Origin of the sequence: Pseudomonas sp. MWU13-2105 (assembly GCF_023242315.1) — a bacterium.
Classification (GTDB): Bacteria; Pseudomonadota; Gammaproteobacteria; order Pseudomonadales; family Pseudomonadaceae; genus Aquipseudomonas.
In genome coordinates this window covers 172,814-219,674 of sequence record NZ_JALLIY010000015.1, presented here as the reverse complement: position 1 = coordinate 219,674, position 46,861 = coordinate 172,814, and the positions used below count along the sequence as shown (strand labels likewise).

41 protein-coding genes (1 of these 41 only partly in view) are annotated in these 46,861 nt (G+C 62.4%); 18 read left to right on the top strand and 23 right to left on the bottom strand.

Annotated elements, in window-relative coordinates:
• Positions 1–147: 147 nt before the first annotated feature.
• Positions 148–1,968: a monovalent cation:proton antiporter-2 (CPA2) family protein gene (locus M5B96_RS22400; RefSeq protein ID WP_248799177.1), complete on the top strand. Its 1,821-nt coding sequence runs from the start codon at positions 148–150 to the stop codon at positions 1,966–1,968.
• Positions 1,969–2,268: 300 nt separating this feature from the next.
• Here the strand turns inward: M5B96_RS22400 and M5B96_RS22395 are convergent, their stop codons facing one another.
• The gene (locus tag M5B96_RS22395; protein WP_248747249.1) at positions 2,269–2,775 is read right to left on the bottom strand and encodes a helix-turn-helix domain-containing protein; all 507 of its coding nucleotides are present in this window, start codon (positions 2,773–2,775) and stop codon (positions 2,269–2,271) included.
• Positions 2,776–3,091: 316 nt separating this feature from the next.
• Here M5B96_RS22395 and M5B96_RS22390 point away from each other — a divergent pair, with 316 nt between their 5' ends.
• The gene (locus M5B96_RS22390) at positions 3,092–4,585 is read left to right on the top strand and encodes a YifB family Mg chelatase-like AAA ATPase (protein ID WP_248799176.1); all 1,494 of its coding nucleotides are present in this window, start codon (positions 3,092–3,094) and stop codon (positions 4,583–4,585) included.
• 66 nt (positions 4,586–4,651) lie between these two features.
• Here M5B96_RS22390 and M5B96_RS22385 read toward each other — a convergent pair whose 3' ends face one another.
• Positions 4,652–5,866, bottom strand: a complete 1,215-nt coding sequence (locus tag M5B96_RS22385; protein ID WP_248799175.1) for an aldose 1-epimerase family protein — start codon at positions 5,864–5,866, stop codon at positions 4,652–4,654.
• Between the two features lie 330 nt (positions 5,867–6,196).
• On the opposite strand from M5B96_RS22385, the gene M5B96_RS22380 reads away from it, so the two are divergent.
• Positions 6,197–7,744: a Fic family protein gene (locus M5B96_RS22380; RefSeq protein ID WP_248799174.1), complete on the top strand. Its 1,548-nt coding sequence runs from the start codon at positions 6,197–6,199 to the stop codon at positions 7,742–7,744.
• 12 nt (positions 7,745–7,756) lie between these two features.
• Here the strand turns inward: M5B96_RS22380 and M5B96_RS22375 are convergent, their stop codons facing one another.
• Positions 7,757–9,733 (bottom strand): methyl-accepting chemotaxis protein, encoded by a 1,977-nt coding sequence (locus M5B96_RS22375; RefSeq protein ID WP_248799173.1) that lies wholly within the window; start codon positions 9,731–9,733, stop codon positions 7,757–7,759.
• A 180-nt stretch (positions 9,734–9,913) separates the two neighbouring features.
• The gene (locus tag M5B96_RS22370; protein WP_248799172.1) at positions 9,914–10,834 is read right to left on the bottom strand and encodes a LysR substrate-binding domain-containing protein; all 921 of its coding nucleotides are present in this window, start codon (positions 10,832–10,834) and stop codon (positions 9,914–9,916) included.
• Positions 10,835–10,986: 152 nt separating this feature from the next.
• On the opposite strand from M5B96_RS22370, the gene M5B96_RS22365 reads away from it, so the two are divergent.
• On the top strand, positions 10,987–12,390 hold the full coding sequence (locus M5B96_RS22365; protein ID WP_248799171.1) for a NorM family multidrug efflux MATE transporter: 1,404 nt from the start codon (positions 10,987–10,989) through the stop codon (positions 12,388–12,390).
• Between the two features lie 24 nt (positions 12,391–12,414).
• Here the strand turns inward: M5B96_RS22365 and M5B96_RS22360 are convergent, their stop codons facing one another.
• Complete coding sequence (locus M5B96_RS22360; RefSeq protein WP_248799170.1) at positions 12,415–14,085, bottom strand: putative bifunctional diguanylate cyclase/phosphodiesterase; 1,671 nt, start codon at positions 14,083–14,085, stop codon at positions 12,415–12,417.
• Positions 14,086–14,348: 263 nt separating this feature from the next.
• On the opposite strand from M5B96_RS22360, the gene rep reads away from it, so the two are divergent.
• A complete protein-coding gene (rep, locus tag M5B96_RS22355; RefSeq protein ID WP_248799169.1) occupies positions 14,349–16,358 on the top strand; it encodes a DNA helicase Rep in 2,010 nt (669 codons plus the stop codon).
• Positions 16,359–16,413: 55 nt separating this feature from the next.
• Positions 16,414–16,986, top strand: a complete 573-nt coding sequence (locus M5B96_RS22350; RefSeq protein ID WP_191490152.1) for a xanthine phosphoribosyltransferase — start codon at positions 16,414–16,416, stop codon at positions 16,984–16,986.
• Positions 16,987–17,116: 130 nt separating this feature from the next.
• On the opposite strand, the gene M5B96_RS22345 is transcribed toward M5B96_RS22350, so the two are convergent.
• The 6 genes from M5B96_RS22345 to dadA all read right to left on the bottom strand — a co-directional run bounded on the left by M5B96_RS22345 (position 17,117) and on the right by dadA (position 23,374).
• On the bottom strand, positions 17,117–19,030 hold the full coding sequence (locus M5B96_RS22345; RefSeq protein ID WP_248799168.1) for an acetyl-CoA hydrolase/transferase C-terminal domain-containing protein: 1,914 nt from the start codon (positions 19,028–19,030) through the stop codon (positions 17,117–17,119).
• Between the two features lie 269 nt (positions 19,031–19,299).
• Positions 19,300–19,719 carry a c-type cytochrome gene (locus tag M5B96_RS22340; protein ID WP_248799167.1) on the bottom strand — a complete coding sequence of 140 codons (420 nt, stop codon included), beginning with the start codon at positions 19,717–19,719 and terminating at the stop codon, positions 19,300–19,302.
• Positions 19,720–19,904: 185 nt separating this feature from the next.
• On the bottom strand, positions 19,905–20,453 hold the full coding sequence (locus M5B96_RS22335) for a cupin domain-containing protein (RefSeq protein WP_248799166.1): 549 nt from the start codon (positions 20,451–20,453) through the stop codon (positions 19,905–19,907).
• 129 nt (positions 20,454–20,582) lie between these two features.
• Entirely contained in the window at positions 20,583–21,656 is a 1,074-nt protein-coding gene (gene alr, locus M5B96_RS22330; protein WP_248799165.1) for an alanine racemase, read from the bottom strand.
• An 88-nt stretch (positions 21,657–21,744) separates the two neighbouring features.
• Positions 21,745–22,098: a RidA family protein gene (locus M5B96_RS22325; RefSeq protein WP_248799164.1), complete on the bottom strand. Its 354-nt coding sequence runs from the start codon at positions 22,096–22,098 to the stop codon at positions 21,745–21,747.
• Positions 22,070–23,374 (bottom strand): D-amino acid dehydrogenase, encoded by a 1,305-nt coding sequence (gene dadA / locus M5B96_RS22320; protein WP_248799163.1) that lies wholly within the window; start codon positions 23,372–23,374, stop codon positions 22,070–22,072. Before dadA ends, M5B96_RS22325 begins: the two co-directional genes overlap by 29 nt.
• Positions 23,375–23,533: 159 nt before the next feature.
• Here dadA and M5B96_RS22315 point away from each other — a divergent pair, with 159 nt between their 5' ends.
• Positions 23,534–24,022, top strand: a complete 489-nt coding sequence (locus tag M5B96_RS22315; protein WP_017125528.1) for an Lrp/AsnC ligand binding domain-containing protein — start codon at positions 23,534–23,536, stop codon at positions 24,020–24,022.
• Positions 24,023–24,024: 2 nt separating this feature from the next.
• Here the strand turns inward: M5B96_RS22315 and M5B96_RS22310 are convergent, their stop codons facing one another.
• Both M5B96_RS22310 and M5B96_RS22305 read right to left on the bottom strand, forming a co-directional pair.
• Positions 24,025–24,378: a YkgJ family cysteine cluster protein gene (locus tag M5B96_RS22310; protein WP_248799162.1), complete on the bottom strand. Its 354-nt coding sequence runs from the start codon at positions 24,376–24,378 to the stop codon at positions 24,025–24,027.
• A 181-nt stretch (positions 24,379–24,559) separates the two neighbouring features.
• Positions 24,560–24,805: a DUF1127 domain-containing protein gene (locus M5B96_RS22305; protein ID WP_248799161.1), complete on the bottom strand. Its 246-nt coding sequence runs from the start codon at positions 24,803–24,805 to the stop codon at positions 24,560–24,562.
• Positions 24,806–24,987: 182 nt separating this feature from the next.
• On the opposite strand from M5B96_RS22305, the gene M5B96_RS22300 reads away from it, so the two are divergent.
• Together M5B96_RS22300 and M5B96_RS22295 are read left to right on the top strand one after the other, a co-directional pair.
• On the top strand, positions 24,988–26,421 hold the full coding sequence (locus tag M5B96_RS22300) for a PLP-dependent aminotransferase family protein (RefSeq protein WP_248799160.1): 1,434 nt from the start codon (positions 24,988–24,990) through the stop codon (positions 26,419–26,421).
• 72 nt (positions 26,422–26,493) lie between these two features.
• Positions 26,494–28,035, top strand: a complete 1,542-nt coding sequence (locus M5B96_RS22295) for a phospholipase D-like domain-containing protein (RefSeq protein ID WP_412548640.1) — start codon at positions 26,494–26,496, stop codon at positions 28,033–28,035.
• 68 nt (positions 28,036–28,103) lie between these two features.
• Here the strand turns inward: M5B96_RS22295 and M5B96_RS22290 are convergent, their stop codons facing one another.
• Together M5B96_RS22290 and M5B96_RS22285 are read right to left on the bottom strand one after the other, a co-directional pair.
• On the bottom strand, positions 28,104–29,261 hold the full coding sequence (locus tag M5B96_RS22290) for an MFS transporter (RefSeq protein ID WP_248799158.1): 1,158 nt from the start codon (positions 29,259–29,261) through the stop codon (positions 28,104–28,106).
• Between the two features lie 115 nt (positions 29,262–29,376).
• Positions 29,377–30,870, bottom strand: a complete 1,494-nt coding sequence (locus M5B96_RS22285; RefSeq protein ID WP_248799157.1) for an aldehyde dehydrogenase — start codon at positions 30,868–30,870, stop codon at positions 29,377–29,379.
• 237 nt (positions 30,871–31,107) lie between these two features.
• Between M5B96_RS22285 and M5B96_RS22280 the strand changes: the two genes are divergently transcribed.
• Positions 31,108–31,470 (top strand): cupin domain-containing protein, encoded by a 363-nt coding sequence (locus tag M5B96_RS22280; RefSeq protein WP_248799156.1) that lies wholly within the window; start codon positions 31,108–31,110, stop codon positions 31,468–31,470.
• On the opposite strand, the gene M5B96_RS22275 is transcribed toward M5B96_RS22280, so the two are convergent.
• The 3 genes from M5B96_RS22275 to rpmB form a co-directional block, all read right to left on the bottom strand.
• Positions 31,471–32,841: a hypothetical protein gene (locus M5B96_RS22275; RefSeq protein ID WP_248799155.1), complete on the bottom strand. Its 1,371-nt coding sequence runs from the start codon at positions 32,839–32,841 to the stop codon at positions 31,471–31,473.
• Between the two features lie 161 nt (positions 32,842–33,002).
• Positions 33,003–33,158, bottom strand: coding sequence for a 50S ribosomal protein L33 (rpmG, locus tag M5B96_RS22270; protein WP_003177274.1), 156 nt, complete (start codon positions 33,156–33,158; stop codon positions 33,003–33,005).
• A gap of 12 nt (positions 33,159–33,170) precedes the next feature.
• The gene (gene rpmB, locus M5B96_RS22265; protein ID WP_007921114.1) at positions 33,171–33,404 is read right to left on the bottom strand and encodes a 50S ribosomal protein L28; all 234 of its coding nucleotides are present in this window, start codon (positions 33,402–33,404) and stop codon (positions 33,171–33,173) included.
• Between the two features lie 449 nt (positions 33,405–33,853).
• On the opposite strand from rpmB, the gene M5B96_RS22260 reads away from it, so the two are divergent.
• Positions 33,854–35,443 carry an ABC transporter substrate-binding protein gene (locus tag M5B96_RS22260; protein ID WP_248799154.1) on the top strand — a complete coding sequence of 530 codons (1,590 nt, stop codon included), beginning with the start codon at positions 33,854–33,856 and terminating at the stop codon, positions 35,441–35,443.
• Between the two features lie 87 nt (positions 35,444–35,530).
• Here M5B96_RS22260 and radC read toward each other — a convergent pair whose 3' ends face one another.
• The gene (radC, locus tag M5B96_RS22255) at positions 35,531–36,205 is read right to left on the bottom strand and encodes a RadC family protein (protein ID WP_248799153.1); all 675 of its coding nucleotides are present in this window, start codon (positions 36,203–36,205) and stop codon (positions 35,531–35,533) included.
• A gap of 133 nt (positions 36,206–36,338) precedes the next feature.
• Between radC and coaBC the strand changes: the two genes are divergently transcribed.
• The 4 genes from coaBC (at position 36,339) to argB (ending at position 41,643) form a co-directional block, all read left to right on the top strand.
• Positions 36,339–37,547, top strand: coding sequence for a bifunctional phosphopantothenoylcysteine decarboxylase/phosphopantothenate--cysteine ligase CoaBC (coaBC, locus tag M5B96_RS22250; protein WP_100942177.1), 1,209 nt, complete (start codon positions 36,339–36,341; stop codon positions 37,545–37,547).
• A 5-nt stretch (positions 37,548–37,552) separates the two neighbouring features.
• Positions 37,553–38,008 carry a dUTP diphosphatase gene (gene dut, locus M5B96_RS22245; RefSeq protein WP_100942178.1) on the top strand — a complete coding sequence of 152 codons (456 nt, stop codon included), beginning with the start codon at positions 37,553–37,555 and terminating at the stop codon, positions 38,006–38,008.
• A gap of 1,267 nt (positions 38,009–39,275) precedes the next feature.
• Entirely contained in the window at positions 39,276–40,673 is a 1,398-nt protein-coding gene (locus M5B96_RS22240; protein WP_248799188.1) for a phosphomannomutase/phosphoglucomutase, read from the top strand.
• Between the two features lie 64 nt (positions 40,674–40,737).
• A complete protein-coding gene (argB, locus tag M5B96_RS22235; RefSeq protein WP_177094030.1) occupies positions 40,738–41,643 on the top strand; it encodes an acetylglutamate kinase in 906 nt (301 codons plus the stop codon).
• Positions 41,644–41,780: 137 nt separating this feature from the next.
• Here argB and M5B96_RS22230 read toward each other — a convergent pair whose 3' ends face one another.
• Complete coding sequence (locus M5B96_RS22230; protein ID WP_248799152.1) at positions 41,781–42,338, bottom strand: DUF4124 domain-containing protein; 558 nt, start codon at positions 42,336–42,338, stop codon at positions 41,781–41,783.
• Positions 42,339–42,374: 36 nt separating this feature from the next.
• The gene (gene pyrE, locus M5B96_RS22225; protein ID WP_248799151.1) at positions 42,375–43,016 is read right to left on the bottom strand and encodes an orotate phosphoribosyltransferase; all 642 of its coding nucleotides are present in this window, start codon (positions 43,014–43,016) and stop codon (positions 42,375–42,377) included.
• 83 nt (positions 43,017–43,099) lie between these two features.
• Between pyrE and M5B96_RS22220 the strand changes: the two genes are divergently transcribed.
• Positions 43,100–43,879 carry an exodeoxyribonuclease III gene (locus M5B96_RS22220; RefSeq protein WP_003176915.1) on the top strand — a complete coding sequence of 260 codons (780 nt, stop codon included), beginning with the start codon at positions 43,100–43,102 and terminating at the stop codon, positions 43,877–43,879.
• An 80-nt stretch (positions 43,880–43,959) separates the two neighbouring features.
• On the opposite strand, the gene M5B96_RS22215 is transcribed toward M5B96_RS22220, so the two are convergent.
• Together M5B96_RS22215 and rph are read right to left on the bottom strand one after the other, a co-directional pair.
• Positions 43,960–44,328: a DUF4870 domain-containing protein gene (locus tag M5B96_RS22215; protein ID WP_248799150.1), complete on the bottom strand. Its 369-nt coding sequence runs from the start codon at positions 44,326–44,328 to the stop codon at positions 43,960–43,962.
• A 34-nt stretch (positions 44,329–44,362) separates the two neighbouring features.
• The gene (gene rph / locus M5B96_RS22210) at positions 44,363–45,085 is read right to left on the bottom strand and encodes a ribonuclease PH (protein WP_248799149.1); all 723 of its coding nucleotides are present in this window, start codon (positions 45,083–45,085) and stop codon (positions 44,363–44,365) included.
• A gap of 336 nt (positions 45,086–45,421) precedes the next feature.
• On the opposite strand from rph, the gene M5B96_RS22205 reads away from it, so the two are divergent.
• Together M5B96_RS22205 and gmk are read left to right on the top strand one after the other, a co-directional pair.
• Positions 45,422–46,285, top strand: coding sequence for a YicC/YloC family endoribonuclease (locus M5B96_RS22205; protein ID WP_248799148.1), 864 nt, complete (start codon positions 45,422–45,424; stop codon positions 46,283–46,285).
• A gap of 12 nt (positions 46,286–46,297) precedes the next feature.
• Positions 46,298–46,861: the 5' portion of a guanylate kinase gene (gmk, locus tag M5B96_RS22200; protein WP_248799147.1), read on the top strand. Its footprint extends 57 nt past the window's final position; 564 of the gene's 621 nt are visible here — the first part of the coding sequence; the start codon lies at positions 46,298–46,300; its stop codon lies beyond the right edge, outside the window.

Sequence of the window (46,861 nt, the reverse complement as noted above, 5' to 3'; positions counted from 1 at the left end):
CGCCTACGGTATGGGCGTGGATTACGCCTACACCATGGTGCACAACGCACCGCAGCGCACCCTGAGCTGATTCTCCCGACAATTTGCCCGCCAGGCTGCATGCTGGCGGGCTTGCATTGTATCTTCCAGAAGCAAGGGCGTTCTCCCATGTCACATGAAGGCAGCCTGCTGCAGGCCTCGGTCATTCTCCTGATGGCCGCCGTCATCATCGTTCCCTTGGCCAAGCGCCTTCAGCTCGGTGCCGTCCTCGGGTACTTGCTGGCTGGCGTACTCATCGGCCCACAGGCGCTGAAATTGCTGGGCAACGCGGAAAACGTCGCGAACTTCTCCGAGATGGGGGTGGTATTCCTGCTGTTCATCATTGGCCTGGAGCTATCGCCCAAGCGCCTCTGGCTGATGCGCAAGGCGGTATTCGGCGTCGGGCTGGCCCAGGTGCTGCTCACCGGGTTGGTGATCGGCATGCTGGCCATCGTCGCCTTCGGCCAGACCCTCCAGGCGGCAGTCATACTTGGCTTGGGCCTGGCCCTGTCATCGACGGCACTGGGATTGCAGAGCCTCGCCGAGAGCCGCCAATTGAACAGCCCCCACGGCCGGCTCGCCTTCGCCATCCTACTGTTCCAGGACATCGCCGCCATCCCCCTCATCGCCCTGGTACCACTGCTGGCGGTCACCGGCGCGCAGGCCACCGACGAGAGCGGCCTGGCCCACGGACTGAAGGTGCTCGGCAGCATCGCCGTAGTGGTGGTGGGGGGTCGCTACCTGCTGCGCCCGTTGTTCCGCGCCGTGGCTCGCACCGGCCTGCCGGAAGTCGCCACCGCCACCGCACTGCTGGTGGTGCTCGGTACTGCCTGGCTGATGGAACTGGCGGGAGTGTCGATGGCGCTGGGGGCATTCCTTGCGGGCCTGCTGCTGGCCGACTCGGAATATCGCCATGAGCTGGAGTCACAGATCGAGCCATTCAAGGGTCTGCTGCTGGGCTTGTTCTTCATGAGCGTGGGCATGGGCGCCAACCTGGCGCTGCTGTTCGAGAATCCCAGCCTGATCGTCGGCCTGACTCTCCTGCTGATCGCCCTCAAGCTACCCTTGTTGATGTTCGTCGCACGCATGGCCGGTGGTCTGTCGCGCATCGCGGCACTGCGCCTGGGCCTGGTACTGGCCGCCGGCGGGGAGTTCGCCTTTGTGGTATTCAAGCTTGGCCAGAACTTGGGGCTGTTCGATGCCCACACCTACGATACCCTGATCATGACCATCACCCTGTCGATGGCCGTCACTCCGCTGCTGCTGGCCTGCGCGCGCGGCCTGAAGACTCGTCCACTGCCGACCAGGGAGGTGCCGGAAAATCTCAAGGCGATCCAGAGCGAAGGGCCACGAGTGGTCATCGCCGGCATGGGTCGCGTCGGCCAGATCATTGCGCGAATCCTGCATGCGCAGGACATTCCCTTCGTCGCGCTGGACACCTCGATCGATACCATCGAGATGACCCGCAGCTTCGAGCATGCGCCGGTGTTCTATGGTGACCCCCTGCGCCCGGAAATCCTGAGTGCCGCCAAGGTCGGCGAGGCCGAATATTTCATCGTCGCCCTGGACGACCCGGAGAAAGCCGTGAAGACCGCGCAAACGGTGCAGCGCCTGTATCCACGGGTCAAAGTCCTGGCCCGGGCCCGCAATCGACAGCACGTGCACCTACTGCTCGATGCCGGTGCCGAGCCCGTGCGAGAGACCTTTTATTCGAGTCTGGAGATGACCCGCCGCACCCTGGAAGGGCTCGGTATTTCCCCAACCCAGGCCGAGCACCGGATCCAGCAGTTCATGGCACATGATGAACAGGTGCTGGCAGCCCAACGGCTGGTACGCGACGACACCTCGAAGATCAGGCAGACCGCGCAGGAAGCCCGCCTGGAGCTGGCCCGGCTGTTCGAAAGTGATACAGGGGAGCCGGAACAGGCGGTGCCACTCGATGCCCGGTAGATCGGCGCAAATAAATCAGCCGTGGACCAGACGGCAAGATGTTCCCCCTAGGTCCATCGCTAAAATCGTTAGCCTACAGGCGTACAAAAAGTAGATTTTTGTATGCCTATAGGCTAACAAATCGAGCTATGGGGAATGACGAGCTAGCCTTGCGCTCTAGCGAAGGCAGGGGCCATGTAGTCTTGCTCACGCTGCGAAAGGCCCAGGGCTATTGACGAGTTTTTCGGGCATGCAACCAGCCGAGACGCTGCGGCCCATCCAGCCCGTCCCAGTCGGCGTAAACCCCAATCATGATGCTCATTACTTGTCAGTCCTCCGACGAGGCGGGATCAAGGCCGCCAGTGAGTCGCTACTGATTGCTCCACTGTCGCTTCGGATTACAACCTGGGAGGCCGCCGGTTTCTCGGAGGCACGCACTTTGTGAGCCGCGACTTTCCCCAACGGATCCTGCGGCGTGCTCCTTTGAGGCGTTGGCGCTTCGCCTGGGGCTCGTACAGCGGTAAGTGTTTTCTTCTTGCCCGGAAGAAGACTCACATCCTGAAGATGGCGGCCAAGCTCATCCTCGCCAGCGAGCTTGGCCAGGTCCTTCTCAAGTCCCAGCACCTGCATTATTGCCAAGTAGGCACCGATGGTGCTGCCGGACGAGCCGTGCTCCAGGGCGCGAAGGGTCATCTGGGACATACCGGCGCGCTCGGCGGCCTGTTTGGCCGTGATTTTGCGTCGCAACCGGGCAAGCTTAAGCCGCTCGCCGAGGTCAGCAAGCAGGCGTTCGGTTGCCGGCAGAAGCGGTGCAGTTTTCTTGGCCATGCTGTTATTCCTTCACTTAAGCGAAGTAAGTGCAAGAATAATAGCACTTCACCGGCGCCACTAAAGTGCAATTATTCTTGCTATATTGACGCCTAGATACCAATTTAATTGCACTTTTACTCAGCCCTCCTGGACGGACGCCTTCCCTGATCATCGTTCGCCTCAGAAATCTCCAACAGCCCTGGCATGGCGAACGCCCCTCCTATGAACCAGACAGCGAATCGTCTGGACACATAAAAGCCCCCCAAGCCCCTCCCCCACTCAACTAGTCTTCCAGAACCGCAGGAAGCGGCCCCTTCGCGCTCAAGGAAAGAACATGTCCCTGGCCATCGTCCACAGTCGCGCCCAGGTGGGCGTGGAAGCCCCCGCCGTCACCGTCGAAACCCATCTGGCCAACGGCTTGCCAATGCTGACGCTAGTCGGGCTGCCCGAAACCGCCGTGAAGGAAAGCAAGGACCGGGTCCGCAGTGCGATCCTCAACTCGGCCCTCGATTTTCCGGCACGACGCATTACCCTGAACCTCGCTCCGGCGGATCTGCCCAAGGACGGCGGACGCTTCGACCTGGCGATTGCCCTCGGCATCCTGGCCGCCAGCGTGCAGGTGCCCGCCCTGACACTGGACAACCTGGAATGCCTGGGCGAACTGGCCTTGTCCGGCGCCATTCGCCCGGTGCAAGGCGTGCTGCCGGCGGCACTGGCCGCTCGCGCCGCCGGACGTACGCTGGTGGTGCCACAAGCCAACGCCGAGGAGGCCTCGCTGGCCTCCGGGCTAACAGTGATTGCCGTCGACCATCTGCTGCAACTGGTGGCCCATCTCAATGGACATGCGCCGATCAAACCCTTCGAATCCAACGGCCTGCTGCACTTGAGCAAGCCCTACCCGGACCTGAGCGAAGTGCAAGGCCAACTCGCCGCCAAACGCGCCCTGCTGATCGCCGCCGCCGGGGCGCATAACCTGCTGTTCAGCGGCCCGCCCGGTACCGGCAAAACCCTACTCGCCAGCCGTCTCCCCGGATTGCTACCGCCGCTGGACGAACAGGAAGCCCTGGAGGTCGCGGCCATCCAATCGGTCGCCAGCCACGTGCCGCTGAGCAGTTGGCCCAAGCGGCCTTTTCGCCAACCGCATCACTCGGCCTCGGGACCCGCGCTGGTGGGGGGCGGATCGCGACCACAACCCGGCGAAATCACCCTGGCCCATCACGGCGTGCTGTTCCTTGATGAACTACCGGAATTCGACCGCCGGGTATTGGAGGTTTTGCGCGAACCGCTGGAGTCCGGCCATATCGTGATTTCCCGCGCCCGCGACCGGGTGCGCTTCCCCGCACGCTTCCAACTGGTGGCAGCGATGAATCCCTGCCCCTGTGGATATCTTGGCGACCCCAGTGGACGTTGCCGCTGCACCCCGGAACAGATCCAGCGCTACAGCAACAAACTCTCCGGCCCACTGCTGGATCGCATCGACCTGCACCTGACCGTCGCCCGCGAAGCCACGGCACTCAGCCCCAGCCAGCAAGACGGTGACAACACCGCGCAGGCCGCCGCCCGGGTTGCCGAAGCCCGACAACGTCAGCAACAGCGCCAAGGGTGCGCCAATGCGTTTCTCGATTTACCGGCGCTGCGCGCGCACTGCAAGTTATCCACAGGCGATGAAAAGTGGCTGGAAACTGCGTGTGAACGGCTGACGCTTTCGCTACGGGCAGCCCATCGACTGCTCAAGGTGGCGCGCACCTTGGCGGATCTGGAACAGGTGGAAAACATAAGCCGCGAGCATCTGGCCGAAGCGTTGCAGTATCGGCCAGTGTCTCAATAGAAGTGGCATCACTTGAACAAGGCCTGGCCGCAACACCCCATCATCGGCCAGGCGCTCCCCACCGGGTTATTCCTTACTCAAATCCACCAACGGCGTGCCCCGCACCTCCGTCTTGCGCCCGTCCTGAATCTGCGTCACCTGCTGCACCGCCTTATCCACAGCGGCCTTGTCCGCCAGCAGGCTATAGCTGATCTGGAACTGGCGTTTCTGCCCGGCTTCGATGGTCGGCACCAAGCCCAGCGGGCGCTGGTAATGGCGGTTATAGGAGAAGCTGGTACCCGGCTCCAGCCCGGTGACATAGCCCTGGCCCTGGGTATCGGTGTTTTTCCACAGGGAGAACACCGGCAACTGTTGGGTATTGAACCCGAGCGAAACCCCGAGACTGCCGGCCTTGTTGTGCAACACCGCCAAGGTGTCGCCCTTGGCATCGGCATACGGCACGACGTTGTAGACGGTCTCGTCATAGTCCTTGGTCGGCGCGCGATAGGTCTGCCAGTCCGGCAGATCACCCTTGGCCTTGTCGTTGAATGGCGAGACCTGCTTCACCGGCGCCACGAAGCGCGCGCCTTGCTCCAGGAACGGAGTGCTGAAGTTGCTGTGATACAGCGCCTGGTATTCCTTCGGATAGTCGCCGTTGTTGGTCAGCGTGTCGTTGAGCGCAAAGCTCACGCTCCCAGGCACCGTCGACAGTTCGGTGACCACCGAGAAGTCGACTTTCTTGAACGCTTGCTCCTTCAGCTCGCCTTGCAAACGAATGGCATAAGGCGGCTTCTCATCGATATGCAACGTGACCTTGCTGGCCGGAATATTCGCCGCCCGCCCGTGCAAGGTGAGCAGTTCACCGTTATCGAGCCCCGGATGCCCGACCCACTCATAGCCGCAACGCACCACCAACTCGTTGAAGCCCTCCAGCCAGCCCAGGCCGCCACGGCCGTTGAGCTCGATAAAGGCCGGGTTGACCACTTCCTTGACCGGCGAGTCCCAGCCCAGGCGCACATTGCCCACGGACGCGTGCAGGACGTTCATGCCTCGCGTCGGGACCACCGAGAGTTTCATCGTGCCGTTGTCGATATCGACGATGCTGACCCCTTCCTGGCGGCCGCCATGCAATGTGCGCATCGTCACGGAAAAAGGTTTGTCGGTCTTGATCCCCAGTTGTTGGCTGGTGATCTGCCGGTTCTGCGCGGGCGTGTCGCTGTCGAGCAGCACGTAGTCCCAGGCCATGGCGTGGGAAGCAGCGGTCAGGGCGGTGACACCGAAGAGCAAGCGGAGGGAAGTCATGGGCTGTCCTTATTGGAATTGTCCGACTTTTATAGCGCTGATGAAACGATTCAGCAAGTCAGCCAGACAAATTTGCTAACACGATGAGCGCGTAGCGTGATCGAGCGTCAGCCATGAGATCAAATCGCCATATCGATGACTATTAAGGCGATTTTTAATCGTTTTTTAAAAAAATATTAATTTTTAATCGTTTTTGAACGTGAATAATCGTTTTTACACTCACCTGCCAAATTTTAACTCCGATCAAAAAACGCTCAACCATGATTGCATTAATCGTTTTTTTGGCCAACCATGGTTTTTTAATCGTTTTTATGACGAGTCATCGAAACTATGCCTACTATCGGATATGACTGGCTGGCGCGCGAATTCCAGATCGAACCGGTACACCCCTTCCCGGTAGTCAGCAAGGTGGGCAAAAGCCGCTCAACGACCCGTATCGACGATGTCCGCAACGAGGTCTATCCAGAGTCATACCGACCTGCAAACAATCTGAGCGACCACCTCGCCTTTGCCCTCAAGTACGAAGGGATTCATCTTGAATTTCTTGCCAGACTGTACGCTCTGGTGGAAACCAAACAAGCACTGGAACAGTGGGCATTGCGTGAACCCACAGGAGCTTTCGCACGCAGAGCATGCTTCCTCTATGAATGGTTGATGCCCAATGAGCAGCTCGCGGTACCAGACTGCACCCAAGGCAATTATGTGGACGCTCTGAACCCCGAGGACTATTTCGTCGGGGCAGCTATCAACAATCGACGCTGGCGAGTGCGTGACAATCTTCCCGGCACATGCGATTACTGCCCAACAATCCGGCGCGTGGAAGGAGTAAGGGAGGCAGAGGATTACGACATCGGCTCTCGCCTCGAACAGCTCGAAATCGACTTCGGCATCGACCTGATACTACGCAGCACTGTCTGGTTCACGATCAAGGAAAGCCGAGCCAGCTTCCTGATAGAGCATGAACAGGATCAAGAGGACCGGATTCGACGTTTCGCCGCTGTGATGGAGAATGAGTGCGGTGTACATGACAACCCTTTCGACCCAGGCACACTTGAAGTACTGCAACGCGAAATTCTCGGCAAGTCAGCCTTGCGTTACGGTATTCGTCGCTCTCCCGTCTATGTCGGCCATACAGCACGTTACCAACCCGTCGTCGACTACATAGCCCCCCACTGGGATCACACTCGCCCAATGCTTGCAGGGCTGAGCAGCTTCCTGCAGAAAAGCCGGGGCAAATCATCCATAGTCAGGGCAGCCGTCGCTTGCTTCGGGTTTGTCTATGTCCATCCCATGGCGGATGGTAATGGACGCATCTCAAGGTTCCTGATCAACGATGTCTTACGCCGCGACAGTGTACTGGCCGCCCCTCTTATCCTGCCGGTCTCGGCCAGTATCACCCATAGCGCACAGAACAAGGCCGCATATGATCGAGTACTGGAAACCTTCTCACGACCGCTGATGCGCCGGTACGCCGAACACACACGCTTCGGCGAAACGCTTCAGGCCGAGGACGGCGTGCACTACAACCTTCACTTCAGCGCCTATGATGAGGCGCTGCCAGCATGGCGCTACCCGGACCTGACCCGGCACACGCTCTACCTGGCCGGAGTCATCGACGACACCATCTCTCAGGAGATGCGCCTGGAAGCCCGCTTCTTACAGGCCAATGACAACGCTCGGCATGCGATAAAGCAATTCATGGAAGCTCCGGACAACGAACTCGACCAGATCATCCGGGCAGTGCGTCAGAACGGAGGGAGCCTTTCGAATAAGCTGATCAAGCGTTACCCGCTATTTATCGAAAGGCCGGACTTGGGCGAGCGTATTGCCCGAGCAGTGGAACAGGCCTTTGTCGATACACCAGCAACGCTGAACTGAGCCGCACCGTGCTCAGCGAAACTGATCCACTTCCTGGCGCAGCTCCGTCGCCAGGGTCTCCAGCTCCCGGGCCGTGAGCGCCAGGTTGGAGACGACTTCGCGCTGCTCGCTATTGGCCAGGGCAATGCCCTGCAGGTTGCCGCTGAGCTGGGTCGCGGTGTTGCTCTGCTCCTGCGTTGCGCTGGTGATGACGGCAAACTGCTGCCCGGCCGACCGGCTCTGCTCGTCGATCTGCGCCAGGGCCGAAGCCACGTTGGCGTTGCGCGACAAGCCTTCCTGCATCAGCCGATTGCCCTCTTCCATGGTGCTGATGGCGTGACCGGTCTGTTGCTGGATGCTCTGGATCATCCCGGAGATCTGGTCGGTGGCTTCACGGGTACGCCCCGCCAGGCTACGCACTTCATCGGCCACCACGGCAAAGCCACGGCCCTGCTCGCCGGCACGGGCCGCTTCGATAGCCGCGTTCAGCGCCAGCAGGTTGGTCTGGTCGGCAATCGAGGTAATCACCCCGACAATCCCGCCGATCTCCTCGGAACGTTGCCCCAGGGCGTTGATCACCTCTGCCGTGCCACCGAGGGACCCGGCGATCTGCTCCAGGGAGGCCGAAGCCTCCTCCATGGCGGTGCGACCGATTCGTGTCTGCCGGGCATTTTCCTGGGCCAGCCGCTCGGTATTGCCCATGTTGTCGGCGATATTCAGCGAGGTGGCACTGAACTGCTCCACGGCACCGGCCATGCTGTTGATCTCGCCGGATTGCTGCTCGATCCCTTCATAGGCTCCGCCGGACAAACCGGTGAGCACATGGGCACGCGCGCTGACCTCGGCAGCCGCCTTGCGGATGTGCTCGACCATGGAGGACAGCGCCTGCCCCATCTGGTTGAAGCTGTCAGCCAACTGGCCGATCTCGTCATGGCTGGACACGTCCAGGCGCACGCTCAAATCCCCTGCCCCCAGGGCCTGCGCCTGGCGTACCAGGTCGCCCAGCGGCCGCAACTTGCTGCGCAGCAGCCAGATCGCCGCGCCGACGGCCAGCAGCATCGCCAGCAGGCTGCCGATCACCAGTTGAATGCCGACGCTCCAGGTCACCGCGCGGATCTCGGCCTTGGGCATGCTCGCCACCACGGTCCACGGCCCGCCGTCAAAGGTCACCGCGACGCTGTAGAAGTCCTCGCTCTTGTCACTCCAGAAGCGCCCGTGGCCCGGTTGCCGGACCAGATCGACAATCACCGGGATCGCCTGTGCAGGTTCCGTCACCCCGGCCGGCGGCACCAGCCAATGCTTCTGCTCATCGAGCAAGGCCAGGGAACCGGCCGTGCCGATGCGGAAACGCTTGAGGTTGTCGAACTGCGCATTCTGCGCATCGGTGTAGTCGAAACCGACGAACAACACCGCAATCACCTTGCCGTCGGCATCGCGTACCGGCGTGTATTGGGTCATGTAGGAACGGTCGAACAACAACGCCCGGCCGACGTACTCCTGGCCCGCCAGCAAACGCTGGTAGGCCGGGTGCTGGTGATCGAGCAAGGTGCCGATGGCGCGGCTGCCGTCCTGCTTGGTCAGGGAAGTGCTGACCCGGACGAAATCCTCGCCGCTACGCACGAACAACGTCGCGACACCCGCGGACATCTGCTTGAAGGCGTCCACTTCGGTGAAGTTGTTGTTCAGCAGCTCATTACCCAGGTACAGGCCCGGCGCCTGGACACTGCCCACGCTGACCAACTCCCCGGGGCGCACGCTCAAGCCACTGCTGAAACGCTTTTCGAACAACCCGCTCAGGCGCTGGGTACTGTCGCGCAGGGTGCTGTGGAAAGTGTTCAGTTGATCAGCGAGCAAACGCGCTTCACTGGCCAGGTGTTCTTCGCGGGTGTCGAGGTTGGCGGCGTCCAGCGAACGCAGGGCAAACACGGTGCTGCCGCTGATCACCAACGCCAGGATAACGGCGAGCGCCAGCCCCAGTTGCGAGGCAATTCGGGCACGAGGTCGAGACATGATACGGCTCCTGGGCCGGCGGCGAATCCTGTGGGTACTGGCAGGCCGCGCGGAAACATTTCCAATGGACAAGGTATGAGCGAGCCGCTTGGGACTGCGGTTCCATGTCGGTAGATTCGGCGGCGTCGGCGAATACTTGAGTTATTTGGACGGATATCAGTGAACAACGAAAACAACCTATCAGCCCAGACGCTCGACTTCGGGCAGGACCATGGCCGCGACCTCGCCCTGGAGGAAATCGCTGAGCCGCCGCAAGCGCTCGCCACCCGGTCGGGTTTTCGGCCAGACCAGGTAATATTTCTCGCCGCTGTCGACGGCGGTCGGCCAGGGCAAACTCAAACGGCCCTGGGCCACATCCTCGGCCACCATCAGCAGATCGCCCATGGACACCCCGTAACCCCGCGCGGCAGCAATCATGCCCAGCTCCAGGGTATCGAACAACTGTCCGCCCTTGAGCGAGATCCGCTCGGACAGGCCCATGCGCGCCAGCCAACTGCGCCAGTCGCGCCGATCGGGCGTCGGGTGCAGCAGTTCGACACTGGCCAGACGCTCGGCATCCCAAGGCTGCTCATTGAGCAGCGTAGGTGCTCCCACTGGAATCAACCACTCGGAAAACAGGTAGCTGGCCTCCCAGTCGGGCGGGAAATGGCCGTTGCTGAGCAACACCGCGCAATCGAAAGGTTCCTGGTTGAAATCCACACTGTCGATATCCATCCAGGCACTGGTGAGCTGCACCTCATTGCCTTCCTGCAAATGCCGGAAACGGCTCAGCCGCGCCAGCAGCCAGCGCATGGTCAGGGTCGAGGGAGCCTTCATGCGCAGAATGTCGTCTTCGGCGCGCAAGGTATTGCAGGCACGTTCCAGGGCACCGAAACCCTCGCGGATACCCGGCAGCAGCAAGCGCGCGGATTCGGTCAGTTGCAGATTGCGCCCGTTGCGCTGAAACAGCCGACAGGCGAAGTGTTCTTCGAGCGTGCGAATGTGCCGGCTGACCGCACTCTGGGTAATGGACAATTCCTCTGCCGCCCGGGTGAACGAACTGTGGCGGGCCGCCGCTTCGAAAGCGCGCAAGGCATACAGGGGAGGCAGACGACGGGACATGCGGAACGCTCCGATAACGCAATGCGTCAACCCTAGCAGAAACCGCCTTGCATGAGTTTTTATCATGCGAGCAATCGGTTTTATCCCTTTGCGCAAATGCCCGGGAACCCTGAGAATCAACGGTTCTCACTACCTTTCACCTGTCGAGCCTGATGATCATGAAGCATTCAGCACGCACCGAACTCCGGGCCATCCTGCGGCTGTCCGGGCCGCTGATCGCCTCGCAGTTGGCGCACATGCTGATGGTGCTGACCGACACCCTGATGATGGCCCGGCTCAGTCCCGAGGCGCTGGCCGGCGGCGGCCTGGGCGCGGCGAGTTATTCGTTCGTGTCGATTTTCTGCATTGGCGTGATCGCGGCGGTCGGCACCCTGGTGTCGATTCGCCAGGGCGCTGGCGATATCGAAGGCGCGACCCGCCTGACCCAGGCCGGCCTGTGGCTGGCCTGGGCGATGGCCCTGGTGGCCGGCCTGCTGTTGTGGAACCTCAAGCCGCTGCTGCTGATGTTCGGCCAGACCCCCAGCAACGTGCACGCCGCCACGCAGTTCCTGACGGTGCTGCCGTTCGCCCTGCCCGGCTATCTGAGCTTCATGGCCCTGCGTGGTTTCACCAGCGCCCTGGGCCGCGCCACCCCGGTGATGGTGATCAGCCTGTGCGGGACCGTGGCCAACTTCGCCCTCAACTACGCCCTGATCACCGGGATGTTCGGCCTGCCCAAGCTGGGCCTGGTGGGGATCGGCCTGGTCACCGCGCTAGTCGCCAGCGGCATGGCCCTGGCGCTCGCCTGGCATATCAAGCAGCATCCGGCGTACCGTAACTACCCCTTGCTGCGGGGGCTGTCGCGGCCCGACTGGCAGTATCTGCGCGAACTCTGGCGCCTGGGCCTGCCAATTGGCGGCACCTATGCCGTGGAGGTCGGGCTGTTCGCCTTTGCCGCGCTGTGCATGGGCACCATGGGCAGCACGCAACTGGCGGCGCACCAGATCGCCCTGCAGATCGTCTCGGCGGCCTTCATGGTGCCGGCGGGGATCTCCTACGCCATCACCATGCGTATCGGCCTGCACTATGGCGCCGGACAGTTGCTGGAGGCGCGCCTGGCCGGTCGGGTCGGGATCGCCTTTGGCGCCGCCGCCATGCTCGCCTTCGCCGCGCTGTTCTGGCTGGCACCGAACCAGTTGGTGGGGCTGTTCCTCGATCGCCACGACCCGGCGTTCCAGCCGGTCGTCGAACTGGCCGTCAGGTTGCTGGCGGTGGCCGCCTGGTTCGAGCTGTTCGACGGCACCCAGACCATCGCCATGGGCGCGATCCGCGGCCTGAAAGACGCCAAGACCACCTTCCTCGTCGGTCTCGCCTGCTACTGGCTGATCGGTGCCCCGGCGGCGTGGTTGCTGGCGTTCGACTTCAATGGCGGGCCGACCGGAGTCTGGTGGGGCCTGGCACTGGGCCTGGCCTGCTCGGCGGTGAGCCTGACGCTGGCGTTTGAATGGCGGATGAAACGAATGCTCGGACGCCCTAGGGCGCCAAGCCCACTGCACGGCGTCATGGATGCCGCCTGAATCGAGCGGCGGCCTCCCGCGACGTCATACCACTTCCTGCACCGTCGGCTGAGCGGCACCAAAGGTCAGGTATTCCACCAGCTCCGCCAGCGGCAAGGGCTTGCTGATCAGGTAGCCCTGGGCCTGGTCACAGCCGAACTCGTGCAGCAGCGCCAGTTGCTCCGGCGTTTCCACCCCTTCGGCCACCACTTCCAGATGAAGGTTGTGAGCCAGGTTGACCATGGCGTGCACCAACTTGCGGTTTTCCTCACGCGACTCCATGCCACCGACAAAGCTCTTGTCCACCTTGAGCAAGGCGATCGGCAGGCTGTTGAGGTGCACGAAGGAAGAAAACCCGGTGCCGAAGTCGTCCAGGGAAAAGCGTACCCCCAGCCGCCCCAGAGCATCCATGGTCTGCTTGACCAAGTCGCTGCGACGCATCACCGCGGTTTCAGTGAGTTCGAACTCCAACCACCGCGCCTCGACGCCACGCTCGGCAATCAGCCGGCTCAAGGTCGAGAGCAGCTGGCTGTCCTGGAACTGCCGGAACGACAGGTTGACCGCCATGTGCAGCGGTGCCAGCCCCAGTGCGCGCAACGCCTGCATATCCCGCAGCGCCCGGGAAATCACCCAGTAGCCCAATGGCACGATCAGGCCACTTTGTTCGGCCAGCGGCACGAACTCGCTGGGCGGCAACAACCCACGCTCGCCATGCCGCCAGCGCACCAGGGCTTCGAGGCCGACGATCTGGCCGCTGCGCAGGTCCAGGCGCGGCTGGTAATGCAGTTCCAGCTCGTCGCGGCGCAGGGCCCGGCGCAGTTCGCTTTCCAGGTCGGCGAGGCTGCGGGCGTTGCGATTGATCCGCTCATTGAAGATGTGAAAGGTGCAACCCTGGGTACTCTTGGCCTGCTGCATGGCGATATGCGCATACCACATCAACGGGTCGGCACCAGCGTTCGCACGGGTATGGGCGATGCCCAGGCTGCAACCGATCAACAGGCTCTCACCGTCGACCCAGTAAGGTTCGGCCATGACCTCGACAATCCGTTCGGCCACGATCTCAGCCCGCTCCGGCGCGCGGCGGGTGTCGATCAGCAAGGCGAACTCATCGCTGCCCAGGCGCGCCAGCTGATCACCGGCCTCCAACTGGCTCTTGAGACGCGCCACCACCTGCAGGATCAGCCGATCACCGGCCTGATGCCCCAGCGCGTCGTTGGCATGGCGGAAATTGTCCAGGTCCAGGTGCCCGAGGGCCAGGCCGCGCCCTTCGTTCTCGGCCAGCCGCGCCGCCAGCAAGGTCTGGAAACCCTGGCGATTGGCGATACCGGTCAGCGGGTCCTGCTCGGCCAGGCGCTGCAAGGTGTTTTCCAACACGCCGCGTTCACGCACATGGCGCAGGCAGCGGCGCAAGGTCGGCGCATCGAGGCCCTGGCGAACCAGCCAGTCACTGACCCCCAAGGGCGCGATCAACGGTTCTTCTTCCAGCAACAGGATGGTCGGCAAGCTACAGCGTCCAGGCGCCGGTTGCAGGTTCGGCACCGTCAACAACAGCGCCGTGCGGTCGGCCTCGAACAGGCGGCTGACCACCTCCCAGGACGGCGCATGGATCAGCACCGCCGAGTCGCCCAGCGGAGCCAGACACTCACGCAACAAGGCCAGCCACTGCGGCTCATCGGCCAGTAGCAGCAAACGCAAGGGTTCGACAGGCTTAGACAAGCTGACTCCCTAGACTCTGCAAAAAACGTTGGCGATCAACATTGCGACACGCTCAGGAGACTTAAGTACGATTGATTATCAAGTGCTTTTTTGTGTAACACAATTCAGAACAATAGCCGGGAATATGCTGCGCATCCTGCGGCAAAGTAACAAAACCGGCAAATTTAGATAGCGGCGCACGTCACAGTGTCGGAGAGACGCAGCAGAATCCTTCCAGCCTGTTAAAATGCCCGCCCTTTTCGCAACAGACTCCTGACTCCGTCATGTCCCGACTCAATCCCCGGCAGCAAGAAGCCGTGAACTACGTCGGCGGCCCTCTTTTGGTGCTCGCCGGTGCCGGCTCCGGCAAGACCAGCGTGATCACCCGCAAGATCGCCCATCTGATCCAGAACTGCGGTATCCGCGCCCAGTACATCGTCGCCATGACCTTCACCAACAAGGCCGCGCGGGAAATGAAGGAACGCGTCGGCACCCTGCTCAAGGGCGGCGAAGGCCGCGGCCTGACGGTGTCGACCTTCCACAACCTGGGGCTGAACATCATCCGCAAGGAGCATGCGCGGCTGGGCTACAAGCCGGGCTTCTCGATCTTCGACGAGGCCGACGTCAAGGCCCTGATGACCGACATCATGCAGAAGGAATACTCGGGCGACGACGGCGTCGACGAGATCAAGAACATGATCGGCTCCTGGAAAAACGACCTGATCCTGCCGCCCCAGGCCCTGGAGAATGCGCGTAACCCCAAGGAGCAGACCGCGGCCATCGTCTACACCCACTACCAGCGCACGCTCAAGGCGTTCAACGCGGTGGACTTCGACGACCTGATCCTGCTGCCGGTGAAGCTGTTCGAGGAACATGCCGACATCCTCGAAAAGTGGCAGAACAAGGTCCGCTACCTGCTGGTGGACGAATACCAGGACACCAACGCCAGCCAGTACCTGCTGGTGAAAATGCTCATCGGCACGCGCAACCAGTTCACCGTGGTCGGCGACGACGACCAGTCGATCTACGCCTGGCGCGGCGCGCGGCCGGAAAACCTGATGCTGCTCAAGGACGACTACCCGTCCCTGAAAGTGGTGATGCTGGAGCAGAACTACCGCTCCACCAGCCGTATCCTGCGCTGCGCCAACGTGCTGATCTCGAACAACCCGCACGAATTCGAGAAGCAGCTGTGGAGCGAAATGGGCCACGGCGATGAAATCCGCGTGATCCGTTGCCGCAACGAGGACGCCGAGGCCGAGCGCGTGGCCATGGAGATCCTCAGCCTGCACCTGCGCACCGACCGGCCCTACAGCGATTTCGCCATCCTCTACCGGGGCAACTACCAGGCCAAGCTGATCGAGCTGAAGCTGCAACACCACCAGATTCCCTATCGCCTGTCGGGGGGCAACAGCTTTTTCGGACGCCAGGAAGTCAAGGACCTGATGGCCTACTTCCGCCTGATCGTCAATCCGGATGACGACAACGCCTTCCTGCGGGTGATCAACGTCCCGCGCCGGGAGATCGGCTCGACCACCCTGGAAAAACTCGGCAACTATGCCACCGAACGCAAGGTCTCGATGTACGCCGCCACCGACGAGATCGGCCTCGGCGAACACCTGGACAGCCGCTTCACCGACCGCCTGGCGCGTTTCAAGCGCTTCATGGACCGGGTGCGCGAGCAGTGCGCCGGTGAAGACCCGATTGCCGCCCTGCGCAGCATGGTCATGGACATCGACTACGAAAACTGGCTGCGCACCAACAGCTCCAGCGACAAGGCCGCGGACTACCGGATGGGCAACGTCTGGTTCCTCATCGAAGCGCTGAAGAACACCCTGGAAAAAGACGAAGACGGCGATATGACCGTCGAGGATGCCATCGGCAAGCTGGTGCTGCGCGACATGCTCGAGCGCCAGCAGGAAGAAGAGGATGGCGCCGAAGGCGTGCAGATGATGACCCTGCATGCGTCAAAGGGGCTGGAATTCCCCTACGTGTTCATCATGGGCATGGAGGAGGAGATCCTCCCGCACCGTTCCAGCATCGAGGCCGATACCATCGAGGAAGAACGGCGCCTGGCCTACGTCGGCATTACCCGAGCCCGCCAGACCCTGGCCTTCACCTTTGCCGCCAAGCGCAAGCAGTACGGCGAAGTCATCGACTGCGCGCCGAGCCGTTTCCTCGATGAACTGCCGCCGGACGACCTGGCCTGGGAAGGCAACGACGACACGCCGACCGAAGTGAAAGCCGTACGCGGCAACTCGGCGCTGGCGGATATACGCGCGATGTTAAAGCGCTAGACTTGAGCATTTTTTAATCTATCTTCAGCGCAAAGGCGCTATTCGAGGACGTTCCGTGGAAGCACTGCACAAGAAAATTCGCGAAGAAGGCATCGTGCTTTCCGATCAGGTCCTGAAGGTCGACGCCTTCCTCAACCACCAGATCGACCCGCAGTTGATGAAACTGATCGGTGACGAATTCGCCACGCTATTCGCCGACTCGGGCATTACCAAGATCGTGACTATCGAAGCCTCGGGGATTGCCCCGGCGATCATGACCGGGCTGAATCTCGGCGTGCCGGTGATTTTCGCCCGCAAGCACCAGTCCCTGACCCTGACGGAAAACCTGCTGTCGGCGACGGTGTACTCTTTCACCAAGCAGGTGGAAAACACCGTGGCGATTTCCCCGCGCCACCTGACCAGCAGCGATCGCGTGCTGATCATCGATGACTTCCTGGCCAACGGCAAAGCGTCCCAGGCGCTGATCTCGATCATCAAGCAGGCCGGCGCGACCGTGGCGGGCCTCGGCATCGTCATCGAGAAATCCTTCCAGGGCGGCCGTGCCGAGCTGGACGCCCAGGGTTATCGCGTGGAGTCCCTGGCCCGGGTGAAGTCCCTGGCCGGCGGTGTCGTGACCTTTATCGAATAAGGCCGAACCTCGACACCAGCATTTCCCGTTGACTTGCAACAACGGTCAACGCGGATAGCTGTAGATACCGGCTTGCCGGCGATGGGGCCCTCAAGTATTGCGGCGCCAGGACTGACGCTTTCGCGGGGCTTCAGTCAGGCAGTGTCTCCTGCAATCCCGCCAGCAGTAACCGCTGAAACAGCTCCTCTTTCAGCCCCTCCGGCTGGCTCAGGCCCATGCGCTCCAGGTGCGCCGCAAACGCCGCCGGCTCGGGCGCATCCAGCGCCGCCTTGCCCAGCTCGAGCATCTCGGTGAGCTTGAATTTGCTCTTGAGCCAGTTCAGCGCCCGCAGCAGATCGCGCTCCTCCACGCTGAAATCACTGCCCAGCGGATACTCCGGGAACAGATGCGGATGACGTGTGCGAATCGTCTGCAAACGTTGCGGGCTGTTATCGGCAAAGCGTGGATCGAGACGGAAATCCCCCGCTAGCTTGCCGGCTTTTTGCGCTTGTTCGATCAACCCCGACTGAAAGCGCGAATCGGCGATATTCAGCAACGCTTCTATGACCTGGGCGTCGGTCCTGCCGCGCAGGTCGGCAATGCCGTACTCGGTCACCACGATATCGCGCAGATGCCGAGGGATGGTGCAATGCCCATACTCCCAGACGATGTTCGAATTGACCTCGCCGCCTGCCTCGCGCCAACTGCGCAGGATCAGGATCGACCGCGCGCCCTCCAGCGCATGCCCCTGGGCCACGAAGTTGTACTGTCCGCCAACACCGCTGAGCACCCGGCCGTCTTCAAGCTGGTCAGCCACTCCCGCACCGAGCAGGGTCATGGTGAAGGCACTGTTGATAAACCGTGCATCGATACGCTGCAGGCGCTTGAGTTCTTCCTGACCAAACAGCTCGTTGATGTAGCTGATGGCGGTCATGTTGAACACCCCCAGATTGTCCCGGGACAGCTCGTGCAAGCGCTGGTAAAAACTGCGCGGCCCAAGAAAGAAGCCGCCATGCACCATGACGCCACCGCTTTGCACGACACCGGCATTGGCCTGGCGTTGCCGTTCAAGGTCGGCATGGACCTTGCGTCGCACGATGCCCGCGTCCACCAGGACCAGCAGGCCGTTGACGAACATCTCGCTGCAACCGTAGAGCCCTTGGGCAAAGGCTTCGATACCGCCTTCCTTGTCGAGCAGGGACTTCCAGGGCGACAGGTCGACATCCGCCAGCAAGGCCTGGTAGCCCTCATTGTCCGCCTGACGGGCCAGCAAGGCCGCGGTCAAGGCGTCGCCCATGGCGCCGATACCGATCTGCAGGGTGCCGCCATCGCGCACCAGGGTGCTGGCGTGCAGGCCGATGAAGTGATCCTGGGTATCCACCGGCATGTTCGGGGTGGAGAACAGGGTGCTGCGTTCCGGCTCGTCGATCAGCAGATCGAAAGAGTCACGACTGAGCTCCGAATCCCCGGGCATGTACGGCAGGTCGCTGTGAACCTGCGCCAGCAGCAGGATGGTTTCCCCGGCGGCGCGGCGCCGGGCGACCATCGGCAGCAGATCGAGGGTGATATCCGGGTTGCAGCTCAGGCTCAGGCGCTCGGGTTGCTCCGGGGCCGCGGCCACCAGTTGTGCGATCAAGTTCAGGCCGGCGGCGTTGATGTCGCGGGCGGCATGGCTATAGTTGCTGCTGACGTAGTCCTGCTGGGCCTGGGTGCTGTGCAACAGGCTACCGGGCTGCATGAAAAACTGCTGGACGTGGATATTCGATGGCAGACCGTCCCGACGCAGGTCGGCGAGGAAATCCAGCTCGGGGTAATCGCCGAACACCCGTTCGACAAAGGGTTCGAGGAAGCGCCGCTGCAAGCCGTCACCCAGGGAGGGGCGCCCGAGGCTCAAGGCCGTATAGATCGTCAGCCGACGTTCCGGCAATTGCCTGATGCGCTGGTAGAGCGCATTGATAAAACGGTTGGGTTTACCCAGGCCCAAGGGGCTGGCCATGTGGATATGCGCCGGCAGCCGCGCCAACACGTCGTCGACCGCACGCTCGATAGAACAGCACAGCACCATCGGACCCTCCTCGCTTTCCGTGAATTGAGGTTGGCCCGAGCTTGCCGGGAATTTGCTCAAAATGACAGCCCGAGCCTGTGCGAATCATGGCGTCCCCATTCCTCGCGCCGAAACACCGTCCTTGTTGGAGCCGGCTTGCCGGCGATGGCGTCCGTGAATGCAGCTCCTGACTCAAGGACCTCATCGCCGGCAAGCCGGCTCCCACAGGTCCCGTGTTCACCAAAGGCAAAAAAGCCGCTCGTAAGCGGCTTTTTCACAGAAGATCGGTCTTATTTCAGCCCGGACATTTTCTCGATCGCACCTTTGAGCTCAGCATCCGAGCAGTCGGCGCAGGTGCCTTTTGGCGGCATCGCGTTAAGACCGGTGATGGCCTTGGCCAGCAGGCCACTGAGACCGCCCTGGTGATCGGCACGGTCTTTCCAGGCCGCGGCGTCACCGATTTTCGGCGAACCCAGCAGGCCGGTGCCATGGCAAGCATTGCAATGCTTGGCGATCACCTCATCCGGTGTCTTGGCTCCGCCACCACCACCCACGGTAGCGGCCACTTCCATCCCCTTGCACTCTTCGCCCTGGACACACACCTTGCCCACCGGCTCCAGGCGTTTGGCGATGTCGTCATTGATTGTCGATGCCTGAGCGCTGATTGCCCACAGGGCGACTACGGTTGCTGGTACGGCCAGCATTTTCATAATTGGATTCACGCGTACACCCTCAATGGTGGCTAATCACGCCGCGAACCACGGTTTCGCAGGCGGGCGTGAGTATAGCGGTTCGACTGCCCCTGCGAAACAACCCCTAGAGTTACAGGGATATTAAGAGTGGCTGATCAATACTGCCGGGCGCCTTGAAATCCCTGACCTGGCGCCTCTCGCTGTTAAAAATTCGCCGGTGTCGCTGCGCTGATTAGTCGCGCTGGGGTATCGAACGGATTACGGAAGCGATGCGGCTTGGTGCTTTCAAAATAGTAGCTGTCGCCCGCTTCGAGGACGAAAGTTTCTGCACCGACCACCAATTCCAGTCGACCTTCCAACAAAATGCCCGTCTCCTCACCTTCGTGGATGAGCATTTCCTCGCCGGTATCGGCGCCCGGAGGATAGATCTCGTTGAGGAAGGTGATGGCCCGGCCCGGATGGGCACGCCCGACCAACTTCATGGTCACGGCACCATCGGAGATATCGATCAGCTCGTTGGCCTTGTAGACGATCTGGGTCGGTTTTTCCTGGAGGATTTCCTCGGAAAAGAACTCGACCATGGACATCGGAATGCCACCAAGCACCTTTCTCAGCGAGCTGATCGAGGGACTGACACTGTTTTTTTCAATCATTGAAATGGTGCTATTGGTGACGCCCGCGCGCTTGGCGAGTTCACGCTGAGACAGACCTTTCAGTTTACGGATGGATTGCAGTCGTTCACCGACGTCCAATACGGCAGTCTCCCAGGGATTCAGGCGATGTTGTAATTGAGCGATATCATGGCATAGCGTTCAGTATTTACAACACACGAGCCCGAATCCGCTTCGCCGGGACGACCTGTGGCGCGGCATGGTTTCCCGCTAGCTCCCGGCGTAGAGCAGTGGTACCCGGCGCAGGTTGCAGAAAATCTGATAGGGAATGGTCTCGGCGCGGGCGGCGACCTCGCTGGCGAGTATGTTTTTGCCCCACAACTCCACCGTCGAACCCAGTCCGGCCTGGGGCACATCGGTCAGGTCAATGCACAGCATGTCCATCGACACCCGCCCCAGCAGCTGACTGCGCTGACCCGCCACCAGTACCGGCGTGCCGGTCGGTGCATGCCGCGGATAGCCGTCAGCGTAACCCATGGCAACCACGCCGATCCGCGTCGGCCTGGACGTCACGAACAGGCCTCCGTAACCCACCGGCTGACCTGCCGGCAGCTCGCGTACGCTGATGACCTTCGACTCCAGTGTCATCACCGGCTGCAAACGCGCGGCCACAGGATTTTCCTCTTCAAAGGGGGTCGAGCCGAACAGCAGGATGCCGGGACGCACCCAGTCGCTGGGAATCTGCGGCCAACCAAGCACTGCCGGGGAGTTGCGCAGGCTGACCTCGGCCGACAAGCCATGGCGCGCGGCGTTGAAGACCGCCACCTGCTCGGCGCTGCGCTGGCTGCCCAACTCGTCGGCGCGAGCGAAGTGGCTCATCAACACAATCTTCGCCACCTTGCCGCTGGCCTGCAGGCGCCGGTAAGCCGCCTGATAATCGGCCGGTTCCAGACCCACGCGATGCATGCCCGAGTCGAGTTTGAGCCAGACGTTGATCGGTTTGGCCAACACCGCCTGCTCGATGGCTTCCAGTTGCCAGAGCGCATGCACCACGCACCAGAAGTCGTGCTCGACGATCAAGGGCAGTTCGTCGGCCTCGAAAAAGCCTTCCAGCAACAGGATCGGCGCGCGAATCCCGCCAGCCCGGAGTTCAAGGGCCTCCTCGATACAGGCCACGGCGAAACCGTCGGCCTCGGCCTCCAGGGCCTGGGCACAGCGCACCGCGCCATGACCGTAGGCATCGGCCTTGATCACCGCGAGGGCTCGGGCGCCCGACAGCTCGCGGGCCAATTGGTAGTTGTGACGCAGGGCTTGAAGATCGATCAGGGCACGGGCAGGACGCATGGCGGCAAACTTCTGGACGGTCAACGGGGAATAAAAAACCGGTGCGAAAAGCAGTGAGACCAGCATCGCACCGGGAGAGGGATCGTACTTAAGGCAGAGCGGCCACAACCGACAGCTCGACCAGGATTTCAGCTTCGCACAGCTTGGCTTCGACCGTGGCACGGGCCGGCGCGACGCCTTTGGGCAGCCACTTGTCCCAGACCGAATTCATGCCGGCGAAGTCGGCATCGATGTCTTTCAGGTAGATCGTCACCGACAGCAACCTGCTCTTGTCGGTACCCGCCAGGTCCAGCAAACGCTCGATATTGCCGAGGGCTTCGCGGGTCTGGGTTTCAATCCCGGCGCTCATGTTGTCGCCAACCTGCCCCGCCAGATACACGGTACCGCTGTGAACAACGATCTGGCTCAGACGTTCATTGGTGAGCTGGCGCTGGATTGCCATGTTTTGCAGTCTCCTGGGGCGTTTTGCCGTAACGGGAAATATCGAGGCCTTCGGCACTGATCTGTGGCTTTTTCTTCGCCATCAGGTCAGCCAACAGGCGACCGGAGCCACAAGCCATGGTCCAGCCGAGCGTGCCGTGACCGGTGTTCAGGAACAGATTGCGGAAAGAGGTGGCCCCCACGATCGGCGTGCCGTCGGGCGTGGTCGGGCGCAAACCGGTCCAGAAGCTGGCTTGCTCGAGGTCGCCGCCCTGAGGATAAAGATCGCCGACGATCATCTCCAGCGTTTCGCGCCGTTTCGGATTCAGCGACAGGTCAAAACCGGCGATTTCCGCCATGCCACCGACACGGATGCGGTTGTCGAAGCGAGTGATCGCGACCTTGTAGGTCTCGTCAAGGATAGTCGAAGTCGGAGCCATCGCCGGGTTGGTGATCGGCACGGTCAGCGAGTAACCCTTGAGCGGGTAGACCGGCGCCCTGATCCCCAGCGGCTTGAGCAACTGCGGCGAATAACTGCCCAGCGCCAGCACGTAGCGGTCGGCGGTTTCCAGCTTGCCGTCGATCCACACGCCGTTGATGCGGTCGCCCGCGTGGTCGAGCCGTTGAATGTCCTGGCCGAAGCGGAACTCCACACCGAGCTTGACGGCCATTTCGGCCAGGCGGGTGGTGAACATCTGGCAGTCGCCAGTCTGGTCGTTCGGCAGGCGCAGGGCCCCGGCGAGGATATCAGTGACACTGGCCAAAGCCGGTTCGACCCGGGCAATGCCGGCACGGTCGAGCAGTTCGTAAGGTACGCCGGACTCTTTCAGTACCGCGATGTCTTTTGCCGCGCCATCGAGTTGCGCCTGGGTGCGGAACAACTGGGTAGTCCCCAGGCTACGGCCCTCGTAGGCAATCCCGGTTTCGGCGCGCAGCTCGTCGAGGCAGTCACGGCTGTACTCGGACAGGCGGACCATGCGCTCCTTGTTCACGGCATAACGGCTGGCGGTGCAGTTGCGCAGCATCTGCGCCATCCACAGGTACTGGTCGATATCGGCGGTGGCCTTGATCGCCAGCGGCGCGTGGCGCTGCAGCAACCACTTGATGGCCTTGAGCGGCACGCCCGGGGCGGCCCAAGGCGAGGCATAGCCGGGCGAGACCTGGCCGGCGTTGGCAAAACTGGTTTCCATGGCGGCCGCCGGCTGACGGTCGACCACCACCACCTCGAAACCGGCCCGGGCCAGATAATAAGCACTGGCGGTACCAATGACGCCGCTACCCAAGACCAGAACTCGCATGTGTCTATCCCTCAATCCGCGGCCAGCCGCCGGTGTTTAGTGTTGAAAGCCAAGATGCGCGCAGTTTAAAAAACAATAGCCAGTGCTTTTCACTATATAAGTGCCTATATTTGGCGAGAATTCTCGGCACTATCGCTTTTGACGGAGGGGCATTCCCTAATGAGAACCAACCATCAGACCAAACGCGAGCTGGACAAGATCGACCGCAATATCCTGCGCATCCTGCAGGCCGACGGGCGCATCTCGTTCACCGAGCTGGGCGAAAAGGTCGGTCTGTCCACCACGCCCTGTACCGAACGGGTGCGCCGGCTGGAGCGCGAAGGCATCATCATGGGCTACAACGCCCGGTTGAACCCGCAGCACCTCAAGGGCAGCCTGCTGGTGTTCGTCGAGATCAGCCTCGACTACAAATCAGGCGACACCTTCGAAGAGTTCCGACGTGCCGTGCTGAAATTGCCCCATGTGCTGGAATGCCACCTGGTCTCGGGGGATTTCGACTACCTGGTGAAAGCGCGGATTTCCGAGATGGCCTCCTACCGCAAATTGCTTGGCGACATCCTGCTCAAGCTGCCCCATGTACGGGAATCCAAGAGCTATATCGTGATGGAGGAAGTGAAAGAGAGCCTGAACCTGCCGATTCCGGATTGAAGCTAGACGAGCACCTGCCGGGTACTGGCGATGTATTCGTGCACCTGCTTCTCGGCCCGTGGATGAATCATCTCCACGGGACCGCGACCATTGGGGCAAGGCAGCGTCGGCGTCGTCCCGAACAAACGACAGATCAGCGGGCGCTCGTCATACACCGTGCAACCGTTCGGTCCCAGGTGCACGCAATTGAGCTCGTTGAGCGCCGCTTCCTGCTCGGCGGCGGTCTTGCGCGGCAGGCGGGCCATCTCCTCGGAAGAGGTGGTCACCGGGCCGCAGCAGTCGTGACAGCCCGGCACGCATTCGAAAGACGGAATCTGCTGGCGCAGAAAGCGGATTTTCTGACTGTTGCAGCTCATCGAATAACGACCGGAAAGAAGAGTGAACGTGGATTTTGCCTGAAAAGACCGCTCCCGGCAGCAAACCTGTTCATCTGCACACCCCCCTGTAGGAGCCGGCTAGCCGGCGATGAGACCAGTCAACCCAGCATCGCCTGGTCGGCCGCCATCGCCGGCAAGCCGGGCCCCCACACGTTTCGCGCTAAGAACGCCAGAACGGTTTCAGGCCTTCTTCCCGCGCCTGCTCCCGGCTCAGGCCGACATCGCGCAGTTGCTCGGGCGTGAGTTCAAGCAAGGTCTTGCGGGTGCGCAGGCGATGCCAGAACAGACCCATGCGACCGGAGGCCGGCGCGCAGGCACGGGCGGAAGACGCCATGACTACCCGCTCGTGCTCGATCATCAGTTCCTGACTGCGCAACACCAGACGCACATCGCTCATGCCGTTCATTACCTCTGCTCCTTTGTTACTCGGTTGCCATGAGTACACAGGATGGGCGAACGACCAAAACCATTACAGATTCAATCAATTTTTATTAATTCAATACAGATATCGCCAAAGTACGACTGAATCCTGTATTTTCACCCTATCTGTACCGGCCAACGCTTTCCACCGCACCCGAGAATCGTGCCATGACCCTCTACGTCAACCTCGCCGAACTGCTTGGAACCCGCATAGAACAGGGTTTCTATCGTCCGGGTGATCGCCTGCCTTCTGTACGGGCGCTGAGTGTGGAACACGGTGTCAGCCTGAGTACCGTGCAGCAGGCCTACCGTGTCCTGGAAGACAGCGGGCTGGCCCAACCGAAACCCAAGTCAGGCTATTTCGTGCCCGTAAGCCGCGAACTGCCAGCGTTGCCGGTAATCGGGCGGCCGGCGCAGCGCCCCGTGGATATTTCGCAGTGGGAACAAGTGCTGGAACTGATCCGCGCCGTCCCTCGCGAGGATACCGTACAGTTGGGCCGTGGCATGCCGGACATCGACAGCCCGACCCTGAAACCGCTGCTGCGCAGCCTGGCGCAGATCAGCCGCCGCCAGGACATGCCCGGCCTGGCCTACGACAATATCCACGGCAACCTCGGACTGCGCGAGCAGGTGGCGCGACTGCTGCTCGACTCGGGCTGCCAGCTCGGCCCCAACGACCTGGTGATCACCACCGGCTGCCACGAGGCCCTGTCCACCAGCATCCGCTCCATCTGCGAGCCGGGGGATATCGTCGCGGTGGACTCGCCGAGCTTCCATGGCGCCATGCAGACCCTCAAGGGGTTGGGCATGAAGGCCTTGGAAATCCCCACCGACCCGCTCACCGGCATCAGTCTCGACGCCCTCGAACTGGCCCTGGAACAGTGGCCGATCAAGGCCATACAGTTGACCCCCAACTGCAACAACCCACTGGGCTACATCATGCCGGAGTCGCGCAAGCGGGCCCTGCTGACCCTCGCGCAGCGCTTCGACGTGGCGATTATCGAGGACGATGTGTATGGCGAACTGGCCTATACCTACCCCCGTCCGCGCACCATAAAGTCCTTCGATGAGGACGGCCGCGTATTGCTCTGCAGTTCCTTCTCCAAGACCCTCGCCCCGGGCCTGCGCATCGGCTGGGTCGCACCCGGGCGTTACCTCGAACGGGTGCTGCACATGAAGTACATCAGCACCGGTTCCACGGCGCCGCAGCCGCAGCTGGCCATCGCCGACTTCCTGAAGAACGGCCACTTCGAGCCGCATCTGCGGCGCATGCGCAGCCAATACCAGCGCAATCGCGACCTGATGATCGACTGGATCAGTCGCTACTTTCCCGCCGGCACCCGGGCCAGCCGTCCCCAGGGCAGCTTCATGCTCTGGGTCGAACTGCCCGAAGGTTTCGATGCCCTGCGCCTGAACCGCGCGTTGCAGGACCAGGGCGTGCAGATCGCGGTGGGCAGTATCTTTTCGGCCTCGGGCAAATATCGTAACTGCCTGCGCATGAACTACGCTGCCAAGCCAACGCCACTGATCGAAGAGGCCGTGCGCAAAGTCGGCGAGGCCGCGAGCAAATTACTGGCACAAACCGAGAGCGGTATCGATTGACCTTTACCCGCCAGACAGCGTCCATATGCCGACACCTGCCATGACCCGGGGCGATGACCGTTGAAAGCCTGTTTGCTGCTCATTGTCCTGCTGTTGAGCGGATGCGCCTCCCTGGAGGCCCCACGGCTTCCCAGCCAGGCCCTGCCGGCGGGTGAGTCGGCCTTCGGCCGTTCGATCCAGGCCCAGGCCGCGCCCTGGCAGGGACGCTCGGGCTTTCGCCTGCTGCCCAACGGCAGCGAAGCGTTCAGGGCCCGGGCCGAACTGATCCGCAATGCCCAGGTCAGCCTGGATCTGCAGTACTACATCGTCCATGACGGCCTGAGCACGCGCATGCTGGTGGATGAGTTGCTCAAGGCCGCCGATCGCGGCGTCCGGGTGCGTATCCTGCTGGACGATACCGCCAGCGACGGACTCGACGCGATCATCGGCACGCTGGCCGCGCATCCGAATATCCAGATTCGCCTGTTCAATCCGCTGAACCTGGGTCGCAGCACCGGCGCCACCCGCGCCCTGGGCCGCCTGTTCAACCTGTCGCAGCAACACCGACGGATGCACAACAAACTGTGGCTGGCCGACAACAGCGCAGCCATCGTCGGCGGGCGCAACCTGGGGGACGAATATTTCGGGGCCCAGCCCGACCTGAACTTCACCGATATCGACCTGCTCGGCTTCGGCCCCGTGGCCGAGCAACTCGGGCACAGCTTCGACCAGTACTGGAATAGCGCCCTGAGCGCGCCCATCGGCGACTTCCTCTCCAGCTCCGCGTCCGCGGCCGAACTGACCAGGGCCCGGCGGCAGCTCAACGACTCGTTGGGCAGCGATCGCCAGCACAATACCGCCCTGTACCTGAAGCTCCGAGCCTACAAGAGCGAACCCCACATGGACATCTGGCGCCGCCAACTGACCTGGGCCTGGAGCCAGGCGCTGTGGGACGCGCCGAGCAAGGTCCTGGCCAGGGACGAGCCAGATCCACGACTGCTGCTGACCACACAGTTGGCGCCGGAATTGAAAAACGTTCATACCGAACTGATGATGATTTCCGCCTACTTCGTGCCCGGTCAGCCGGGCTTGGTCTACCTGACCGGACGTGCCGACGCCGGGGTCTCGGTCAGCCTGCTGACCAACTCGCTGGAGGCCACCGACGTGCCGGCCGTGCACGGCGGTTATGCGCCCTATCGCAAGGCCTTGCTGGCACACGGCGTGAAACTCTTCGAACTGCGGCGCCAGCCCGGGGAGCGTGGCGGCAGCGGGCCGCACCTGTTTCATAGCGCGTCCTACAAGGGCTCGGACTCCAGCCTGCACAGCAAGGCGATGATTTTCGACCGGCAGAAATCCTTTATCGGCTCATTCAACTTTGACCCGCGCTCGGTGCTGTGGAACACCGAAGTCGGCGTCCTGGTGGACAGTCCGGAGCTGGCGGAACACGTTCGAACCCTGGCCTTGCGCGGGATGGCCCCGGCCCTGAGCTACCAGCCGCGCCTGGAACAGGGGCAGATTGTCTGGGTCACCGAGGACCACGGGCAGCTCCACGAGTTGCACCAGGAGCCGGGCAACTGGTGGCGCCGCTTCAACGCCTGGTTCGCCAACCATATCGGGCTGGAGCGCATGCTCTGAACGCTCGTAACGGCCATGGCCGCCACTGTATTTCGTGGTGATGCAAAGCTCCACTTCGCGGACCAACCCTACGCCTGCAAAGGCGGGGCCGGCTGTGCCGTGCCGAAGGCACCCTGGCGCAACGCCAACACCAACAACCCCAAGGCTCCAGCCGCCATGAACAGCGGCAAGGCGTGCCCGCTGATCCACTGGCTGCCCGCCCCCGCCACCAACGGCCCGATCAGGCAGCCAATGCCCCACAACTGCGCCACATGGGCGTTGGCCCGCACCAGCGCGTCGTCGCGATAACGCTCGCCGATCAGGATCAACGACAAGGTGAACAGGCCTCCCGCGCTGGCGCCGAACAGCACCCACAACGGCCAGATCAGCAAGGTGTCGAGCAACAGCGGCACCGCCAGGCTCGACAGCATCAGCGCCAGGGCACAACCGATGAACAGCGCACGCCGGGACAGCCGGTCGGCCAAGGCCCCGATTGGCAACTGCAACAAGGCATCGCCCACCACCACGGTGCTGACCATCGCCAGGGCAATATCCGCCGTGAAGCCCTGGCGTAGGCAGTAAACCGGCAGCAACGTCAGAATCATCGCCTCGAAGGCGGCAAACAGCGAAATGGCCCAGGCAATGGCCGGCAAACCCCGACAGAAACCCAGCAAGTCCATCAGGGTCACGCGACTCGGCTCCGAGCTGGGCGCACCGCTACGCCCCAGCAACAGCAACGGCGCGGCCACCAGCAAGCTCACGCCGACCCAGAAACCGTAATCGCCCTCGGTGCCCACGGCGGCCAGCAGCAGCGGACCAGACAGTTGGCTCAGCGCATAGCTGCTGCCATACAGCGCCACCAGGCGCCCGCGCCATTGCTCGACCACCAGTTGGTTGATCCAGCTTTCGCCAAGAATGAAGACAATGGTCAGGATCACCCCGATCATCAGGCGCAGCACCAGCCACACCGGGTAGCTGGGCAGCAGCGCCAGCAAACCGATGGACAGGGCCCCGGCCCACAGGCAGAGAGCCATGAGCCGGGCGGTGCCGAAGCGCGCTGCCAGATGGCTGGAGACGCTGGCGCCGAGCAACACGCCGATGGCCGGCATCGCCGCCATCACGCCAATGGCGAAAGCGCCATACCCCCAGCTTTCCAGGCGCAGGGACACCAACGGCATGCTCACGCCCAGTGCCAGCCCGACACTGAGTACCGAAGCCAGCACGGCGAAATAAGTCGCCCAACGCATGTTCCACGCTCCTGTGGCGAATTTTTGTTCAAGACAACACAGCCGGACTTCCTTGCGGAGAGTCCGGCTGTGCTATTGGGGCTCCTACAGGTTCTGTGGAGTGCCCAGGACCGATTTACAGCTTGATCCAGGTCGCCTTCAGCTCGGTGTACTTGTCGAACGCGTGCAACGACTTGTCGCGGCCGTTGCCCGATTGCTTGAAGCCACCGAACGGTGCCGTCATGTCGCCGCCATCGTACTGGTTCACCCACACGCTACCGGCGCGCAGGGCCTTGGCGGTCAGGTGTGCCTTGGAGATGTTTGCGGTCCAGACCGCCGCCGCCAGGCCGTATGGCGTGTCGTTGGCAATGTTGATCGCCTCTTCCACGCTGTCGAAGGCAATCACCGACAGCACCGGGCCGAAGATTTCTTCCTGGGCGATCTTCATCGCGTTGCTCACGCCGTCAAAGATGGTCGGCTCGACGTAGGTGCCACCGGTTTCCTGAAGGGTGCGCTTGCCGCCGGCCACCAGCTTGGCGCCATCGGCATGACCCGATTCGATGTACGAGAGCACGGTGTTCATCTGCTGGGTATCCACCAGGGCACCGACGTTGGTCGCCGGGTCCAGCGGGTTGCCCGGCTTCCAGGCCTTCAGCGCTTCGATCACCAGCGGCAGGAAGCGCTCCTTGATCGAACGCTCCACCAGCAGGCGCGAACCGGCGGTGCAGACTTCGCCCTGGTTGAAGGCAATGGCGCTGGCCGCGGACTCAGCGGCGGCCTGCAGGTCCGGAGCATCGGCAAAGACGATATTCGGGCTCTTGCCGCCGGCTTCGAGCCAGACGCGCTTCATATTGGACTCGCCGGAGTAGATCAGCAGTTGCTTGGCGATCTTGGTCGATCCGGTGAACACCAGGGTGTCGACATCCATGTGCAGGGCCAGGGCCTTGCCGACGGTGTGACCATAACCCGGCAACACGTTCAGTACACCCGCCGGAATGCCGGCTTCAACCGCCAGGGCAGCAATGCGGATCGCGGTCAGCGGGGATTTTTCCGATGGCTTGAGGATCACCGAGTTACCCGTGGACAACGCCGGCCCGAGCTTCCAACAGGCCATCATCAAGGGGAAGTTCCACGGTACGATGGCCGCGACCACACCCACTGGTTCACGGGTCACCAGGCCCAGCTGATCATGCGGAGTGGCGGCCACTTCATCATAGATCTTGTCGATGGCCTCGCCGCTCCAGCTCAGGGCCTGCGCCGCGCCGGGCACGTCGATGCCCAGGGAGTCGCTGATCGGCTTGCCCATGTCGAGGGTTTCCAGCAAGGCCAGCTCTTCGGCATTGGCCTTCAGCAACGCGGCGAAACGAATCATCGTCGACTTGCGCTTGGCCGGGGCCAGCCGCGACCAGACCCCGGAATTGAAGGTCGCGCGGGCACTCTCGACGGCGCGCTGGGCATCTGCCGCATCGCAGCTGGCGACGCGGGTCAGCAGGCGGCCATCGACCGGGCTGATGCACTCGAACGTCTCATTCGAGACCGCGGCGGTGTATTCACCATTGATGTAGGCACGGCCTTCAATCTTCAGCTCACGGGCACGTTGTTCCCAGTCAGCACGAGTCAGGGTGGTCATTCGAGTGTCCTCCTCTTATTGAAATACTGGAGCCGTGCGCTCTTGCGCCAGCACCGTTCGGAATTCTGCCCAATGAGCGCCGATTCGGGCCCATGACAGCCACCACCCTAAACCAGCGGCACCCGATGTTTCAATATATTTGACACAAGCTCGGCAAACGCCGTTGCCATGTTCGTTTTAATAAACATAGACTCGGAGCTTCCGCGCCAAGGCCTATCACCGCAGAGGAAGAGCACCATGAGTATCCAGGACATCGTCGATTTCAGCGAAGCCCCCCCCACGCCGGAACGCTTTCGCCCGGCAGCGGAGAAAGTGTTCAAGGGCGATCCCGAGCAGACGATCTACAACCACTACGCCAGCCCCTGCGGACAGCTGAATGCCGGCGTCTGGGAGGGTGCGCCAGGCCAGTGGACGGTGAATTACACCGAGCATGAATACTGCGAAATCGTCCAGGGCGTCTCGGTGCTGCGCGACGCGGAGGGCAACGCCAAGACCTTGCGCGCCGGCGATCGTTTCGTGATTCCGGCGGGCTTCAAAGGCACCTGGGAAGTGCTGGAACATTGCCGCAAGATCTATGTGGTGTTCGAACAGAAGGCCTGATCAGACCTGGACGCACCAGGACCGCGGGCTATCGATAGCCCGCGCCGGGTAGGGAATATCCACGTCGAGGCCGTCACGCCTGACGCGAAGACGGCCATGGGCGCCGCCCTGGAAATCCGCTTCGGTCAGCGCCAGCAACCAATAGAGATCCTTCCGGCCGCAGCTGGCCTTGACCTGGGTCGCCACCGTCGCCGCACGGAAGCCGATTCGCCCGCCCTTGAGCGCAAACAGCGCATCAACCCCGGTTTCAATGGTCTCCGCCATCCCGGCCAGGCGGAAGGAATGCCCGCTGCCAAAACTGCCTTTCATTGCCGTGCCCGGCACCAGCAGATGCCGGCTTGCCGGATCGTTGAAGCGCTGGAGGAACGGCTCGAGCAGCTCCGCCGCCTGATCGTTCACCCCATCCAGGGACTCCTGGATGCGCCGACCCAACAACTCATCAGGCGAATCACTGATCGGCGCAACCGGCCCCAGCAGCAGACCCAGGGGCGTTTCCCCCTGCGCGACACGGGGCAGCCAGTCCAACCGCCGACGATCGAGCAGGTATCCGGCCAGAAGGCCCAGCGTATAGCTCTCATGATCGACCGCCAGGTAGTCGGCACGCCCCAACGGGCTCAGTTGCCTCAACAGCCGCGCCTCCCACTCCGGACTGCGGGGTTCGAGCCCCATCGCCAGCAACTGCGCGACCGACTCGACATAACGCGCACTCCCCTCGGTGCGATCGGTATCGCGGATACGCTCGGCCTCATCGGCGAACTCGTTCAACCAGCGGCGATACCAATAACTGGCGCGCCCCAGCGCATCGAGCTCACCCCGGGTCGCGGCCAGCAAATGGCGAATGACCCGGTTGCGGTACAAGCGCGGCTCGACGACCGCCGGGTAAAGGGTGCTGCGCTCGGACAGCGGACCGCGCGCCCAATCGTCTTCAGCGTAGAAATGAAAGGCTTCATGGGTCGCCAGGTCGAACAGTTCCGGTACCGCTTCCGGGTGCTTGAGCCGTTGCAGCTCGACCTCAGGCAAATCCCGCCCCAGGCCGATAAAGACCGCCGGACGGCCCTGCCACTCGATTTTTTCGAAACGCCGGTATTCGAAGGCCAGCCCCAGGGCCTCGACCGCCGGCATATCGAGTTCCTGGCCACCCCGGGCATTCATCAGCCATGCCCGCTGCCCGTCGCTGACCAGCAACTGGACATCGGCAAACACCTGGGTCGTCTCGAACATTTTTGCCAGCATCGGCCAAGCCATGACCGTCGCCTCGGTCATGCGCCGCACATAGGCCTCGGTACCGGCCCTCTCCTGGGCCTGAACCGCAATACTGCCCGCCGCCAATACCACCAACAGCAGGATTCCACACATTCTCGCAATCAGCATGAGCACTCTCCACATCCGCATCCTTTCGGTGTTCAGCCCAGTCTAGGAAAGGTGCAACGGGAAAAATGTAGGAATCAGGCACGCAACAGGCGGGAGCAGGCCGAAAAAAGGCGAAAAAAAACCCCGAACAAGTCGGGGTTTTTCTTGAAAAACAAAATCAATTACTTGATTTTGCCTTCCTTGTAGATCACGTGCTTACGAACAACCGGATCATATTTCTTGATCTCGATTTTGTCCGGAGTAGTGCGCTTGTTCTTGTCAGTCGTGTAGAAATGACCAGTACCGGCGCTCGAGATCAAACGAATCAATTCACGCATGATTTAGCTCCCTTATACCTTGCCATCGCGACGAAGTTCGGCCAGCACGACATCAATGCCACGCTTGTCGATGATACGCATGCCCTTGGCGGATACGCGCAGACGCACAAAACGCTTCTCGGACTCGACCCAGAAGCGGTGATGCTGCAGGTTCGGCAGGAAACGACGACGGGTTTTGTTGTTTGCGTGGGAAATGTTATTCCCAGTCACCGGACCCTTACCGGTAACTTGACAGACTCTAGACATGCCTCAGCCCTCTAAAACCACATGCCCAACCCGGCATGGGTTGGCCGCTTAATCTCTCAGTCATTTGGCGCCAGGCGCCGCGTTTCTTTAAGGGTCTTACCGGCTACACCTACAAGCGAAGGAACCGGGCCCCTAGAAAAGAGCGCTGCTTTATACCAGAAAGACTCAGGTGCAACAACATCAAGTGCGATTAAAACCTCGGCGGCGCAGCGCAAACGAGCGGTCAGGACGCCAGCAACGGGGGCTGGCGCCCTGAAAGGCCGCTCGTCGCACAACATCGGGCGCCGGCCCAAAAGGTCCGCCAAAGCGTGCACTGAAAATACCGGGGAAGCAGGAAAACTGAAAAACCTGGTAAAAACGGGATAGTCAATTACCGTCCATACCTCTAGGGTAGGACTTTTCCAGACTGCACTCGCAGATGGGACAACGACCTGCAAAGGATACTGAATATGCGTCTCGCTGCCCTACCGCTATTGCTCGTCCCCTTCCTCGGGTTGCCGGCCCAGGCCGCCAGCACCCTGAGCGTCTGCACCGAAGCCAGCCCCGACGGGTTCGACGTGGTGCAGTATAACTCGCTGACCACCACCAACGCCTCGGCCGACGTGCTGATGAACCGCCTGGTGGATTTCGACGCCGCCAGCGGCAAGCTGGTGCCCAGCCTCGCCGACAGCTGGAGCGTGTCCGACGACGGCCTGATCTACGAGTTCAAGCTGCATCCGGGGGTTAAATTCCATCACACCGACTACTTCAAGCCGAGCCGCGACCTGACCGCCGCCGACGTACGCTTCAGCTTCGAGCGCATGCTCGACCCGGCCAACCCGTGGCACCAGATCGCCCAGAGCGGCTTCCCCCACGCCCAGTCGCTGCAACTGCCGAGCCTGATCAAGCGAATCGAGGCCAGCGACCCGCTGACCGTGCGTTTCACCCTCGATCATCCCGACTCGACCTTCCTTGCCGCCCTGAGCATGGGCTTCGCCTCGATCTATTCGGCGGAGTATGCCGACAAGCTGATGACCGCGGGTACCCCGGAAAAACTCAACAGCCAGCCCATAGGTACCGGCCCGTTCGTGTTCGGGCGCTTCCAGAAAGACGCCTCGATCCGCTATAGCGCCAACCCGGACTACTTCGCCGGCAAGCCGGCGGTCGACAACCTGATCTTCGCCATCACCCCGGATGCCAACGTCCGCCTGCAAAAGCTGCGGCGCAATGAATGCCAGATCGCGCTCTCGCCCAAGCCCCTGGATGTCGCGGCCGCCAGTAAAGAGCCGACGCTCAAGGTGGAACGAACCGCGGCCTTCATGACCGCGTTCGTCGCCATCAATAGCCAGCATCCGCCGCTGGACAAGCCGGAAGTGCGTCAGGCGATCAACCTCGCCGTCGACAAGACCAGCTACCTCAGGGCCGTGTTCGAAGAAACCGCCGAGGCCGCCAACGGCCCGTACCCGGCCAACACCTGGAGTTACGCCAAGGACCTGCCCGGCTACGCCCATGACCCGGAAAAGGCCAGGGCCCTGCTGGCCAAGGCCGGACTCAAGGACGGTTTCCAGACCACTATCTGGACACGCCCGTCGGGCAGCCTGCTCAACCCCAACCCGAGTCTCGGCGCGCAGTTGCTGCAAGCCGACCTCGCCGAAGTCGGCATCCAGGCACAGATCCGCGTGATCGAATGGGGCGAGCTGATCCGCCGGGCCAAGGCCGGTGAACATGACCTGCTGTTCATGGGCTGGGCCGGTGACAACGGCGACCCGGACAACTTCCTGACCCCGCAATTCTCCTGCGCCGCGGTGAAATCGGGCACCAACTTCGCCCGCTACTGCGATGCGGGCCTGGACAAGCTGATCAGCGCCGGCAAGACCACCAGCGAGCAAGGGGTGCGCAGCAAGCTGTACGAACAGGCCCAGACGCAGATCCAGCAACAGGCGTTGTGGGTACCGCTGGCGCATCCGACGGCCTTCGCCTTGCTGCGCAAGAACGTCCACGGCTATGAAGTCAGTCCGTTCGGTCGGCAGGATTTTTCCAGGGTCAGCGTAAAGCCCTGATTGCCACACATTACGATGGCGGGCACGGCCTGTAGGAGCCGAGCTTGCTCGGCTCCTACAAGGGATCGCGGTGTCCGCCCGATCCCGTTACATCCAGCCGCGCTCCATCATCGACAAGGGCTCGCCCTCGCCGACGATAAAGTGATCGAGCACCCGCACATCGACGAATTCCAGCGCCGTTTTCAGCCGCTTGGTCAGCACATGATCGGCCTGGCTGGGTTCGGCAACCCCCGAAGGATGGTTGTGACACAGGATCAACGCCGCCGCGTTGTGCGCCAGCGCCCGCTTGACCACCTGCCGTGGATAGACGCTGGTGTTGTCGATGGAGCCATGAAACAGCGGCTCGAACGCCAGCACCCGATGCTTGCTGTCGAGAAACAGGCAGGCGAACACCTCATGGGGCTCGTGGCGCAACATCGCCTTGAGGTAATCGCGCACCGCCCGGGGATTTTCCAGCACCGAATCGCGGCGCAGACGCTCGGCCAGATGCCGGCGAGCCATCTCCAGCACCGCCTGCAATTGCGCAAACTTCGCCGGCCCCAGGCCCAACTGGCGACCAAAGGTCTGCTGGTCGGACTCCAGCAGCTTGCGCAGGCTGCCGAAGCGGCTCAACAAATGCCGGGCCAGGTCCACCGCACTCTTGCCGGAGACGCCGGTACGCAGAAAGATCGCCAGTAACTCGGCGTCCGACAGACTCGCCGCGCCCTGCTCCAGCAACTTCTCCCGCGGCCGCTCCGCCGCCGGCCAATCACGAATACTCATTGCACCTCCCTGTCCTTTGGGCGCCGCTGTTCCCTGGCGGTCGCTGTGTTATCTTAGCCCATCATTTTTACCCCTGATCTGGCCTGGGGAGGCGTCATCGGGGGTAGCCATCACCGGACTAAAAGGCAGGCCTATGCAGCGGCTGTATCGGAAACGCATCGTTCTCGGCGTCGGCGGCGGCATTGCTGCCTACAAGAGCGCCGAGCTGGTTCGCCGACTCCTCGACCAGGGCGCCGAAGTGCGCGTGGTCATGACCCGTGGCGGCAGCGAGTTCATCACCCCATTGACCATGCAGGCGTTGTCCGGGCACCCAGTGCACCTGGACCTGCTCGATCCGGCCGCCGAAGCTGCCATGGGCCATATCGAGTTGGCAAAATGGGCCGACCTGGTGCTGATCGCCCCGGCCACCGCCGACCTGATCGCACGCCTGGCCCAGGGCATCGCCAACGACCTGCTGACCACCCTGGTACTCGCCACCGATGCCACCGTGGCCATCGCGCCGGCGATGAACCAGGCCATGTGGCGCGACCCGGCCACCCAGGCCAACACCCAGTTGCTGCAAAGCCGCGGCCTGAAAGTCTTCGGCCCCGCCTCCGGCAGCCAGGCCTGCGGCGACGTCGGCCTGGGGCGCATGCTCGAAGCCACGGACCTGGCGCAATGCGCCGCCGATTGCTTCCAGCACCTGGCCATGACCGGCAAACACGTGTTGATCACCGCCGGCCCGACCCAGGAAAACATCGACCCGGTGCGCTACATCACCAACCACAGCTCCGGGAAAATGGGCTTCGCCCTGGCCGAAGCCGCGGTGGAAGCCGGTGCCCGGGTGACCCTGATCACCGGCCCGGTGCACCTGCCGACCCCGGACCGGGTGACCCGCATCGACGTGGTCAGCGCCCGCGACATGCTCGCCGCCTGCGAAGCGGCCATGCCCTGCGACCTGTTTATCGCCTCGGCCGCGGTTGCGGACTACCGCCCTGAAGTCGTTGCCCCACAAAAACTCAAGAAAGACCCTACGAACGGTGACGGTCTGCTGCTGCAGATGGTGCGTAACCCGGACATCCTGGCCACTATCGCCAGCCGCGCCGACCGGCCGTTCAGCGTCGGTTTCGCCGCCGAAACCGAACACCTGCTCGACTATGCCGCACGCAAGCTCAAGGACAAGAACCTCGACCTGATCGTCGCCAATGACGTGGCCAACCCCAGCATTGGCTTCAACAGCGAGGAAAACGCCTGCAGCGTGATCGACCGCGAGCTCCACGCGACCCTTTTCGCCCAGACCAGCAAGGGCAAGATTGCCCGCCAGCTGGTGTCCTTTATCGCCGAACGACTGAACCAGGTTTAATTTTCATGCACGCTTTGCAAGCCAAGATCCTCGACCCACGCATCGGTGGCGAATTCCCGCTGCCGCAGTACGCCACGCCCGGTTCCGCCGGCCTCGACCTGCGCGCCATGCTCCAGCAGGACACCGTACTGGAGCCCGGCCAGACCTTGCTTATCCCCACCGGCCTGTCGGTATACATCGGCGATCCGGGCCTCGCCGCCCTGATCCTGCCGCGCTCCGGCCTGGGCCACAAGCACGGCATCGTGCTGGGCAACCTGGTGGGCCTGATCGACTCCGACTACCAGGGCGAACTGATGGTGTCCTGTTGGAACCGTGGCCAGACCGCCTTCAACATTGTTGTCGGCGAGCGCATCGCCCAACTGGTGCTGGTGCCGGTGGTCCAGGCGCATTTCGAACTGGTCGAAACCTTCGACGAAAGCCAGCGCGGCGCCGGCGGCTTCGGGCATTCGGGCAGCCATTGACCTAAGCTGATCCAGGCCCGGTCCGAACGGTGCGCGTTGAATTTCAGGATGATCCTCTCGGAGGCAGTATTTGAAAGGCTTCAAGCGCAGTGCCAAGACCGTCGGCGGTCACGAAAGCAACGGCCATCCGCCTCCAGGCGACGCCAGCAACCCGCTGCTACCAGGGCTGCAGCTTGCCCTCGGTGGGTTGGCCCTGGCCGCTGCGCTCCTGTGGTTTGGCGTAGTCGCCCCCTGGAACCAGATGCTGCGCGGCAGCCTGGCGCAGTATCCCGGCGCCGTGGCGGCCGCGGGCCTGAGCCAGGCGACCCACGACCTGATCGCCCAGACCGAAGCCGCGGCCCTTGATCCCTCGCTGCTCAAGGCCCTGCAAAGCCAGAACGTCGATCAGGTCAAGGCGGCGGAAAATGGCCTGCGCCTCGCCAACGGCCTGGTGGATGCGCAACTCTACCTGCCCGGCCAGGCCCAACCGAGCACCGACCGCGCCGCGCCGCTGAACTTTTCCGCCCTCGACCTGATCACCCGCGCCGAACGGGGCACCCGTCCGGCACCGGAAGCCTACAAGATCGGCCAACGCTGGCTGGTCTATAGCGTGGCCTCGCTCAAGGCCGCCGCCGATCCCCAGAGCGGCGGCACCTTGCTGCTGGTCTTCGATCTGCAACGCCTGCTGCAGCCCTTCAGCACCTGGCACCCGGAGACCGGTGAATTGCGCCTGACGCAAAGTGTCCTCGGCAGCCCAGAACAGATGCTCGACCAACGCGGAACGGCAGCAACGGACGAAAGCTATCCCTTTGGTACCGGCAACCCCAACTGGGTACTGAAATTCAGCCCCGGCCCCTTGCTCAAGCTGCCTTACCCGCTGAGCGCCTACGCCTTGACCGCACTCGCCGCCCTGCTTGCCCTGGGCGGCGCCCTGCTGGGCATCTACCTGCCGCACAAACGCCTGCAAAGTCGCCTCGACGGCGACGCCCGACAGCTGGAACAACTGTTTCGCGAACTCTCCGGCGGGAAAGCCGTCAAAGCCTTCGGCTTGAGCCTGCCGGCGCTCAATGGACTGGCTCAGGAACTGGCGCGCTTTTCCTTGCGCAACGGTCATCCCGAACCGCCCGGCAGTGATCCAGGCCTTGCGATCCGCAGCGCCCCAGCACCGATCCAGCCCGTGACGCCAAGTGCCGTCTGGGCCGATCCGCTGTTCCAAGATACCGACATTCTCGATATCGATATTCTCGACGAACACCAGGATTTCCTGGGAACGGAGCCCCCCCACACCATGAACAGCAGCGCACCCGCCATCCCGAGCTTCCCTGACAGCATCTTCCGCGCCTACGACATCCGCGGCACGATCCCGGAGACGCTGAACGGCGAAACCGCCTACTGGATCGGCCGCGCCATCGGCGCACAGAGCCTGGCCCAGGGCGAACCCAACGTCTCGGTCGGCCGTGACGGTCGCCTGTCCGGGCCGGAGTTGGTCCAGCAACTGATCCAGGGCCTGCACGACAGCGGCTGCCATGTCAGCGACGTCGGCCTGGTACCGACCCCGGCGCTGTACTACGCCGCCAACGTGCTGGCCGGCAAGTCCGGGGTGATGCTCACCGGCAGCCATAACCCGTCGAACTACAACGGTTTCAAGATCGTCATCGCCGGCGACACCCTGGCCAACGAACAGATCCAGGCCCTGCACACCCGCCTCAAGACCAACGACTTGAGCAGCGGCAAGGGCAGCGTCGAGAAAGTCGACATCCTCACCCCTTACTTCGAGCAGATCCGCAACGACATCGTGCTGGCCAGGAAGCTCAAGGTCGTGGTCGACTGCGGCAACGGTGCCGCCGGGGTCATCGCGCCCAAGCTGATCGAAGCCCTGGGCTGCGAGGTCATCTCGCTGTTCGAAGAGGTCGACGGCCACTTCCCCAACCACCACCCGGATCCGGGCAAGCCCGAGAACCTCGTGGACCTGATCGCCAAGGTCAAGGAAAGCCATGCCGACCTGGGCCTGGCCTTCGACGGTGACGGCGACCGCGTGGGCGTGGTGACCAACACCGGCAACATCGTCTTCCCCGACCGCCTGCTGATGCTGTTCGCCAAGGACGTGGTGGCGCGCAACCCGGGCGCGGACATCATTTTCGACGTCAAGTGCACCCGCCGCCTGACCCCCCTGATCCGCGAATACGGCGGTCGTCCGGTGATGTGGAAAACCGGCCACTCGCTGATCAAGAAAAAAATGCGCGAAAGCGGCGCCCTGCTCGCCGGCGAAATGAGCGGCCATATCTTCTTCAAGGAGCGCTGGTTCGGTTTCGACGACGGCATCTACAGCGCCGCGCGCCTGCTGGAGATCCTCAGCCAGGAGAAATCCACGGCCGAGGAGCTGTTCGCGACCTTCCCGAACGATATTTCCACGCCGGAAATCAATATCAATGTGACCGACGAGGGCAAATTCAGCATCATTGATGCACTGCAACGCGATGCCGACTGGGGCGACGCCAACCTGACCACCATCGACGGTGTGCGGGTCGACTATCCCCAGGGCTGGGGCCTGGTCCGCGCGTCCAACACCACACCGGTGCTGGTGCTGCGCTTCGAGGCCGACAGCGAAGCCGAATTGCAGCGCATCAAGGACGTGTTCCACGCCCAATTGAAACGTGTTGCGCCTGATCTCCAACTACCGTTCTGACCTCTGGACGGTGTAAAAGCGTAGTCTTTGCACTGTCCGACCACTTGTTCCACCGGAGCCCTGAATGACCCTCGAACGCGATGCCGCTGCCAATACCGCCAAGGTTCTTTCCGAAGCGTTGCCTTACATCCGCCGATACGTCGGCAAGACGCTGGTGATCAAGTACGGCGGCAATGCCATGGAAAGCGAAGAGCTGAAAACCGGTTTTGCCCGCGACATCGTGTTGATGAAAGCGGTGGGGATCAACCCGGTGGTGGTCCACGGCGGTGGCCCGCAGATCGGTGACCTGCTCAAGCGCCTGTCCATCGAGAGCCACTTCATCGACGGCATGCGCGTGACCGACGCGCAGACCATGGACGTGGTGGAAATGGTCCTCGGCGGCCAGGTGAACAAGAGCATCGTCAACCTGATCAACCGCCACGGCGGCAGTGCCATCGGCCTGACCGGCAAGGACGCCGAGCTGATCCGCGCGAAAAAGCTCACCGTGACCCGCCAGACCCCGGAAATGACCCAGCCGGAAATCATCGACATCGGCCAGGTCGGCGAAGTGGTCGGGATCAACACCGATCTGCTGAACCTGCTGGTCAAGGGTGATTTCATCCCGGTGATTGCGCCGATCGGCGTTGGCGCCAATGGCGAGTCCTACAACATCAACGCCGACCTGGTGGCGGGCAAGATCGCCGAGGCCCTGAAGGCCGAGAAGCTGATGCTGCTGACCAACATTGCCGGCCTGATGGACAAGGAAGGCAAGGTCCTGACCGGCCTGAGCACCACCCAGGTCGACGACCTGATCGCCGACGGCACCATCTACGGCGGCATGCTGCCGAAGATTCGCTGTGCGCTGGAAGCGGTACAGGGCGGGGTCGGCAGCTCGCTGATCATCGACGGTCGCGTGCCGAATGCGGTGCTGCTGGAGATTTTCACCGATACCGGCATGGGCACCCTGATCAGCAACCGCAAGCGTCACTGATCAAGCCGAAACACGGATTCGAAAACGCAACAAAGCCCATGCAGGAGCTGGCTTGCCAGCTCCCACAGGGACCGCGTCGACCGTAGCTACGAGTCGAGGGGCAAGGCAGTATTTACAGGGCCCGCGTTGACCACACCTCAGTGCGTCAACTGCTCCACCCGCGCCCGATCCGCGGCGAAATCCTGCTGCGCCTGGACCCGTGCCGCCTGGTACCGGGCAATCTCCGCTCTCAGCCGCGCCTGTTCATCCCGCAACCCCGCGAGTTGCCCGAGCAACTGCGGCGACACCTCGTGCCCCGCCCGCTCCTGCTCCGCCGCCTGGCCTTGCAGGCTGGCCTGCTGCGCCAGCAAGGCTTGCAGATTGGTCTGGATGCTCGCAATCATCGCGTCCAGCTCGGCGAGCTTTCGAGCCTGGGCCTTGTCGACCTCACTGACACTGGAATAACGCTGCAACAGCTGCGCATTCGCCTCAGCCTGGGCCTTCTGCGCCTGCAAGCGCGCCAGCTCCTCGGCCGTCGGCGCCGGCGCGACCGTCTGCAGCACCCGACCGCGCGAGTTCAGCACCTGATAGCCCTTGCCCGCATACTCCGGGGGCACCTGGCGGTCGAGCACCGTGACGCCCCTGTTGTCGACATAGCGATACAGCAGCACGCCGGACGTGTCCTCGGCCTGTACGGCAAAGGACGCGCAGAGCATCAGGGGCAACCACCGATAGCCACGGCGCAAGGGGCGTCAGATCCCGTATTGCGCGCGATAAGCCTCGACCGCAGGCAGATGCTGCTTGAGCTGCTCATCGTCGGCCAGGAACTGCAGGACCTGGGTCAGGGAAACGATGCTGACCACCGGGATCGCGAAGTCACGCTCGACTTCCTGGATCGCCGACAGCTCGCCGTTGCCGCGTTCCTGACGGTTGAGGGCGATCAGCACGCCGGCAGGCTTGGCGCCCTGGGCCTGGATGATCTGCATCACCTCGCGGATCGCGGTGCCGGCGGTGATCACGTCGTCGATGATCAGCACATCACCCACCAGTGGCGCGCCCACCAGGCTGCCGCCTTCACCGTGGGCCTTGGCTTCCTTGCGGTTGAAGCACCAGGGCAGATCCAGCCCGTGATGCTCGGCCAGGGCCACGGCGGTGGCCGCCGCCAGGGGGATGCCCTTGTAGGCAGGACCGAACAGCACGTCGAAGGAAATGCCGCTCTCGACGATCGCCGCGGCATAGAAACGCCCCAGCTGGGCCAGGGCCGAACCGCTGTTGAACAAGCCGGCATTGAAGAAGTAAGGGCTGGTCCGCCCGGACTTCAGAGTGAACTCACCGAAGCGCAAAACCCCGCGATCGATGGCGAAACGAATGAAATCGCGTTGATACGCCTGCATGAAAAAAGCCCCAAATACCACGGATTTAGCTAATTAGGTAGACCTTGAGGTATCATACACGCACGTGATTTTTGGGGCCATTTATGCGGATCATCAGTGTGAACGTCAATGGTATTCAGGCCGCAGTCGAGCGTGGTTTGCTCAGTTGGCTGCAAGCTCAGAATGCCGACGTCATCTGCCTGCAGGACACCCGCGCCTCCGCCTTTGAACTGGACGACCCAGCCTTCCAACTGGATGGCTACTTCCTTTATGCCTGCGATGCCGAAGTCCCCGCCCAGGGTGGCGTGGCTCTGTATTCGCGGTTGCAACCGAAGGCTGTCATCAGCGGTCTCGGTTTCGAGACGGCAGACCGCTACGGGCGCTACCTGCAAGCCGATTTCGACAAGGTCAGCATCGCGACCTTGCTGCTTCCCTCGGGGCAGAACGGCGATGAAGACTTGAACCAGAAGTTCAAGCTTATGGACGACTTCGCCCGCTATCTGGATAAACAGCGGCGCAAACGGCGCGAATACATCTACTGTGGCTCGCTGTACGTCGCGCAACAGAAGCTGGATATCAAGAACTGGCGCGACAGCCAGCAATCCCCGGGCTTCCTGGCGCCGGAACGGGCCTGGATGGACGAGATTGTCGGCAACATGGGTTATGTCGATGCCTTGCGCGAAGTCAGCCGCGAAGGCGACCAGTACAGCTGGTGGCCGGATAACGAACAGGCCGAGATGCTCAACCTCGGCTGGCGTTTCGACTATCAGCTGCTGACCCCGGGCCTGCGCCGTTTCGTCCGCAGCGCACGCCTGCCGCGCCAGCCGCGCTTCTCGCAGCACGCGCCGCTGATCGTCGACTACGACTGGACGCTGACCATCTAAGCGTCTTTTCGCAGTGACAAAAAAGCCGACGCCAAGTCGGCTTTTTTGCGTGCCAGCGCCTGACGCAGCGCTGCCCGGGGCTACTTGATCGGGCGCCAGGTGAAGGGATAGCGGTACGCCACGCCCTCATTGGCCTTGACCCCGGCAATGATGGTCAACACCACCGCCGCGATCACCAGCAGACCGAACAGCGGGATACCGATCAGGACAAACATCAGCGGGATACAGACCATCGCCGCCACCGCCACGGTGATCTGGAAGTTCAGCGCTTCCTTGCCCTGGGCGTCGATAAAGGGGTCCTGCTCGCGCTTCATCTGCCACAGGATCAGCGGCCCGATCAGGCTACCGAACGGAAACCAGTAGCCAAGAAACGCCGACAAATGACAGAACATCGCCCACTGCCTGACTTCCTGGCTTGGGGTGGTTATTGGTAGCTGATCGTCATTCATCGCGCGCTCCTTATGCTGAAAACCCTTCGAATCCTCAGTCGGCCAAGGTGGCTTTCTGCAATTCGAAGATCTCATTCATGCCTTTCTGCGCCAGCGCCAGCATCGCGTTCAGGTCTTCAGGCTGGAACGGCGCGCCTTCGGCAGTGCCCTGGACTTCGATGAAACCACCGGTGCTGGTCATGACCACGTTCAGGTCGGTCTCGGCCGCCGAGTCTTCCAGGTAGTCCAGGTCGAGTACCGGCTCGCCCTGGTACATGCCCACCGATACCGCGGCGATCATCTGCTTGAGCGGGCTACCGCCCTTCAGGCCGCCACGTTTCTTGATCACCGCCAGGGCATCGACCAGCGCGACCATGGCACCGGTGATGGACGCGGTGCGGGTGCCGCCGTCGGCCTGGATCACATCGCAGTCGACATACAGGGTCACGTCGCCCAGCTTGGACATATCCAGCGCGGCCCGCAGCGAACGGCCGATCAAACGCTGGATCTCCAGGGTCCGACCGCCCTGCTTGCCGCGACTGGCTTCACGCTGGTTACGCTCGCCGGTAGCGCGCGGCAGCATGCCGTACTCGGCGGTCAGCCAACCCTGGCCCTGGCCCTTGAGGAAACGCGGCACACCGTTCTCGACGCTGACCGTGCAGATCACTTTGGTATCACCAAACTCGACCAGTACGGATCCCTCGGCGTGTTTGGTGTAGTTGCGGGTGATGCGGATCGAGCGAAGCTGATCGGCGGCGCGACCACTTGGACGTTTCATTGGGAATACCTGTACGAGGACGGAAATCTACCGAGCATTATAGAGGCCATGACCCGCTCTGGGCACGCCTAAAAAGATTACAGCCACACCAAAGCCCCTGAAGCACCAAACGCGGACTTGAAATGTGGGAGCGGAGCTTGCCCGCGAAGAACGATAACGCTGTGTATCTGAATAACCGCGGCGCCCCCCCTTCGCGGGCAAGCTCCGCCCCCACAAGGTTTGGGGACTGCGACCGCACTGCGCTACAATCCTGCGCCTTTGCTGCCTGTCGGCTTTAATTCATTCATCGGTCCGCCCCGCCCGCACGGCGGCAGGCCTGAATCGCGAGGTACTTCCATGGTCCACAGCATGACCGCCTTCGCCCGCGTCGAAAGCGCCGTCAGCCAGGGCACCCTGAGCTGGGAGCTGCGCTCGGTCAACAGTCGCTACCTGGAACCCCACCTGCGTTTGCCGGAATCCTTCCGCGACCTTGAAGGCGCGGTTCGCGAAGCCCTGCGCCAGGGCCTGTCCCGGGGCAAGCTGGAATGCACCCTGCGCTTTACCGAGGAAACCACCGGCAAGGCCCTGCAGATCGACCGCGAGCGCGCCACCCAACTGATCGCCGCCGCCGAGACCGTCGCCAGCCTGATCAAGCAGCCCGCCGCGCTGAACCCGCTGGAAGTCCTCGCCTGGCCCGGCGTGCTGGTGGCCGACGCCAGCGACCCACAGGCCCTGAACAATGAGGCCCTGGCCCTGTTCAACCTGGGCCTCAAGGAGCTCAAGAACGGCCGTCAGCGCGAAGGCGCGGAGCTGGCCCGCCTGATCGTCGAACGCCTGGACGCCATCGAAGGCGATGTCGCGACCCTGCGCGAACAGGTTCCGCAGATGCTCGCCAGCCAGCGCCAGAAAGTCCTCGACCGCTTCGCCGACATGCAGGCCGAGTTGGATCCGACCCGCCTGGAGCAGGAAATGGTCCTGCTGGCGCAGAAAAGCGACGTGGCCGAAGAACTCGACCGCCTCGCCACCCATATCATCGAAGTCCGCCGGGTACTCAAGTCCGGCGGCGCGGCCGGGCGCCGCCTGGACTTCCTGATGCAGGAACTCAACCGCGAAGCCAACACCCTCGGCTCCAAGGCCTTCGACCCGCGCAGCACCCAGGCGGCGGTCAACCTCAAGGTGTTGATCGAGCAAATGCGCGAACAAGTACAGAACATCGAGTAAGGCTAACCCGACATGACCCACAGCACTGGCACCCTCTACATCATTTCCGCACCGTCGGGCGCAGGCAAGACCAGCCTGGTCAAGGCCCTGATCGATGCCGAGCCGCAGATCCGCGTCTCGGTCTCGCACACCACCCGCGCCATGCGCCCGGGCGAAGCCAACGGCGTGAACTACCACTTCGTCGACCGCGCCGAGTTCGTACGGATGGTCGAGCACGGTGATTTCCTCGAGCAGGCCGAAGTCTTCGGCAACCTCTACGGCACTTCCCAGAGCCACCTGCAGCAGACCCTGGACGAAGGCCACGACCTGATCCTGGAGATCGACTGGCAGGGCGCCGAGCAAGTCCGCCGGCAAATGCCCGCGGCCCGCTCCATCTTCATCCTGCCGCCGAGCCAGCAGGCCTTGCGCCAGCGCCTGACCAACCGTGGCCAGGACAGCGACGCGATCATCGAAGGGCGGATGCGCGAAGCGGTCAGCGAAATGAGCCACTACGTCGAATACGATTTCCTGATCATCAACGACGATTTTGCCCACGCACTGGATGACCTGAAGGCGATTTTCCGCGCCAATCGCCTG

Bases quoted from the DNA above. Each gene is read 5' to 3' on its own strand.
- dut (WP_100942178.1), top strand. From the start codon at position 37,553: ATGCACGCTTTGCAAGCCAAGATCCTCGACCCACGCATCGGTGGCGAA.
- coaBC (WP_100942177.1), top strand. From the start codon at position 36,339: ATGCAGCGGCTGTATCGGAAACGCATCGTTCTCGGCGTCGGCGGCGGC.
- M5B96_RS22340 (WP_248799167.1), bottom strand. From the start codon at position 19,719: ATGAAAATGCTGGCCGTACCAGCAACCGTAGTCGCCCTGTGGGCAATC.
- M5B96_RS22365 (WP_248799171.1), top strand. From the start codon at position 10,987: ATGATCATGAAGCATTCAGCACGCACCGAACTCCGGGCCATCCTGCGG.
- M5B96_RS22370 (WP_248799172.1), bottom strand. From the start codon at position 10,834: ATGTCCCGTCGTCTGCCTCCCCTGTATGCCTTGCGCGCTTTCGAAGCG.
- rpmB (WP_007921114.1), bottom strand. From the start codon at position 33,404: ATGTCTAGAGTCTGTCAAGTTACCGGTAAGGGTCCGGTGACTGGGAAT.
- M5B96_RS22395 (WP_248747249.1), bottom strand. From the start codon at position 2,775: ATGGCCAAGAAAACTGCACCGCTTCTGCCGGCAACCGAACGCCTGCTT.
- M5B96_RS22390 (WP_248799176.1), top strand. From the start codon at position 3,092: ATGTCCCTGGCCATCGTCCACAGTCGCGCCCAGGTGGGCGTGGAAGCC.
- M5B96_RS22205 (WP_248799148.1), top strand. From the start codon at position 45,422: ATGGTCCACAGCATGACCGCCTTCGCCCGCGTCGAAAGCGCCGTCAGC.
- M5B96_RS22400 (WP_248799177.1), top strand. From the start codon at position 148: ATGTCACATGAAGGCAGCCTGCTGCAGGCCTCGGTCATTCTCCTGATG.
- M5B96_RS22325 (WP_248799164.1), bottom strand. From the start codon at position 22,098: ATGGCAATCCAGCGCCAGCTCACCAATGAACGTCTGAGCCAGATCGTT.
- rep (WP_248799169.1), top strand. From the start codon at position 14,349: ATGTCCCGACTCAATCCCCGGCAGCAAGAAGCCGTGAACTACGTCGGC.
- M5B96_RS22220 (WP_003176915.1), top strand. From the start codon at position 43,100: ATGCGGATCATCAGTGTGAACGTCAATGGTATTCAGGCCGCAGTCGAG.
- dadA (WP_248799163.1), bottom strand. From the start codon at position 23,374: ATGCGAGTTCTGGTCTTGGGTAGCGGCGTCATTGGTACCGCCAGTGCT.
- M5B96_RS22215 (WP_248799150.1), bottom strand. From the start codon at position 44,328: ATGAATGACGATCAGCTACCAATAACCACCCCAAGCCAGGAAGTCAGG.
- rph (WP_248799149.1), bottom strand. From the start codon at position 45,085: ATGAAACGTCCAAGTGGTCGCGCCGCCGATCAGCTTCGCTCGATCCGC.
- M5B96_RS22310 (WP_248799162.1), bottom strand. From the start codon at position 24,378: ATGAGCTGCAACAGTCAGAAAATCCGCTTTCTGCGCCAGCAGATTCCG.
- M5B96_RS22385 (WP_248799175.1), bottom strand. From the start codon at position 5,866: ATGACTTCCCTCCGCTTGCTCTTCGGTGTCACCGCCCTGACCGCTGCT.
- radC (WP_248799153.1), bottom strand. From the start codon at position 36,205: ATGAGTATTCGTGATTGGCCGGCGGCGGAGCGGCCGCGGGAGAAGTTG.
- M5B96_RS22290 (WP_248799158.1), bottom strand. From the start codon at position 29,261: ATGCGTTGGGCGACTTATTTCGCCGTGCTGGCTTCGGTACTCAGTGTC.
- M5B96_RS22275 (WP_248799155.1), bottom strand. From the start codon at position 32,841: ATGCTGATTGCGAGAATGTGTGGAATCCTGCTGTTGGTGGTATTGGCG.
- M5B96_RS22305 (WP_248799161.1), bottom strand. From the start codon at position 24,805: ATGAACGGCATGAGCGATGTGCGTCTGGTGTTGCGCAGTCAGGAACTG.
- M5B96_RS22315 (WP_017125528.1), top strand. From the start codon at position 23,534: ATGAGAACCAACCATCAGACCAAACGCGAGCTGGACAAGATCGACCGC.
- pyrE (WP_248799151.1), bottom strand. From the start codon at position 43,016: ATGCAGGCGTATCAACGCGATTTCATTCGTTTCGCCATCGATCGCGGG.
- M5B96_RS22375 (WP_248799173.1), bottom strand. From the start codon at position 9,733: ATGTCTCGACCTCGTGCCCGAATTGCCTCGCAACTGGGGCTGGCGCTC.
- M5B96_RS22285 (WP_248799157.1), bottom strand. From the start codon at position 30,870: ATGACCACCCTGACTCGTGCTGACTGGGAACAACGTGCCCGTGAGCTG.
- M5B96_RS22345 (WP_248799168.1), bottom strand. From the start codon at position 19,030: ATGGTGCTGTGCTGTTCTATCGAGCGTGCGGTCGACGACGTGTTGGCG.
- M5B96_RS22230 (WP_248799152.1), bottom strand. From the start codon at position 42,338: ATGCTCTGCGCGTCCTTTGCCGTACAGGCCGAGGACACGTCCGGCGTG.
- M5B96_RS22260 (WP_248799154.1), top strand. From the start codon at position 33,854: ATGCGTCTCGCTGCCCTACCGCTATTGCTCGTCCCCTTCCTCGGGTTG.
- M5B96_RS22240 (WP_248799188.1), top strand. From the start codon at position 39,276: ATGAACAGCAGCGCACCCGCCATCCCGAGCTTCCCTGACAGCATCTTC.
- alr (WP_248799165.1), bottom strand. From the start codon at position 21,656: ATGCGTCCTGCCCGTGCCCTGATCGATCTTCAAGCCCTGCGTCACAAC.
- argB (WP_177094030.1), top strand. From the start codon at position 40,738: ATGACCCTCGAACGCGATGCCGCTGCCAATACCGCCAAGGTTCTTTCC.
- rpmG (WP_003177274.1), bottom strand. From the start codon at position 33,158: ATGCGTGAATTGATTCGTTTGATCTCGAGCGCCGGTACTGGTCATTTC.
- M5B96_RS22380 (WP_248799174.1), top strand. From the start codon at position 6,197: ATGCCTACTATCGGATATGACTGGCTGGCGCGCGAATTCCAGATCGAA.
- M5B96_RS22300 (WP_248799160.1), top strand. From the start codon at position 24,988: ATGACCCTCTACGTCAACCTCGCCGAACTGCTTGGAACCCGCATAGAA.
- M5B96_RS22280 (WP_248799156.1), top strand. From the start codon at position 31,108: ATGAGTATCCAGGACATCGTCGATTTCAGCGAAGCCCCCCCCACGCCG.